We start from the raw sequence: 57671 nt of genomic DNA, 5'->3' as shown, positions 1-57671 counted from the left end.
AAACTTTACCAGCTGTTTACGATACTGTTTTCAAATTGTGTCCTGAATTGAAATTTATGGCAACTACTTTGCGCTATTCAGTAAGTGCTTCTCATCAGCGTATTGGAGGAATCCTTTATGATGGAAAAGAAATATTCAAAGCTGCTGTTCAGGACGTAACTCCTGTGGTGGATAGAGTAGGTAGTGGAGATGCTTTCATGGGCGGTTTGATCTACGGATTGAACGAAGAACCTTTGGATAAAGAAAGAGCATTAAACTTTGCAGTGGCTGCTTGTTGTTTAAAACACACGATTTTCGGAGATTATAATTTAATTACTAAAAATGAAATTGAAAAATTACTTGACGGTGATTTTACAGGTAAAGTTTCAAGATAAAAAAAGATAAAATGGCTCAATTTACACGTATAGAAGTTGCTATTGCAATGAAAGAAACAGGGATGATTCCATTGTTTTTTAACAAAGATATTGAAGTAAGTAAAAATGTTTTGAAAGCTTGTTATGATGGAGGAGCTCGTTTGATGGAGTTTACTGCCAGAGGAGATTTCGCTCATGAAGTTTTTGCTGAATTAACAAAATACGCTATCAAAGAATTACCAGGAATGATAATGGGAGTAGGATCTGTAACTGATGCTGCAGCTGCTTCATTGTATATGCAAATAGGAGCTAATTTTATTGTAACTCCTGTGTTTAGAGAAGATATTGCTATTGCTTGTAATCGTAGAAAAGTATTATGGTCTCCAGGTTGTGGTACATTGTCAGAGATTGCCAGAGCCGAAGAATTAGGTTGCGAAATTGTAAAATTGTTCCCGGGAGAAATCTACGGACCACAATTTATCAAAGGAATCAAAGGACCATGTCCTTGGACAAGCATTATGCCTACAGGAGGAGTTTCTACTGAAAGAGAAAACTTGAAATCTTGGTTTGATGCAGGTGTAACTTGTGTTGGAATTGGTTCTCAATTAATCTCAGCAGCAGTTTTAGAGAGCAAAGACTACGCTGGATTAACTCAAAAAGTAAAAGATACTTTAGCAATTATTAGCGATTTACGCAAAAAATAAAAATTAGTACAATAGATTTAGTTCAATACAATGGAAAAATTAAATAGAAAAAATAGAGGTTTAGAGCAATTAAATCCAATTAAAGTAGTACAATTTGGTGAAGGTAACTTTTTAAGAGCTTTCGTTGATTACGCTTTTCAAAGATTAAATAATGAAGTAGATTTCAATGCCGGAATTGCAGTTGTTCAGCCATTAGCAGGTGGTATGGTAGACATGATTAATGATCAGGATGGTCTTTATACATTGTTTATGAACGGAATTAAAAAAGGTGAAAAAATACAAGATATTCAGTTAATTTCTAATATTGTAAAAGCTATAAACCCTTATAGTAATTTTGCTGATTATTTAGCATTAGCTAAAGAAGAAGAACTTCAGTTTATTGTTTCAAATACTACAGAAGCAGGAATTGAATTTGTTAATACTGATACTCCGGATATGCAGCCACCAGCTTCATTCCCTGCAAAGTTGACTGTTTTATTATACGAAAGATTCAAACATTTTAATGGAGATGCTGCTAAAGGATTGACTATCATTCCTTGTGAATTGATTGATTATAATTCAGAGGCACTTAAAAAATGTATTTTGCAATATGTTGATTTATGGAAATTAGAGGATGCATTCAAAACTTGGGTATCTGATGCTTGTACGTATCACAGTACTTTGGTTGACAGAATCGTTCCTGGATATCCAAGAGCTGAAATTGAAGACTACAATAATAAATTAGATTATCAGGATAATTTAATTGTTGCGGCTGAGCCATTCTTCCTTTGGGCAATTGAAGGCGGGGATGATTTAAAAGCAAAATTACCATTTCATAAAACAGATTTGAATGTAAAAATTGTTGATGATATTCGTCCATTCAAAATGATTAAAGTTCGTATTTTGAACGGAGCTCATACTGCGATGGTTCCTGTTTCACTTTTATATGGTAACAAATTGGTTATGGAAACCGTTAATGGTGGTTTTACTGGACCGTTTGTAGATAATGTTATCAGTGAAATTAGCGAAACACTTCCTATGGATAAAAACGAAATCACTGCCTATGCTGAAGAAGTAATGGATCGTTTTAAAAATCCATTTATCAAGCATGCATTGGCTGATATTGCTTTAAATTCAATCTCAAAATTCAAAGTAAGAGTTTTACCAAGTTTATTGGGATATTATAATGCTACTAAACAACTTCCTACTAGCTTAACTTTTTCATTAGCTTGTTTAATCCAATTCTACAAAGGAACCTGGAATAACGAAGCTTTACCTGTAAAAGATACTCCGGAATTAGTTGAAGAATTCAAAAAAGCATGGGAATTAAAAGATTTAGATGCTGTTGTGGCTAGCGTTTTAAGTAATACAGCATTTTGGGACGAAGATTTAACAAAAGTTGATGGATTAGCACAAACTTTAGTGCTTGCTTTAAATGAAATTGAAGCCAATGGTATAGAACAAGGTTATATCAATTTCTCTCAAAAAAAATAAAAGACAAAAAACAAAAAACCAAGTAATTAAAATGCAAAAGAAATTAATAAAAGTAGATCCTTCTGATAATGTAGCTGTAGCTTTAGTAAACCTAGTTGCTGGAGAAACTATTGCATTTGAAGGAGAAGACGTTTTAGTATTATCAGATACTAAGATGAAGCATAAAATTGCGATGAAAGATTTTGAATCTGGAGACAAAATTTATATGTATGGTGTAATCGTAGGGAAAGCAAACCAAAAAATTGCAAAAGGAGATGTTATTACTACTCTTAATGTAAAACACGAAAGTGCTAAAGTTACTGGTAAAACAGAAACTATTGGTTGGGATGTTCCTAACGTTGACAAATGGAAAGATAAAACTTTTAACGGATACCACCGTGCAGACGGTCAGGTAGGTACTGAAAACGTATGGTTGTTTTTTCCTTTAGTTTTTTGTGAAAACAGAAATATCGAAATCTTGAAAGATATTTTCGAAAAGGAATTAATGAAGCCAAAAGAAAACGATTACCAATTGTTGTTGCGTTCATTAGTGAAATCAGAAACTGGAGGTGCTGGTAACGAAGCGGCTTCAAATGATGCTGAATTATTCAATAATATCGAAGTAAAATTCATCACGCACCAAGGTGGTTGTGGAGGAATTCGTCAGGATGCACATAGTTTAGCAAAATTATTGGCTGGATATGTAAATAATCCTAACGTAGCTGGAGCAACGGTGTTGAGTTTAGGTTGTCAAAACTTACAAATCTCAATTTTTCAGGATGCTTTAAAAGCTATTAATCCTGATAACCAAAAACCAGTTTTAATTTACGACCAACAGTCTATTGGAACTATCGAGGCTATGTTGAGTAGTGTGGTTAAAGATTCTTTCGAAGCGATTAAAAAAGCAAATGAAATTAAGAGAACTCCAGCTCCATTATCTAAATTAAGAATTGGTTTAGAGTGTGGTGGTTCAGATGGATTCTCAGGAATTTCTGCAAACCCAACATTAGGGGTGTTGTCTGATAAATTAGTGGCTTTAGGAGGAACTACTATTCTTTCTGAATTCCCTGAATTATGTGGTGTTGAGCAGGAATTAGTTAACCGTTGTGTGGATGATAAAGACGGAGAACGTTTCTTAGAGTTAATGCAATGGTATGAGAAAACTGTTGTTGATGCAGGTTCAGGATTTGATATGAATCCTTCTCCGGGTAACATTAAAGACGGTTTGATTACGGATGCTATGAAATCAGCAGGTGCTTCTAAAAAAGGTGGAACTTCACCAATTGTAGGGGTTTATGATTATGGAGAGTATATCAACGAACCAGGATTTACATTACTATGTACTCCAGGAAATGACGTAGAATGTACTACTGCAATGGTAGGTTCAGGAGCAAATATGGTATTGTTTACAACAGGTTTAGGAACTCCAACAGGAAATCCAATTGCTCCGGTAGTAAAAGTATCATCTAATACGCAATTGGCAGAAAAAATGTCTGATATTATCGATTTTAATACTGGTGGAATTATTACAGGTGAAAAATCGATTGAAGAAACAGCTGATGAAATGTTAGAATATATTATTAAAGTAGCTAGTGGTGAAATTAAGACTAAGGCTGCGATTTTAAATCAAAATGACTTCATTCCTTGGAAAAGAGGAGTATCGCTATAAAGATTGTTTTTAGATTTTGTTTTTAGTTAAAAAGGGAGGTGTTTTTTTAAACACTTCCCTTTTTTTATTTTATTCTTGTCGATGATTGTCTGATGTGCAGTTTAGGCATTAATACTACTGTTTTTCCTGTTTTAGTATTGTCTACATTGTTTATTTTGTCTAAAAATACCTGAGCAGTCATTTTTCCCATTTCTAATGGCGCCTGATCCACACTCGAAATTGATAGTTCCATAAATTTGGTAAAAGGTTCATTGCCAAAACCAAAAACGCAAAAGTCTTCAGGTATTTTAATGTTATGTTCTTTTAGTTTTTGAATGGCACCTAAAGCAGCAAAATCACTAGTAGAAAAAATAGCATTTGGCGGGTTTTCTAACGCTAATAATTTTTCAACAGCATCTCTTCCTTCAACCACATTACTCTTTATAGGAATAATATAATCTTCGTTTATTGCGATATTATTGTCAAGCAAGGCTTGTTGATAACCTCTAAACCGGTCTTCATATATCTCTAAAGTACGATCTCCGGAGAAGTAGGCAATTTTGTCACAACCTTGTTCGAGAAGGTGTTGCGTAATTTCATAAGATGCCTGATAGTCATCAATGGTTACTGAACTTACATTATCCATTTCTTTTTTTCTGTCAAAAAAGATTAGAGGAATATTTTTTTGCGTTACGCGTTGCAGATAATGATCGTTTTCTTTAGGAAGATTAGATATAGACATTAAAATACCATCAACCTGAGCGTTTAATAAAGTATTGATGTTTTCAATTTCTCTATTCTTGTCTTCATGTGTCTGGCAAATAATAACATGGTAACCTTCTGGATGTAAGGCTTCTTCAATACCTCTAATTACTGATGCGAAAAAATTAGTGTTAATTCGGGGTACAATAACGCCAACATTATTGCTTTTTCCGCTTCTTAATGCTAGTGCTAGTCTGTTTTGCTTATAGTTCATTTTATTAGCTGTTTCAAGAACTAATTTTCGTGTACTATGGCTTATTTTTGGGTTGTTGTTTAATGCTCTTGAGACAGTTGCTGCAGTGATATTTAGCTCCTTGGCAATGTCATAAATCGTTGTTTTTTCACTCATTATAATAGTCTATCTCGGTAAAAATAATATTTTTTTTTCTATAATCGTTTGTTTGTGTTTCATATAAATTTGAATTTGAAATCAAAAGAAATTTTTAAGCTTGTTTTTACAGTTAATAGTTGTTTTTCATAGTATTTTTCTATTAACTAAAATAAAACATCTTTTTTTTGTGTAAATCTATTTTTTTTTTATCCAAATATATAGTTTTTTATAAAAAATAGCTATAGATTTGTGTAATCGATTGCATCAATTTACGCTTTTGTTTCGGAATGAAATTTGTGTTAGTCGATTGTTTTTATTCAAAATTTACACTTCTTTAATTTTTTAATCGATGAAAAATAAATTTTACGGATCACTTTTGTGTTTTTCTACAGCTTTAGTGTCGGCTCTTTTCTTCAATTGTGCTGCTCAAAAAAGTGCTGATGTTTTAACTGATCCATGGAAAGTAAAACAAGAAATAGAAAGAGCAGTAGTGGTTCCAACTTTTAAAAATAAAGCATATAGTATTGTTGATTTTGGAGCAAAAAGTGGAGGACAGCATAATAATTCTGAAGCTTTTAAAAGAGCAATTGAAACTTGTACAAAAAACGGAGGCGGAAAAGTTGTTGTTCCATCAGGTAAATTTTTAACAGGACCTATTCATTTAGATAATAATGTAAATCTTCATTTAGAAGAGGGTGCTGAGATTTTATTTAGCACTAAATCTTCTGATTATCCATTAGTGCTTACTTCTTTTGAAGGAACCGAATTGATGAATCATTCTCCATTAATCTACGCTTACAATAAAAAAAATATCGCCGTTACGGGTAAAGGAATTTTAAACGGTCAAGCCGATAACGAAAACTGGTGGTACTGGTGTGGTGCAAAACAATACGGATGGTCTGAAGGAAAAGGAAATCAGAATGATCCTCAAAATCGTGTTCGTTTAGTAGAATCAGGGGAACAAAATGTACCAGTTGAGCAAAGAATTTATGGAGAAGGTTCTTATTTGAGACCGAGTTTTGTAGAGTTTTTTAGCTGTACTGATGCCTTGATTAAAGATGTAAAGATTATAAACGCTCCGTTTTGGGTTATTCATCCAATGAAATCCACTAATGTAACAGTTGATGGTGTTACTGTAGAAAGTCATGGTCCTAATAATGACGGATGTGATCCAGAATACTCTAAAAATGTGATTATTAAAAATTGTACTTTTAATACAGGTGACGATTGTATTGCAATTAAAGCAGGTAAAGATGGTGATGGAAGACGAGTAGCTATGAAAAGCGAAAACATAATTGTACAAGATTGTATGATGCTTGACGGTCACGGTGGTGTAGTTATGGGAAGTGAAATGACTGGAGGGATAAAAAATGTTTTTGTCGAAAATTGCAAAATGGACAGTCCTAATTTAGATAGAGCCATTCGAATAAAATCAAATTCTAGAAGAGGTGGTATTGTTGAAAATGTTTTTGTTCGAAACATTGAAGTAGGACAAGTAAAAGAAGCTGTTTTAAGGATCAATATGTTTTATAATGTTTACGGAAATCAAACAGGAAATTTTATTCCTCAAGTAAAGAATGTGATTTTAGAAAACGTAAAAGTTAAAAATGGTGGAAAATTTGGCGTTTTGGCTAAAGGATACAAAGAATTACCAATTGAAAACGTATTATTAAAAAATGTAACAATTGATAAAGTAGGTGAAGCATATTCGATAGAAAATGTAACTAATATTCAATTTGTTGAGACTTATATCAATGGAAAAAAAGCAGAAAGCCCTAAATAAGAATTAGAGTTTTTATAAAATTATCAATCAGAAGTTTAAAAAAAGAAATATATATAATCAATTTAAAAATATAACATGATGAAAGCAAGTCAATTTATTTTCACTTTTATTTTAGCAGGAACTTTGGTTTTTACAAGCTGTAAATCACAATCAACTGCATCTTCAACTAAAAAAGAATTAACATCGTCAAACTTGAAATGGTCTGAAAAGATGGCGTTGACATTAATGAAACGCCATCCAAAAGCTTTTCAAATTGATGATAGAACTACAGCAAAATGGGATTATGTTCACGGTTTAGTAGCGAGTTCTATTGAGGAACTTTACAAAAAAACAGCTGACGAAAGATATTACGAATATGTAAAAGGATACGCCGATGCTTTAATTGACGAAAATGGTAAAATTGCTACTTATGATATGGATAAATACAATATCGATATGGTGGTAGCAGCTAATATTTTGTTCAGTATCTATGATAAAACAAAAGAGAAAAAATATTTAACGGCTATGCAAACCATCAGAAAACAATTAGATGGACAGCCGAGAACAGCAAGTGGAGGATTCTGGCATAAAAAAATCTATCCAAATCAAATGTGGTTAGATGGCTTGTACATGGGACAACCTTTCTACACTGAATATACGGTTAAGTTTGAAAATGGAAAAAATCTTGATGATGTAGCCAAACAATTTGAATTGCTTGAGAAAAACGATAAAGATCCTAAAACAGGATTATTGTACCATGCTTGGGACGAAAGTAAAATGATGCCTTGGGCTGATAAAGTAACTGGAAAATCACCTAATTTCTGGTCTCGTGCTTTAGGTTGGTATGCAATGGCATTAGTTGATGTTTTGGATAATTTTCCAAAAGAACATCCAAAACAAAAAGAGTTAGTAGGTTACTTGAACGAGTTGGCTGTAGCCTTAGAAAAAGTTCAAGACAAAAAAACAGGATTGTGGTATCAGGTAACTGATATGGGCGATAGAGAAGGAAATTATCTTGAAGCTTCAGGTTCTTCTATGTTTGCTTATGCTTTAGCAAAAGGAGTAAACAAAGGCTATTTGCCAGCTAAATTTAAAAAAGTAGCTAATCATGCTTTTGATGGTTTAACTACTCAATTAATCAAGACTGATGCTGATGGTGGAATTACATTGACTCAATGTTGCCAGGTAGCAGGTTTAGGTGGGAATCCATATAGAGATGGTTCTTATGAGTATTATGTAAATGAGAAAAAGAAAGACAATGATCCTAAAGCAACAGGGCCATTTATCTTAGCGGCTATCGAATTAAACAGATAATTTCAAACCATAAAGATTAAAAGTTCACCATTAAGAAATTAAGAAAATTTAGACTTAATGTCTCTTAATTTCTTGATGGTTTTGTTAAATCTAAAATGAGATTTCTCAAGCCAATTTATGCTTATGTGGGCTTGTGTTTAAAGTTAAATTTGTAAATTAAACGAATTCAGGTCAAAACTTATATGACTTATATGGTTTAAAAAATCACATTATTAATGTATTAATTTTCTTCTATGAAGTTTATAAATAATGCAGTTGCAATAGGATTAGTTATGCTTTCGAGCCAACTAACTGTTGCACAAAAAACAAATGAATATTCTAAAGTTTGGGTGGCTGATAATGGCGATGGAACTTATAAAAATCCCATTTTGCATGCTGATTATTCTGATCCGGATGCGATTAGAGTGGGGGACGATTATTACATGACTTCTTCTTCTTTTAATTGTGTTCCTGGTTTGCCTATTTTGCATTCTAAGGATATGGTCAATTGGGAATTGGTAAATTATGCGCTTCAAAAACAACCTCCTTTTGATGTTTTTGATATCCCGCAACACGGAAACGGAGTTTGGGCTCCTTGTATTCGTTATCATAATAAGGAGTTTTATATTTATTATCCAGATCCGGATTACGGAATTTATATGGTAAAAACTAAGGATCCAAAAGGACTTTGGTCTGAGCCAATATTAGTAAAAGCAGGAGTAGGACTTATTGATCCAGCACCTTTATGGGATGATGATGGTAAGGCTTATTTAGGATTCGCTTTTGCAGGAAGTCGTGCTGGTGCCAAAAGTTTATTGGCTGTTTGTTCAATGAATCCAGAAGGAACAGTCGCTAATGACGATGCAGTTATGGTTCTTGACGGACATCTTGATGAAGCTACCGTTGAAGGGCCGAAGTTTTACAAGCGAAATGGCTATTATTACATTTTTGCTCCAGCAGGTGGTGTTCCTACTGGTTGGCAAACGGTTTTACGTTCTAAAAATGTTTTTGGTCCTTATGAAAAACGAAAAGTTATAGATCAGGGAAATACGCCTATTAATGGACCTCATCAGGGAGCCTGGGTACAAACTCAAACGGGCGAAGATTGGTTTTTTCATTTTCAGGATAAAGGGGCTTATGGACGAATTGTGCATTTGCAACCGATGAAATGGATTAACGATTGGCCTGTTATTGGAATTGATAATGACAAAGACGGAAAAGGAGAGCCCGTTTTGACTTATAAAAAACCGAATGTTGGAAAAACTTATCCAATAATGACACCTCCAGATTCAGATGAATTTAATTCTCCTAAATTAGGATTGCAATGGCAATGGCATGCTAATTATCAAGTGTATTGGGGAATGCCGACATCAATGGGACATTACACCATGTTCTGTCGTCCAATGCCTGAAAAAGCAATCAATTTATTTGATGTACCCAATATTTTAGCACAGAAATTTCCAGCTAACGAATTTACGGCTACCGCCAAAATGACTTTTAATGCGCGTTTTGACGGAGAAAGCGTTGGTTTAGTTGTTCTTGGTTTGGATTACAGTATGCTAAAAGTAAAACAAGAAAAAGGAGAATTATTTATCTCTCAGGTAAATTGTAAAAATGCCGATAAAAAAGGCGTTGAAACGGAAAGTAAAGCAGTAAAACTAGCAAGCAATTCTTTTTACCTACAAGTGAAAGTAAAAGACGGCGGAATATGCAGTTTCTTTTATAGTTTAGACGGTGAGAAATTCCAACCATTAGGCGAAGATTTCAAATCTCGTGAAGGAAAATGGATTGGTGCTAAACTTGGATTTACAGCGCTTAGAGAAGGGAAAATTAATGATGCTGGAAGTGTAAATATCGATTGGTTTCGATTTAATAAATAAGAAATTATGAATACTTTTTGTAAAGTTATACTAGCACTTTTTGTCTCATTTACTACAGGAATTAGTGTTGATGCACAAGTTCTTGATAAATCATGGAAGAGTATTACCGAAATGGATAGTAATGACCAATGGTTTGCATCTTCAGAAGCAAAAGCTGTTGCAGAAAATGTGTTGTTGTACCAACGTAATATTGGTGGATGGCCAAAAAATATTCAGATGCAAAAACCACTTTCTGATACTCAAAAGAAAGAATTGTTAGGATTGAAAAATACAGCAGAAGGCAGTACTACGGATAATAATGCGACTTCTCAGGAAATGCTTTTTCTTTCTAAAATTTACAAGCAACAGCCTGACGAAAGCTATAAAAAAGCCTTTCTGTTAGGATTGGATTATTTATTAAAAGCGCAATATGGTAATGGTGGATGGCCGCAATTTTATCCTTTGAAAAAAGGATATTATACACATATTACGTATAATGATGATTCGATGGTACGAATTCTGGAAATTATAATAGAACTTAAGAATAAAACAGGATATTATTCGATTCAGCCATCGGAAGAAATTATTGAAAAATGCAAAATTGCTTTTGATAAAGGAATTGATTGTATCATAAAAACCCAATACAAACAAAACGGCGTGTTGACAGCCTGGTGTGCACAGCACGATGAAAATACTTTTTTGCCAGCCAAAGCTCGTGCGTATGAGTTACCCTCTTTAAGTGGTAAAGAATCAGCTAAAATTGTTTTGTTGTTAATGTCGATTGAGAATCCTTCGAAAGAAGTAATTACTGCGGTTGATGCTGCGGTTACGTGGTTTGAAAAAGTAAAAATTACAGGATTAAGAGAGGAACGCATTGTAAAAAACGGTAAAATAGTCGATAAAAAAATGATTCCAGATGCTAATGCGCTTCCGCTTTGGGCTCGTTTTATGGAATTGGACGACAATAAACCTTTCTTTTCAGACAGAGACGGAGTCAAAAAATATTCCTTATCTGAAATTGGAGACGAAAGAAGAAATGGTTATGCCTGGTACACCAATGAACCTAAAGAAGTATTGAAAAAATACGATAAGTGGAAAAAAAAACTTTCAACTGAATCAAATTCCATCCAAAAAAAAGTAACTAAAGCACCTAAAGACGACTATAACATTATAGTAGCCTTAGATGGCAGCGGAGACTATACGAGTATTCAGGATGCCATATACAATTCGCCTTCTTTTCCGTACAAGCGTGTTTTTATTACGGTAAAAAACGGAATTTATTATGAAAAAGTGCGTGTTCCAGAGTGGAATACTAAAATTTCACTAATTGGTGAAAGCAAAGAAAAAACCATCATTAGTTATGATGATTATTTTGGAAAAATCAATTTAGGTCGAAATAGTACGTTTATGACGCCAACAGTTTCGGTTGAAGCCAATGATTTTGTAGCATCTAATTTGACTATTCAAAATACTGCTGGTCCTGTAGGGCAAGCTGTCGCTTTGTCTGTAGTTGCCAATAGAGTGGTGGTCTCTAATTGTATAATTTCAGGAAATCAGGATACTTTGTACACTTCGGGTGAAGGATTTAAACAGTATTTTAAAGATTGTTTTATTGAAGGAACGGTTGATTTTATTTTTGGAAATACAACTGCTGTATTTGATAATTGTACGATTCATGCTAAAAGCGATTCTTATTTGACTGCAGCTTCAACAACGGAAGGTGCAAAATATGGTTTTGTTTTTATGAATTGCAAATTGACTGCAAATGAAAAAGCAACTCAAGTTTATCTGGGACGACCTTGGCGTATTCATGCAAAAACAGTTTTTTTGAATTGCGAAATGGGAAAACACATTCGAAAAGAAGGTTGGAACAATTGGTCAAAAGCAGATGCTGAGAAAGCTTCTTTTTATGCAGAATACAATTGCTATGGATCAGGATTTCAGCCAGAAAACAGAGTAGCTTGGTCATACCAATTGAAAAAATCAGAAGCGAAAAACTATACTTTAGAGAAAATTTTAGGAGAATCAAATTCGAAGGTAAATTTGAATTGGTATTCCGATTTTAAATAAAACATTTTTATGAAAATTAAATTATTTCTTTTTTTATTAATTGCTAGCAGTTGTTTTGCCCAAAAAACGACAGTTTATACGATTGGCGATTCTACAATGGCAAATAAATCCAATCCAACTGAAAATCCAGAACACGGATGGGCACAGGTTTTACAACAATTTTTTGATAATAATGTGGTAGTTGATAATAGAGCGCAAAATGGTCGTAGCACCCGTAGTTTTATCAATGAAAAACGCTGGGATTCGGTTTTAGAAACGCTTAAAAAAGGCGATTATGTTTTTATCCAATTTGGACATAATGATCAAAAAGAAAATAAACCAAGTGTGTACACGAATCCGCGTACGGCTTATCGCCAAAATTTAATCCGATTTGTGCAAGAAACCAGAGCTAAAGGAGCAACTCCAATTTTGTTCTCTTCTATTGTTAGACGAAATTTCAACGAAAAAGGTACTTTGGTGGATACACACGGACTTTATCCGTTGGAAACTCGATTAGTTGCTACAGATTATAAAGTGCCATTTATTGATTTACAATATTTAACGGAATTGTTAGAAGAGTCTTATGGTGTGGAAGGTTCTAAAAAATTGCATTTGCATTTTAATGCAGGTGAAAATTCTTTTTACAAAACCGAAAAACATGACGACACTCATTTGTCATTATTAGGCGCTACTGAAATTGCTAAATTGGCTATAGCCGAATTGAAAAAAACGGATTTAGACTTGAAAAAATACATTAAATAATAATTACCATGAAAAACAATTTTTTTTATTTCGTCCTGTTGTTGTGTTTCAATGTTTTATGTTCGCAAACTAAAATTGTGGATAAAACGGTTGAAATAGAAAGAATTGTCAATCGTATTCAGTTGCCTGTTTTTCCAAAGTATAAGGTTACGGTGACTCAATTTGGAGCCAAAGGTGATTCGGTTACCAATTGTAAATCGGCTTTTGACAAGGCTATGAAAGCCTGTGGTAAAAAGAAAGGAGGGACTATTGTAGTTCCTAAAGGAGTTTATACTATTAATGGGCCGATTCATTTTGTTAGTAATGTGAATTTGCATCTGGAAGCAGGAGCAAAAATACGTTTTGGTTCTAATCCTGATGATTATCCATTGGTTTTAACCAGTTGGGAAGGAACGATGTTGTACAATTACAGTCCGCTGATTTATGCAAATAATGTCGAAAATGTGGCTATAACCGGAACAGGTACCATTGATGGTGAGGCTAAAAATACCTGGATAAAATGGAAACCGCTTGAAGAAAAAGACAAGCTTTTAAGCCGGGAAATGAATCATAATAATGTTCCGTTAAAAGATCGTGTTTTTGGTAAAGGTCATTTTTTAAGACCGCAAATGATTCAGTTTTTAAATTCTAAAAACATTTTAATGGAAGGCGTTACTATTGAAGATTCTCCATTTTGGTGTGTGCATTTATTAAAATCGAAAAGTATTACCCTTCGAGGGTTAAAATATGACGCTCATAATAACAATAACGACGGAATTGATCCTGAATATTCGAGCGATATTTTAATAGAGAATATTCAGTTTAATAATGGCGATGATAATGTGGCTATTAAAGCCGGACGCGATGATGAAGGTCGTGCGAATTCCAATAATCCATCGGAGAATATTGTTATTCGAAATTGTGAATTCAAAGGATTGCACGCTGTCGTTATTGGTAGCGAAATGTCAGCTGGTGTTCGTAATGTTTTTGTTGACAATTGTAAAGCAAGTGGTTATTTAAAAAGAGGAATTTATATCAAAACCAATTCGGATAGAGGTGGTTATGTAAAGGATTTATATTTTTCAAATATTGCTCTGGGTCAGGTAGAAGATTGTATCTACATGACTGCTAATTACCATGGAGAAGGAGGTGGTTTATATCCTTCAAAAATTTCAGATATTTCTATTTCGAATGTGAGTTGTGAGTCGGCTTCCAATGCAGCCATTGTTATTGAAGGTTTTCCAGAAAAGAAAGTTGAAAATATAGTTTTGGATAAAATCACTGTAAAATCAGCTAAAAACGGAATGACTTTAACCAATACTCAAAATGTGAGTATAAACGAAATTGTAATTGGAGATAAAATTGGTGTGCCCAGTTCAGTAAAATAATTTTAAGGTTTCTTGAAAAATTAATCTCTAAATAGAAAAAATAATAGTGTAGTTAGAGCACTTGTGTTTTCGAATTCTCTTAAAAAAGCATACGCTCTCTTCATCTGTGTTTTTACGGTATTGATGGAAATATTATACATTTCTGCAATTTCGGCATAACTGTGTCCTTCTACTATGTGCGACATGAAAATTTCTCTTCTCGCTTGAGGAATTCTATCAACTAAAGTAAGTATTTTAGGTTGTGTAGTTTCTTCTGTTTTTTCAAAAACAGCTTGTTCTTCAAAATTTGGAATGACCTTTTTATTGTTTTCTAAACTGATTGTTTTATTTTTTTCTAAATGTTGAAGACTTAAATTCTTTACTGCTCTTGCAGCATAGGCTTTAAATGAAATTGTAAAGTTTATCGCGTCTTCTTTTTCCCATAAGTAAATAAAAAAATCCTGAACAAGATCTTTTGCCACATCTTTATCCTTAGTTATGTTAAAAGAAACTAAAGATAAAAAGGCAAAATGGTCTTTATATAAACCTTCAAATATTTTTAAATCTTTGTGGTTTGACATTTTAAAATAGGATTATTGCTTTTGTAATGGATTACATTGCGTCAAATATAAAATAAAAAGTTAGTTTTTTTTCATTATCTGTAAAAATAATAAAAAATAATTAATAATGTTGTCACCCTAAAACAATATTTTCCTAACATAACTTTAACATACAAATATTTATATGAAATCAAATCCAAATTTGGTTAATATCCTAAAGGAAATAGTAAGTAATGGAAGTATTGATGCTTCCAAAATAAACTTGTTGTCTCAAGAAGAGCAAGAGCTGATTAAAGAACTTCAGAATAATGGCTTACTTGAAGAGGCATTGTTATATATCGAATCAATGGATGCTGAAAAAAACTGGGAAGAATTAAAAGAAAAAATAGCTGCAAACAAAAAGACGGTTGTGGTTAATTGGAAAAATCTTTTTCAATATGCTGCAATTTTTGTGGGCCTGCTAAGTCTGGTGTATGTTTTTCAATATAAAACAGATACACAAACTAAAACGATAATTCCTGATGATGCGATTCAGTTGGTTTTAGAAAATGGAGACATACAGGTTTTAAGTCCTAATGGCGAAAAACAAATTATAAAAAAAGATGGAGGAGTAGTTGCTTCTCAAAAAGAAAATAAAATTAGTTACAGTTCGTCTAATTCGATGAATAAATTAGTTTACAACGAAATCAAAATTCCTTATGGAAAAACATTTGAAATTACATTGTCTGACGGTACAGAAGTAAATATGAATGCAGGTTCGTCTTTAAAATATCCTGTTCAATTTATAAAAGGACACAATAGAGAAGTTGTTTTAGAAGGAGAAGCTTTTTTTAGTGTTACTAAAGACAAAGCACATCCTTTTATAGTTAAAACAAGAGGAGTGAATGTAAAAGTTTTAGGGACAAAGTTCAACCTGAGTTCGTACAAAGAAGAAGCTGATATTAATACAGTATTGGTGGAAGGATCAGTTAGTTTGTCGAATGTTGGAGTGCCAAATAACAACACTATGCTTGTTCCAGGTGAAAAAGGAACTTGGAATAATCAAAAAGCAGCAATAGCGGTTAAAAAAGTAGATACCCGAATCTATACCGAATGGATGACAGGGGAGCTGGTTTTTAGAAAAGCAGCTTTTAAGGATATTATCATCAGACTAGAACGCTCTTATAATGTTACAATTGAGAATACTAAAAAAGAGCTTTTAGATAAAAAGTTCAATGCCAGTTTTAATAAAAATATAGAAAGCATTGAAGAAGTATTAACAGCAATGAGTAAAATTCAAGATTTCACTTTCAAGAGAGAGGGAAAGCTGATAAAAATAAACTAACTAATTTACTAACTAACAAAAAAAGCTAATTTATGAAATGAGAGTGTAATTTTTTTTTAAAGAAAGAAATATATGAAAAAAAATCGGAAAATAGGACCAGTATTTCCCGATTTAGTAATGTGTTTCAAACGAAGTGTAGAAATCAAATCATTTAAAAAAACAACCAAAATTATGAAAAAAATAATTAAAGGGAGATGGCTTAGTCCGTATTTGCCTAAAATTAGTCTAAAAATGAAACTAACCACGCTATTATTGATATTGTCTTTGGTGAGAATCCAAGCCAGTACTTATTCGCAAAATACAAAGTTGACATTAAATGTGAACAATACTACTATAGAACAGTTATTCAATAAAATTGAATCGGTTTCAGAGTATCGATTTTTATTTGAGAGCAGCTTGATTGATTTAGACAGAAAAGTTTCTGTGAATGTTGAGAAAAAGAAAATTGCTGAAATTTTAGAAAAAATATTCAAAGGAACTGATGTTGTTTATAGTATAAATGATCGCCAAATATTATTAGTAAAAAAGAAAGAGCAAGCAACACCTTTAGTAACAAATACAGTTGCGAAAATAGTTGCTGATCAGGATATTCAAGTTTCAGGAACAGTAAAAGATGCTCAAGGAATGCCAATTCCAGGAGTAAATATTGTTGAAAAAGGGACTAAAAATGGAATTCAAACTGACTTTGATGGAAAATTCTCGATACGCGTAAGTGGACCTAATAGTGAATTGATTTTTTCATTTATAGGTTATGAAACTTTATCAAAAGTAGTAGGACAAAATAAAACCTTGAATATTGTTTTAATGGATGAAAGTTCAACATTAAACGAAGTAGTGGTAATTGGTTATGGAACGGCTAAAAGGGGAGATTTGACAGGTTCTGTTGCTTCGATTGGAGGAGAAGATTTGAAAAAAACCAATATGATTAATGTTGCTGAGAGTTTAACTGGACGTATAGCAGGGGTTCAGGTAACTTCTTCTGAGGGGTCTCCAGATGCAGCGATTAATATTAGAATTAGAGGAGGAGGTTCATTAACACAAGATGCTTCTCCATTGATTATTGTAGATGGTTTTCCTATAGCTAGTCTAAATGATATTGCTCCTTCAGATATAGAAAGTATTACTGTATTAAAAGACGCTTCCTCTACCGCAATTTATGGTTCTAGAGGAGCTAATGGAGTTATTCTTGTAACCACTAAAAAGGGAAAAGACGGTAAAATGTCGGTGTCATTTAATTCTTTTTATGGATTAAAAAAGGTTGCTAACACTATTGATATTTTAAATCCAGAGGAATATGTTAGATTGCAATATGAGTATGTGAATCGCTTTGAAGAGGATGATACTTCTTATCAGCAATATTTTGGGCAATGGTCAGATCGTGATCTTTATGCAGGAATGAAAGGAAATAATTGGCAAAAACAAGTTTATGGTCGTTTGGGAGAAGTTAGAAGCCGTGATTTAGGTATTCGTGGTGGAACTGAAAAGATGAATTTCAATTTCAATTATGCTCATATTGATGAAAAAACCATTATGATTGGATCAGATTATAAAAGAAATAATTTATCTATGGCTTTAAAAAGTAAAGCTACAGATAAAATAGATTTGTCTTTCACAGTGCGTTATTCTGATACTGAAATCAAAGGTGGAGGGACAAATGAGCAAAACGCGAAATCTGTTTCGGCCGATGCGCGTTTGCGTAATAGTGTGGCTTATGCACCAATTCCTTTAGAAGGTTTAACTTCAGATAATACAGACGAGGCAGATGCCAGTTTTTTAGTGCATCCTTTTGTTGCTGCAGATGATAATGATCGTCTTCAGTTAAGAAAAAACTTTAATGTTTTGGGAGGTATATCTTATAAAATATTGCCAGGACTACAATTAGGTTCTGACTTAGGTTTAGATAATTTTTATAATCAAGATTACCGTTTTTATGGACGTTCTACTTTTTATGTTAGAAATCAGGTAGCAGCAGAAAATCAAGGACAACCAGCCTTGGCGTTATCTGATAGAAAGAATGTTACATTTAGAATTGCTAATACAGCTAATTATGATTTCAAAAAAGTATTAGGAGAAAATCATAGCTTAAAATTACTTGCAGGTCAAGAATTAATTAGAACTAATAGTACCCAATTAACTAGTGAAATACACGCCTTCCCTTTGTTTTTTAATTTTGAAAGTGCAAAAAATCTTTCTTCTCAAGGGGATGCTCAGTTTACACAAACTACTTATGCTCCAGAAGATAAATTATTGTCGTTTTTTGGTCGTTTAAATTACGATTATAAAAACCGTTATTTATTTACAGCAACTTACCGTGCTGATGGCTCTAGTAAGTTTTTAGGAAATAATCGTTGGGGTTATTTTCCTTCAGCTGCTTTGGCTTGGAAACTTTCAGAAGAAGAATTCTTAAAAAATGCTTCATGGTTAAAATTATTGAAACTAAGAGCCAGTTATGGTCAGGCTGGAAATAACAATATTCCTGTTGGACAAACCAGTTTATTGTTTAATCCTAATGTTACAACATGGGTTGAGGGAGTTTCAAGTTTTTGGGCTCCATCAAAAACAATGCCTAATCCAGACTTAAAATGGGAAACCACTATAACTCAAAATTTCGGTTTAGATTACGAGTTGTTTAATGGTAAAGTTAGCGGTAGTGTAGAAGCGTATAAAAATATTACCAGAGATTTGTTGATTAATTTTATTGTTCCAGGCAGTGGTTATGATACCCAGTTTAGAAATATGGGAGAGACTCAAAATACGGGTATTGAGGCTTCATTAAATCTTAATATTATTAACAAACCTAATTATGGTTTGAGTCTTTCTATGAACTTTGGTATGAATAAAAACCGCATCAATTCATTAGGGGTTATGGAAGATTTTTTTGAATCAACAAACTGGGCTTCTACAGCATTTGCCAATGATTTTGCAGTAAGAGTTGGACAACCTTTAGGGATAATGAATGGATATAAAAGCGATGGACGTTATGAGGTGTCTGATTTTGACTATAATGGTACAAGTTATACATTGAAAGAAGGTGTCACTAATACTACACTTCTAGGTACACTTGCTCCAGGAGTAATGAAATTAAAAGATATTAATGGCGATGGTGTTGTTGATGCAAATGATTTAACAATAATAGGTAATGCTAATCCTAAACATACGGGAGGTTTTGTGTTAAATGCTAATGCCTATGGTTTTGATTTATCAGCGGCTTTCAACTATAGTTTTGGGAACGATGTTTACAATGCTAATAAAATCGAGTATAGTACAGCAACTGAAAATACGCAGTATAGAAATTTAAGTTCTTTGATGGCCTCTGATAACCGATGGACTAATTTGAATGCTGCAGGAGAATTTGTTACTGATCCAGCCGAATTAGAAGCTTTGAATGCTAATACTACTTTATGGTCTCCATTCATGAGAAATTATGTATTTAGTGACTGGGCAGTAGAGGATGGTTCTTTCTTGCGTTTGAATACCCTTTCTTTAGGTTACACCTTACCAGCTGATGCACTTTCTAAATATGGAATTGCTAAATTAAGATTTTATGCTACTGCCAATAACGTATTTATTATTACAAAATATTCAGGTTTAGATCCAGAGGTTTCTACAATTAGAAGAAGTCCTCTTACACCAGGAGTGGATTTTGCACCATTCCCTAGAAGCAGACAAGTTTCTTTAGGTTTAAATCTTAATTTTTAATTTTTTAAAAAGATGAAAAAAATACTTTTATATATATCAATAATTACAATTGGAATTTTAAGTTCGTGTAATTCAGAGGAATTTTTAGATGCTCCAGCAAAATCAACTTTAGATGAGTCGGTTATCTTTTCTAATGCGGGTTTGGCTAAAGGAGCGGTAGATGGAATTAAAGTTCCATTTGGAGAAACTAATTCCTATCGAGGACGTTTTTTGCCATGGTATGGTTTGAATACAGATGTTGAATGGTTTAATACTTCTCAAACAATAAGTGCAAATACAGAATTGTGTAATTATAATACAAAATGGGATAATACCAATATGAATACTACTAACAATGCTTGGGCAATGATGTATTCAGGTATTGAACGTGCTAATATTTGTATCCGTGGTATCCGTACCTATGGTAGTCCACAGCCAGGTAACGAATTGGGTTATCTGTTAGGAGAATCTTTAGCATTAAGAGCTGTTTATTATGCTGATTTATTAAAAGCCTGGGGCGATATTCCTGCTCGTTTTGAACCTATTACTTCAGAAACTATTTATATTCCTAAATCAAGCCGTGACGTGATTTATAAACAAATAATTCAGGATTTAGGCGAAGCAGCTGATTTAGTGCCTTGGCCTAATGCAACTGCGGCTACTTCTAATGTTCACCGAATCAATAAGGCTTTTGTAAAAGCATTGAGAGCGCGTTTGGCAATGGCAGCTAGTGGATTGCAACAATATCCTGATGGAATAAGAAGAAGTAATGATGCCGATCTTTCCGTTGATAAAATGTACAAACTGGCTTTAGATGAATGTAGAGATGTTATCAATAGTGGTACTGCACGTTTAGAGCCGTCTTTTGAAAATTTATGGAAAAAATACAATCAAGAAGATGTAACTGCTGGAGGCGAATCATTATGGCAAATTCCTTTTGCTGATGGTCGTGGCCGTATGTTGTTTACTTTTGCGGTTCGCCATAATAGTATTGATCAGTTCCAAGCAAATGGTAATAACAGAGGAGGAGCAGCAGGTCCATTACCTTTTGTGTTCTATGATTACAATCAGGCAGATACTCGAAGAGATGTAACCTGCGTGCCTTATAAATACGGTACAGCGGTTAATGGTGTTTCAAAACAGGAATTGAATGATTTAGATACTTGGTATTTTGGAAAATACCGTTACGAGTGGATGTCTCGTTATGTTACTTCAACAAATGACGATGGAGTAGATAAATTGTACATGCGTTATGCTGAGGTAATTTTAATAGCTGCCGAAGCGGCTAATGAATTAGAAGGACCTTCAGCTGCCGCTCCATATTTAAAAGAAATTAGAAGAAGAGCCTTTCCTGCTGCATCTCATGCAACTATGGTGGATACTTATGTAAACGCTTTAACCTCTAAGGAAGCAATGTTTAATGCCATTGTAGACGAGCATAAATTTGAGTTTACAGGTGAAATGGAGCGTAAACAAGCCTTAATTCGTTGGAATTTATTAAAAACAAAATTAGATGAAGCTAAAATTAAAATGACAAATCTGCAGGCTCGCACAGGAGAATATGCTGATGTACCTTCCAATTTATATTTTAAAACTGCTGCTGATAATGTTTCGTTGGATATTTACGGATTAAATCGGGGAGAAACTACTAATCCAGGAGTCGATTATACTGAAAAAACTTGGGTTAAGTTAGAGCCACTTAAAATTAGTACACTTTATGATGCTAGTATCAATCCAGACGAAAAACAATTTTGGCCTATTTGGCAAGTCTTTATTACGGGTAGTAACAATCAACTAAGAAATGATTACGGATACGGAAATATAAATTAAAAATATTTTGTAGCTAAAATTTTATCTGATTTAGATTCTTTCAATCATTCTTGATAAGATTTTAGTTATGAAATACATTAAATAAAAAGTTATGAGAAAATTTATAATTAAAATATTTTTAGCTTCCTTACTCGTTATAGGATCGCTAACGAGTTGTACGGGTTACAATGAAGATGTAATCGATATGCTGGAGGTTAATAGAGCTTTTGCTCCTGTAGAACTTACTGCAACAATCAGAACACAAACTACAGTCGAGTTAAACTGGACTCCACGAGATAATGTAGATCATTATGTAGTTGAATTTAGTGCCGATGATCCAAATTTTACTACTATTGCGAAAAGTTTAGAAGTGAGTGCTTCCGAATTGCCTTTGAGAGTACAGATGGAGGGAGAAACAGTGTATTCTATCCGGGTAAAAGCCATTGTAAATGGTTTGGAAGATTCTAAATGGACTACTATTACGGCTAATACACTTACCGAGCAAATCTTTTTAAGTATCATCGATGGTGATATTGCATCTAAAGAAGCGACATTAAGATGGGTTGCTGGTAGTAATGTAACATCAATTGTATTGACTCCGGGAGAGATTACGCATACTATTACAGCGGAAGAAAAAGCAAATGGTATTGCTACGCTAACAGGTTTGAGTCCGGAAACATCCTATCAGGCGGTTTTATATAATGGAACAAAGAAAAGAGGTGTTGTTACTTTTACGACTGGTATTGATATAGGAGATGGTATTTTGGTAAAAAGTACCGATGATTTATTAGTTGTTATTGCAAATGCTGATTCAGGAGCAAAATTATTTTTAGAGCCTGGTGAATACAAATCATTTGGGACAGATGGAGTAACTCCAAGTACTGATATCGTATTGGCGAAATCAATTACTATTAGCGGAATTCCTGGAAAAACTAAGCCTGTTTTACGCTATAAAGTGACAGTTAATGCTGGAACTAGTAATGTTTCCTTACTGGATTTGGAATTAGATGGTAGGATATATAATACTACTAGTGGTTTACTTGAAAACATTACCAATGCAAGTGTTATTTCTGTGACGGGAGCGAGTTCAAATTATGGTGATTTTATAATTAGTGGTTGTAACATTCACGATTACACCCGTGCTTTAATTAGTGCAAATGTAAGTGCCGCCAGAGTTAACTCTTTTACGCTTGAAAATAGTATAGTTACCAATGTAAATACTAATATAGGTGCTGATTTTATTGATTTCAGAAATACGTATGTAGCTAATGTTACTCTTAAAAACAGTACTTTTGATAAATGTTCAACTTCACGAGATTTTGTACGTATAGATGCGGCAACAGGTCTGTCAGGAACAGGTTTAACTACTACAGTGTTAATTGATGGTTGTACTATTCATAATAGTACTATGTTGAATACAAACAGAATATTATATGTTCGTTTTCTAAATAATGTATTAACAGTTCGTAAAACGCTATTTGCTAATACTGCTGCTATTTATTCAAATCAGGCAAATACATCTACTCCTACTTTTACAGATAATAACTATTTTAATTCTCCGAATTTTAAAGATGCTACAATAACTAATAATAAAGTTGATGCAGCAGGAACTACTTTGGATCCAGGTTTTACAAATGCTGCAACTGGAGATTTCACCATTAGCAATCAAACATTAAAAGATAGACTAGTAGGAGATCCTCGTTGGATTAAATAATATTCAATATTATAATTTCAATAAAGAGGTATGCCATGTGTATACCTCTTTGTTTATACGATTGTTTTAGATTATATCAAATCTTACATTTTATCAAAACTATTTTTTTCCAAAAAAACCAAATCAATTAAATTATGAAATATATTTTAATGCTACTCTTCGTATTTAATCTTTCCTCTTGCTCAAATGACGAAACAGTGAAAGAAGTACAAGTAAAAACAATTGTAATTAATGGTGATAATTCACTAACAAGCACATCCAAGGAGCTCACAGCAACTGTACTTCCAGAGGATGCAACTAACAAAGAAGTAACTTGGAGTGTTTCCGATTCTGAGATTGCAGTAATTACTGAAACTGGACTTTTAACTGGAGTAAAAAACGGAACGGTAAAAGTTACCGCTACAGCCACAGACGGATCAGGAGTTAAAGGAGATAAAACCTATACTGTTTCGGGGATAACGGCACCAACAGTATTTGTAGAAAATGTAACTATTTCAGCGGCAGCAATCACTAACGGTCAGCCATTACAATTAACCACCCAAATTGCTCCTGTAAATGCTACTAACAAGACGCTAACTTGGACAACTTCAAATCAAACGATAGCGACAATTAGTACAGAGGGATTGCTAACTCCTAAAACTAATGGTACGGTTACTGTAACAGCAACGACTACTGATGGAAGCGGGAAAAGCGGGCAACTTGAAATAACTATTTCGGGAGTTGTAACCGTATATCCAACGACAGTACGAGGTGAAAGCATCTTGCTATGGCAAAGAAGTAATGGAGGATGGGGAAAAGCTATTGCTACTTTAAGTGATTACAATGTAGCACCAACAGAGCAGCAAAAAAATACTGCATTGGCTACAAAAAATAATACCGATACTACCATTGACAATGGGCATGTAGTAACCGAATTGAGATGGTTACTGGCCGATTACAAAACAACTCAGAATCCCAATTATTTAGCTGCTGCCGAAAAAGCAATTGATTGGCTGTTTTTAGCCCAATATGCTAATGGCGGTTGGCCACAATATTATCCTGATAAAAGTGGTTATAGACATCAGATAACCTATAATGATAATGCCATTGCAAATGTGATGAATCTAATGTGGGATATTATTAAAGGCAAAAATAATTTAGATCTTATAAATTCAGCTTATAAAGAAAAAGCAACTACAGCTTTTAACAAAGGAATTGATATTATATTACAAACTCAAATAACTTACAAAGGGAAAAAAACAGTTTGGTGTGCACAACACGATGAGGTGACTTTACTACCTGCATTGGCTAGATCGTATGAGTTGCCTTCTTTTAGCGGTTCGGAATCTGTGGGACTTGTACGTGTTTTAATGCTTGTGGAGCAACCATCTACAGCAGTAAAACAAGCGGTAAAAGATGCAGTTGATTGGTTTAATGGAGCTAAAATTACAGGAATTAAAACAGAAAAAATTACTGATGCATCTCAACCAACAGGGCAGGATGTTGTGGTTGTTGCTGCACCTGGCAATATAATTTGGGCTAGATTTTATGATTTGACGAATAGTTTACCTTTGTTTAGCGGTCGTGATGGAATTCCAAAAACGACTTTAGCTGAAATAGAAAACGAAAGAAGAGTAAATTATTCCTGGTATGGCAATTGGCCTAATGCCTTAATTGGTTCAGAGTACACAAATTGGAAATCAAAACATGGATTGTAATCAATAAATTATTTATAATCTTTAACTCATTGGGTGAAATTGTTTTGATAATTTCACCCAATGAGTTAATCTTTATGTTTCAAATAGTAGTGGAACTAAAATTAGCTTTAAATTTGAATTAGCTGTTTTTGTAAAAAATCAATTGGAACGGGCTTTAGCCCATTTTAATGTTAATATTCCAAAGAGACTTTAGTCAAAAACAATTGTTTATGTTGAAAGGTATGAGCGTTTTTACAAATTCATTCTCCTAAGAAGTATTAAATTAAAATGTACCAATGAAAAAAGCAGGTTTGTATTATAGAAACAAAAACTTAAAAAGAATATCATTTTTGTTTTTTGTTATTTGCTTTCAAAATCTAAATGCCCAATATCTAAAAGGTTTAACTCAGCTTAGAGATACTTCTTTTGCGACAGCGAGTGCTTTTAAAAAGACATTGAAATACCATCCTAATGTTACAATGGTTCCTGAAATGAATTTTAATTTTGTAAAACAAAAAAACAATGTTGTTTATTGCAGTTATGGTAAACGCAAAATGAAATTGGATGTTTTTTATAATAAGAATGTTAAGAAAAAACAAACGGCAATTATCATCATTCACGGTGGCGGTTGGCGTTCAGGAAGCAGAGAACAACACCATCCGATGGCGCAAAAGTTAGCGAGTTTGGGTTATGTGTGTTTCACCCCAGAATACCGACTTTCAACCGAAGCGCTTTTTCCAGCAGCTATTTATGATGTGAAGGCCACTATTCGTTGGGTTCGAAAAAATGCAGCGAAATATAATGTCAATTCAGATCAAATTGTGGCACTGGGATTTTCAGCTGGTGGAGAAATGGCAGCATTTATGGGAACAACGGGCAATATGCCTCTGTTTGAAGGTGTGGTGACCAATTCTAATTCGCAATCTCAGGTAAATGCAGTGGTGGATATTGATGGAACATTGTCCTTTGTGCATCCCGAAGGTGGTGAAGGCGATGATAGCAAAAATATTTCAGCAGCAACTTATTGGTTTGGTTATTCGAAAAAAGACAATCCTAAGCTTTGGGAAGCCGCTTCGCCTTTGAGTTATGTAAGTGCCAGTACGCCGCCAACCTTATTTATCAATAGTTCCGTAGCCCGAATGCACGCTGGACGTGACGATTACAGAAAGGTTTTGGATAAAAATGGCATCTACTCTGAAGTGCATGAATTCGAAAATTCACCACATACTTTTTGTCTTTTCAATCCTTGGTTTGAACCAACTATTCAATATATTGATGGTTTTTTGAAAAAAGTTTTCCTAAATAAATAGTAGTTTTAACCCGTTAGCTGTGATTCTTTTAGTGCAATATAAAATAAGGTTCAGATAGTCTAGACGATTTCTATATTACGCAAAGCTTAGCCTCAATATTGTCATTCCGTAGGAATCTCTAATAGTATGTCCATAAACATAGTCCTCACTGGTACAGAATAGCAGATAGAGATTCCTACGGAATGACAAGTTTGCTGAATATTGCGTTGTAAAATGTTATTGATAATGCTTTCGCACAATAAAATGAGACAAAAAAAGCCGCAGGAATTGCTTCTTGCGGCTTTTTTTTGAAATTTTCTGTTTGCACGGGCGGAGGGATTCGAACCCCCATCAACGGTTTTGGAGACCGCTATTCTACCCTTGAACTACGCCCGTAGCATAAGCAGCGAACTGCCTTGAGGGCGCAAATATAGGTTTATTTAGAGAAAAAACGAACAGCAGCAGCAAGTATAAACAATAAATTTTGTTGCTGTTTTCTAATGAAATGGTTAGGAGGTACTTGCACGGAAATATTTTTTATTTCTGGATGTTTTTTCTGGATTAACGGTTTGCAGCTTGGCGAAGTGGCGGAAATCGAAGCACGAATGTTCAGTTTTGCACAAAAGTTCAATCGAAGAACTGCCGTTGAATTTAGCACTGAACCCGCCATTTTGCCAAACTGCTGTTATGGGCTGGCGTTATTTCGGTCTGGTTTTATAGAAATCTAATTTGCAAATTCAGTTTGAAATAAAGTTGTCCGTCTTCTTCGTAAACCATTCCAAATCCGTGTCGTGAACTACTTGCAGTATCAAGTTTTGTATTAGATAACAAGTAATTTTCAAATTCATTTTTGTTGTAAATATGATAACATAAAATCTCTCCGTCTGACTTTACAATCAAATAACCTCCTGTTGCATCATATTCTCCTGTCCAAACTTTTGAAGGCATCATTCCCAATGCAATATCAGTCAGAAAACGTTTTATTTTGTAGTTATAAAATAGATGCTTATTTGATGTGTCAAAATTTAAAGGATTTTCATTTTCAGTTAATTGTACTAAATCTTCAGTTTTTGAATGATTGGAAGAGTAGAAATTTAGAACTACAAACGATAAAATTTGAGGTAATAAACTGTCAATCAATATTAAGTTGTTGTTAAAAATTGCTCGTTGAGTTTGTGAAAATTCAAAACTTCCCCCTTTGGATTTGATTTCATTTATCCTATCTTTTATTTTACTTTTCGTTGAAATACTATTGATTTCAATAATCTCATTTTGAGTAAGTTTCGCTCCGTTTATTTTATAAACAAAATTTGTAGTTTCTCCTGCATTCAAAAGGGTAGAAGGGTTTCCCAATTGCGATTTTATACTAAAGCCTAATGAAGGCTGTAATCCGGTTCGTTGGTCGTGAACAATAATTGTAATATCGGTTTTTGCAGAAGAACTTGCTTTAAGTGAAAGACAATTTATGCTTTGCATAAATTCTTCAATTTCAGGAATTGAAAACGTTCCTGATTTACTTTTTATTTCAGTTAATAAAAATTTTGCTCTTTCTTGAAATTCAGAAATTGGAATACGAAATACTTCTTCGTTTCCCGAAACAACAACTATATCATCTTCGATAGAATACTCGAAATTACCATTCACTTCTATACGAAGTATCTTTAAAATCGGATAAACAAGATTTTGAATTTTCTTGATTTCATTATTTCCCGGATGTAATTCTTTATCGCCTAAAAGTTTAAACAATGCGTAAATTTCACTCCATTCTCCTTTGTTGCCTGTTATCATTTGTTCTTAATGCCGATTAGTTTTAAAAGTTCATTTGCGGTTGCCTGTATTGCTGGTACGGCAACGGAGTTGCCGAACTGTTTATAAGCGGAAGCGTCAGCAACCGGAATTAAATAATTATCTGGAAAACCCTGCAATCTTGCCCATTCTCTCGGTGTCATTTTTCTAATTCCCTCACGGTTTACAGTTCCTTTTATGTGAGTTGTTGGTGTGAAGTCGGTAATTCTGTGGTCTAAAACCAAATTCCTTTCTCTGCCCATTCCCCCGACAACAATAGCGTTGCTAATTCCGTCATCAGGAATTATGGCGTAACCAAAACCATTTCCTTTACTTTCGTGTCTTGCTTTGTGGTTTTCTAAAGTCTGCACATATTGAGTTGAAAGAAAATATTTTGTTGCTGGAACTTCTTTTTCTTTTATATCTGCAAAAGTTACTTTTTTGTCTAATGGTTTTGGATAATTAAATTCATTAATTCCGGTATCTTTATGGAAACCGACAATGTAAATTCTTTCTCTGTTTTGAGGAACACCAAAATCTTTAGCGTTTACAATTTGTGGTTCGGGAACGAAATAACCTAAATCATTTCTCAAAACATTTAGGATTGTCGCTAATGTTTTTCCTCCGTTATGGTTTCTTAGACCTTTTACATTTTCTAAGAATATTGCTTTGGGTTGCTTACGTTTTATGATTTCGGCTACGTCAAAAAATAATGTTCCTCTCGTGTCTTCAAATCCTCCACGCTTTCCTGCAATGGAAAACGCTTGACAAGGAAACCCGGCACACAAAACGTCAAAACCGTCTGGGATATATGATTTCGTTTCTTCTTTGGTAATATCTCCAAATGGCGTTTCTCCAAAATTTGCTCTGTAAGTACGTTTTGCTTCTTTGTCCCATTCGCTTGTAAACACACACTTTCCTCCTAAATTTTGCAGTGCCAATCGGAAGCCTCCAATTCCGGCAAACAAATCTATAAACTTAAATTTCGGTTTTTCTGTTGGTGGAAATGGAACTTGAAAAGTATCGAAAATCCCATATTGTAAGGCTTCTTCTGCAACTTGTAAAGTAATTTTTTCTTCGGGGTATTTGTACTCCAAAATTTCTTTTGTGTACTTGACAGCATCTTTTTTATAAAATTGCGAAACTCCGTTTTTACTATTATGGAGATAATGGGTCAAAACCGCATCTTTATTGCAGTCAGGCTCTACAATTCTAATTTTGAATTGTTTACCTCCAACTTCCTCAAGCGATATTTTCTCTTTTAAATCCATTTTTAAATCGTTAATTACGGTTTCTATTTCCAAGGTGCAAGATAGTAATTTCTTCTCGATGTCTTTGCCCCAAAATCTTAAAATTGTCCAACCTTGTTTTGTTAATTCTTCGTTTACTTCTTTATCTCGTTCGATGTTTCTTTCAATTTTTTTGTTCCAAAATTCTTGGTTGGTTTTGTGGTCTTTTTTCCGTTCAAACCAATCTTTTCCGTGCCAAAATTCTCCGTCCACAAAAATTGCAAGTTTGATTTTTTTGAAAGTTAAATCGGGGTTTCCAAATACCGTTTTATTATTTTTTCGGTAGCGATGACCTCGAGCAAAAAGAGTTTTAGCCAACAAAAGTTCAGGTTTTGTTCCTGTCGATTTGTTCGCTTGCATATTTTTTCTTCTTTGCTCTTTGGTCAATTTGTCCATATTGCAAAGTTAGTCAAAGTTATATTTCTGGTTGTGTCAAACAGTCGTTTTTTGTCTGTTCGTTGATTTTAGCACGGTCGTTCTTACGCTTGCCCATAACGTTCCCGCGCTACACGCAGGTTGGGGTTAAAAATTATTTATTTTTCTGTTTTGCCGAAATTCGGCTGGTATTCTCAATCTTTAAATTAAACACTATTGCCCAACTTGCTTGTAGCGTGTGTTGGCAGTAGTATTTTTCGCTAATCTAGTTATTTTTTGTTACTTTCGCTTTTTAAACTTTTAAATTTTTAATTATGGGTGATAAGTCCGTCAGATTCGTTAGGAAAATAATTATTCAACCTTCAGTTGATTTTAATCAGGATACTAAAGATACATTAAAAAGCATTTTAAATTCTATGTATTTTAATGAGAATTTCGATTTCTACATTAATGATTTTAGTAAATACTTTACTATAGAAAACCTAACTTCCAAAGCTCGTATAGATTTTATAGATAATGATTTAAACATAAAGTTTATTTCTATAGTTTTAGATAAATCTTCTGAATCCTCAAATAAATTATTCAAATTATATTACGAAAATAAAGACAAATTTAATTTTGGAAATATTCACTGTATAGGTTTTTCAAAAAAATTAGACTTTGTTAGCGACGATGGTATAGATTTAGTAGTTTTAGATAACGGTAATCAACTGACGTACAATATACAAAGTTTAATAAATATGAATACTACCTATCAAACCATCCAAGAGGAGTAGACTCTTCGCTGTAGGTATTTAAAACTCTTACCAAATCTTTAGGTGTAATGTAAATATCAATTTTTTTACCGTCAAGGGTGTTTATGATAATGGATAATGTGTCATCCATATTCATTATCTTTTTTATTCTAAAGTCATTTATTCTACCTATTGCTATTTCGCAAGTTGGTTTTACAATCTCTTCTGTCATCTTTCTTTTCGGCAGTTTTTTGTAATATTACTGCCAACTTGTATATAGGCGAAACAAACCTTCGTATATACACCCAAAATAGGGTAGATTGGCGAAGGTTTGTTTCGCTTTATATATTTTCAAATATATTAATTTTTTCTTACAAATCATCAAAAGGACTTTTTATTTGTTGAATACTTTTCGTACTAACGTGGGTGTAAATTTCGGTTGTTTTACTACTGCTGTGTCCTAATATTTCTTGAATGTAGCGTAAATCGGTACCGCTTTCAAGTAAATGAGTGGCAAAACTATGTCGCAACCAATGCAAAGTGGCAGGTTTTGTAATTTCTGTTTTTTGTAAGGCTTGTTTTAGAATTAGTTGTAAACTTCGAGCATCATAAGGCTGACCTTTTATTTGTCCTTCAAATAAATAAGTGGTTGGTTTGTGGATTTTATAATACTCTCGAAGCATTTCCAAAATTTTTGGTGATAGTGGAGCAATTCGGTCTTTTTTTCCTTTTGAATTTTTGAGTAATATTAGATTTCTTTTTGAATCAATATGAACGGGTTCGAGTGCTAATAATTCGCCACATCGTAAACCACAACTGTATATCAGTGAAAGCATCATTTTATGTTTGATGTTAGAATGTGCATTTAATATCAATTTAATTTCTTCCTTGCTCAATACATTGGGCAAAACTTTAGCTCGTTTTGGACGATGAATTTTATCTACAAGCATTTTAGTTTCTCGAATGGTTTGAAAGAATAACTTAATAGCATTTACAATTTGATTTTGGTAGGATGCAGATAGATTGTTTTTTAGGATGTATTCGTTATTGTAAATAATCACATCTTCATTAGTAATTTCGGCAACAGCTTTTTTTCTGTAAAAGATTAAAAAGGATTTTAAAGCTTCGCTGTAAGTTATAATAGTACTTTCACTATAGCGTTTGGAGCGCATCCATTGCTTGAATTTTTCTATTTGTAGTATTGCTTCTTCCGAAGGAATAGTGTCTGATAATGGAGTGATTTTAAATCGGACTCTGTTTTCTTCGGTATCGGGAATATGCCAAGCCATTTTTTGTTGACTCCATCTGGCTCCGTCAATTTTTTTGATACGTGCAATTAAGTCGGCATTTTTTTCAAAATAGACTGCAATTCTATTTTCTCCTTTGTGTTGTATAACTTTGGCTGTCCAGTTCATATCCAATTGATTTGATGACTTAAAGATAAGTGATTTTCAATTTCAATAAGAATAACAATGATAATTTTAAAATTGAATGTATCCAAAAAGGATGTTGTATAGATGTTTTATTTGTATAGCTATAACAGGATTTATTTAATAACCTGTATAGTTATTTTAGGACGGAACAAGGACGGGACAGCTCCATAGATACCCCATACATACTCCATACATAGTTGCAGTAAAGTTTAATGAAAAATAATGCTTAAAAAGTAAATTCCAGACTTCTTGTTAAATAAAAAAAAGTACAGCGTGAACTGTACTTTTAGAGTATAAAAAATTAAATACTGTTATTTCTTCTCCGAAACAATACTAAGTGTTGTTGCCCCCCGCTGCCGCACGAATCCTTTCGTGTGGCTCGTCCGTTTAAATATCAAACATTCTAAATACTACCACATCGTCAATTAGTCCTTTTTGTCCGGAATAATCAATAGCACTGCTGTACACATAATCTTCTGCATTATAAACCAAACCCGCTTCTACAGGATTATTATGTACATAATCTATTTTTTGTTGAATAACTTTGTTACTCCAAAGTTCAATAGGCTTATTATCGTGTCTCCAAAACTGATGATGCTTTACATTAGAGCTTTTTTCAGCTTCTTTTTTGAAAAAATCCAACAAGAAGTCTTTCCTACTTTCTCTAGGGTTTTCTTTTATACTTTTAACAATCGATTGACTGGTAAATCTTTTTAATCGCCTATTAATAGTTCAGGATTTTGCCCTTCTATGCTTCTAAAAACCAAATGGACATGGTTAGTCATAATACACCAAGTGTGAATCTCTAAACCTTTGTTTTTTTGACAATATGTTAAGCTCTCCAAAAATAAATCTTTGTACTCATTTCTAGTAAATACATCTAGCCAACCTACAACAGCACTTGAGCGAAGCGGATGCACGAATTCCTATAAAAAATATTAGCCATGAGTAAAACTAATAAAAGACAATTCTTCAGGATTATGAAATTTATAATTTCTACTCATTTTTAAAGTTTTAAGAGTTAGAGTAAATATAGGAAATTTAGTTCTATTAAATACGAGCCACACGAAAGGATTCGTGCGGCAGCGTTAAGGAAATTTAGTTCTATTAAATAGGACGGGACAGTATAGTTATTTTAGGACGGGACAAAAGGAGGCAGCTCCATAGATACTCCATAGATACCCCATACATACTCCATACATAGTTGCAGTAAAGTTTAATGATAAATAATGCTTAAAAATTAAATTCCAGACTTCTTGTTAAACAAAAAAAGTACAGCTTTCACTGTACTTTTAGAGTAAAAAAATAAAATATTATTACTTCTTGTCAGAAACAATACTAAGCGTTGTAGCTCCTTGTGTCAAACCTTCAACATCCGCTTTTATCGAAATGATTCCGCTGTCTTTAGCGGCTTTAATAATCGCAATGGCTTTTCCTTGGTAGGCTCTTGTTTTCTGACCTTGGTAACCATCGTGGTTGATAATGTTTCCATTGTCAACAGCAATAATTTTACCCGAATCCGTAATAGAGAACTGGATTAAATGATCCGAATTGGGACATCTGATTCCTTTTTCGTCAACAATAGTTGCGGTAATAAAAGTGACATCATCCCAGTTATTAGCAACTGTGCCTTTGCTTTGCGTTAAAATAATTTTAGCAGGCTTTCCGGCAGAAGTGTGTTCTTCCTGAGTGACCACTTTTCCGTTGTTTTTCCCAACAGCTTTTATCGTTCCTTCTTCAAAAGTAACATTCCATTCTCTTGGCGAATCGTCAGCAGGTTTTTTCAATGAACCTAATGATTTATCGTTCAGGAAAAGTTCTACTTCTTCGCAGTTACTGTACACATTTACTTTGGCATTATCATAGGTGTCAAAATCGTTCGGTGTCCAATCGGAAACCCAAAAACCAGCACCCGCATTATCCGATTTTCTAACAATATGCACCACAGGTTCTGGAGACCACCAGCTGTCTCTTTGCAAAGATTGTTGCTTCCAGTTTCCGGCTCTGTCAAATAAACCTTGATTGTTAGTGGTTTCTGGCCAATCGGCTTCTCCCAGATAATCGTAACCGGTCCATAAAAATTGTCCTGCCATATAAGGCTTGTCTCTTAAAGCCAGCCATTGATTCAATACATGGGTGTTTTCGGTCCCAATAACTTTCCACTCCGGATGCGCTTCATGAGCGGCGATCAGTTCGTTTTCACGGTAATTCTGACCTACAACTTCCATCTGTGCAGCATAACCATTGTTATATACTTTAGAAACATTAGGTCTAAAAAGTGCCATCGTTACCGGTCGGCTGTTGTCGTATTTCTTTACCACATCTTCCTGCATCTTGTATTTTTTATAGCCTTCCGGATAGCTCAAATCATCATGGATTTCGTTCCCAATACTATAAATCACAATCGATGGATGATTCCGGTCTCTTAAAATCATGTCTTTGGTGTCTTGTTCCCACCATTCTTTAAAGTATAAATTATATCCTTTTTCACCATTGTGTTTGGCTGCCGTCCAGGTATCAAAAGTTTCATCCATAACCACAAATCCCATTTGGTCACACAAATCAAGAAATTCGGGTGCTACAGGATTATGCGAAGTACGAATTCCGTTTACACCCACTTCTTTTAATTTTTGCAAACGCTCTTTCCAAACGCCAAGCGGAACTGCTGCTCCAACGGCTCCACCATCATGATGCAGACAAACTCCTTTTATTTTGTAATTTTTATTGTTTAACCAAAAACCAGTTTCAGCTCTAAATTCGGCGTTTCTGATTCCAATAGTAATCGTCTGATTGTCGATAAGTGTTTTTCCGGAATACAATTTGGTATTCACCGTATATAAATTAGGTGCTTCAATATCCCATAATTTAGGATTTAGAATTTCGATTTCTTTGGATAATTCACTGGTTTTATTCGCTGCAATATTTTCCTGGCTTTCGCTGGATTTTACCACTTTTCCGGTATTGTCTACAACTTCAATTTGTAATTTATAAGTTCCGGCAGCTCCTTTATTTTCAATTTCAGTTTTGATACTCACTACTGCTTTTTTAGCAGTTGGGTTAGGAGTTGTAATTTGTGTTCCCCAATGTTTGAAATGTGTTTTATTAACAGCAACCAAACGTACATGACGGTAAATTCCAGCGCCTGTATAATAACGGGAAGCGGGTTGAATGGTGTTGTCGGCTCTAACGGCAATGGTGTTGGTTTTGTCTTTTCCAAAGTTCAAATAAGGCGTCAAGTCATAAGTGAAACTAATGTAACCATAAGGACGTTTACCTAAATGTGTTCCATTAATCCAAACATCACTATTGGCCATAACACCATCAAATTCAATAGCGAATAATTTATTAGCATCGGTAGCATCAACGGTAAAAGTTTTGCGGTACCAGCCAATTCCAGCAGGCAAATAACCTCCGCCACGGGCTGTTGGATTGTCTCTGTCATAAGAACCTTCGATACTCCAGTCGTGGGGAACGTCTAGATTTCTCCAGGTTTTGTCGTTAAACTCTGGTTTTTCAGCACCAGCGATTTCTCCTTTTGTAAATTGCCAGTTCGCATCAAAGTTGATGGTTTGTCTCCCTTGAGCGAAAATTGTCGTTGTAAAAGCTAAAAAGAATAAAAGACTGTAAGCTTTTATGTTTTTCTGTTTTTTCATTTTGGTTGGGTTTAGGTTGATTTATTTTATATAATTATCCATTTCTTATGCCGAGTTATTGAGAATGGCACACAGATGAAACTGATTTTAGCGGATTATCGCAGATTGTAATTTACAAAGAGCTATGAGAAATCCGTTTTTATCTGTTCAATCAGTGTCATCTGTGGCCTATTTTTTTATTTAGTCCGCTTAGCGGACATCCATGTTATTTTAAAATGGAATTGATTTTATCTAATTCTTCCGTGCTGAAATTAGTATTTTCCAAAGCTTTAATAGAATCTATAATTTGTTCGGGTTTGCTCGAACCAATTAATACCGAAGTAATTCTGTCATCGCGTAAAATCCAGGCTAGAGCCATTTGCGCTAATTTTTGACCTCTTTCTTTTGCAATGTTATTAAGCGCTATAATTTTTTCAATTCTTTCAGGAGTAATATGATCGGCTTTTAGGAATTGTCCGCTGGTAGCTACTCTTGAATCGGCTGGAATTCCGTTCAAATATTTATCAGTCAATAATCCTTGTGCCAATGGAGAAAACGGAATACAACCCACTTTTTCTTTTTCCAATAAATCCAAAAGTCCGTCTTCTACCCAACGCTCAAACATCGAATATTTCGGTTGGTGAATCAGGCATGGCGTTCCCATTTCTTTTAATAATTGAAAAGCTTTCTCCGCTTCGGCAGGGCGATAGTTTGAAATACCAACGTACAACGCTTTTCCTTGTTGAACAATCAAATTCAAAGCCGCCATAGTTTCTTCTAAAGGCGTTTCCGGATCGGGTCTGTGGTGGTAAAAAATATCTACATATTCTAAATCCATTCTTTTCAAACTTTGGTCTAAACTGGAAACCAAATATTTTTTCGAACCCCAATCGCCATAAGGACCGTCCCACATCGTGTAACCGGCCTTAGACGAAATAATCATTTCGTCTCTGTGGTTTTTGAAATCTGTCTTTAAAATTTTTCCTAAACAGCTTTCTGCCGATCCTGGAGGCGGACCGTAATTGTTAGCCAAATCAAAATGGGTGATCCCGTGGTCAAAAGCCGTTTTTATCAGGTTTCTGCTGTTTTCAAAATCGCTGTTTTCTCCGAAGTTGTGCCAAAGTCCTAATGAAAATGCAGATAATTTCAATCCTGAATTTCCACATCTACGATATTCCATTTTATCGTACCGGTTTGCTGCTGGTTGATATGTCATTTTTTATTGTTTTACGTAATCGTTTACGGTGATTGTTGAATTTTTTATAGAATTATTTGCTATCCGTGTTAGTGATTTTAGGCCACTAATTCACTAATTATAGTTGAATTATGTGTTATGAAATTATACTAATTTTAATCGACTTTGTCGGTGTTCGTGTAATAATATCAAGAGAATTATTCGTGAATTTGTGGCTTAAAACACAGTGTTTGTTTGGAAGGAGGATAGTCATGTTTTAGCTCTTTTTTGAAGACTCTCTTGTTATTAATGTTGGAGTCAATATTCTCTTTTGATGATTTGTTTTTTCTCCTTTTTTCGAAATTAACTCGTAGATAAGATGGAAGACTTCTTCGCCCATTTGCACTGTTTTTTGATCCACAGTCGATAGAGAAGGAGTGATGTGTTCTCCAAATAAGTCGTTGCAAAAACCAATAACTCCAAACGCATCAGGAACCTGAATTTCTCTTTCTTTTAATTCTTTTAAAACGCCAAGCGCCGTAAAATCTTCCACAGCAAAAATGGCGTCAGGCTTATTTTCTAAATTTAAAAAATAAGTTGCTCCTTTTCTTCCTGCTTCAATACTAATGTCTCCACTATAAATTAAGTTGGCATCAAAAAGAATATTGTATTGTTCCAATGCGGCTTTATAACCACGAATCCTTTCCGAAAAAGCTTTAATGTGTTGCGGACCGGAAATGTGAGCAATGCTTTTGTATCCTGATTTTATAAGAGATTCGGTTGCCATAAAGGCTCCTGAATAATCATCAATACAAACCGAAGAAATTTCTAAATCGTCATTGGTTCGATCAAAAAAAGCAATCGGAATGTTTTTCTCTTTAACCGATTTGAAATGAGAAAAATTAGTAGTGTTTTTAGAAATAGAAACTAGAATGCCATCGACTCTGGCACCAATAAAAGTGTCAATTCCCTTTTTTTCAAATGCTTCTGATTCATTCGATTGATAGATCAAAACATCATAACCATGCTGGCTCGCCAAATTTGAAATGCCGTGAATTACGGATCCAAAAAATAAATGTTCGGCTGTTGGAATTAAAACTCCAATGACTTTTGTTTTTCCAGAGCGTAACGAAGAAGCTATTTTGTTGGGCATATAATCCAAACGTTCGGCAACGGCTTTTACTTTTTTCTTTGTACTCGCACTTATTTCAGGATGATTACTCAACGCACGGGAAACCGTAGCAGGAGCAATTCCTAATTCTTTGGCAATATCGCTAATGGTTATTTTATTTTTCATTTTTCCGTAATCGTTTACGAAAATAGAATTTTATTTTGAAATAACGAAATTCAAGGGAGTTAAATTTTTGAAAAATAAGGATTGGAACTAATAAGAATAATTTATTTGTCATATAATATACCGCCATACCTTATATGGTCTTAATTTATTAAGTAAGATACTAGATAAGATAAAAAACTTATATGACTTATGTGGTTAAAAAAAACATATTGTTTAATTTTAATTACTTAAATAAAAAAAGCTCAAGATTTCTCCGGAGCTTTTGGGGCAATTTTTAAATTTTATTTATGGAAGATTCAAATCGGTAAATCCTGAAACTTCGGTAGAAACTTCTCCTAACCATCCACCTTCAGCTCTGTTGGAAGTATAGACTTTTACAAAATCGATTCCTTGTAATTTTACAGCATTACCATCTTTATCAACAGCCCAGTCAATGTTGATTTGTGCTTTTTCGTTAGTATTTGCCCAGTTGTCGCTATAACCCCATTCGTAAGGAAGATTAGACCAACTATTGCCACTACCTGCAATATTAGATTTTAGGAAAGTACCTTTAAAAGTAATAGTTGCTCCTTTCCATACTGGGTAATAAGCTTGTCTGTTAAAAGAATTTTTAGAGATATAACCTGTTTGCCCTTGGTTATCCGTCCAGCGAATGTAATTAGGCTCACTTGCATTGGTAGGTTCGGTTTCTGGTTTATAATAGGTCATTTCATAATTTTTAATGGTTGTTTCTTTGTTGTATTCAGAACCTGCAATCTCATACCATTCGTCATCGGCTTTTCCGTTTCCATTGGCATCATAAGAAACCATAATTGTACCTGGTTCTGCCCAGGTGGCAAGTGCGTTACTTTTTACAATAAAATCATTTCCTTCTTTGTTGACTACAGTGTGATCAAAACCAAATACTACATAACCACCAAAACCTCCAAGACTAACCATGCTATTACTCGTTAAGCTAGTTTCGGCTTTTACACGCATTGTTTCGTCTGTATCTTTAGTAGCTTTATCTGTGTCTTTATCAATTGCAGCGGGAAGCTTATTGACAGATTGCCCAGGGGCTGGAAGAAAATCAAATACCTGAGTGATTTTGTTCAAATAAGTTTTTTCATTTACTGTTACAGAGAAAATTTTAGCATTTTCGCCACCAGCATTTTTTGCTTTAAATTCAAGGTTGTAAGTTCCAGCTTCGGCAAAAACGTAAACTAAATTAGCTGTAGCGGCAATTTCTTCCCCTTCTAAAGACCATGAAAAAGTAGCATCATTAGCATTTTTTACTTCAGGTTGGATGCGAAGCCACTGCATTTTGTCAATTGTATAACCGCCATCTGGTTCTGTAAGGCCGATTTCTGGTGATGCAATTTCGTCATCAGAACATGCAGTTAAGGATAAGATTACGGATAGGGTAAAGAGAATTTTCTTCATTTTTTAATTTTAAAGGTTATTGTTTATTGATGTTTTTTAATTTGAAGAAATGCAGAATCACCTCACTCAAATAGTGCGGTTTTAAAGAGTTGAACTCTTTTTTAAGTACAGGAAGTTGGTTCTGTTTGTATGAAGTATTTTTAAATACAATGCATACAAACAGTGCTAAACCTCCATGTAATATAGATTTACATAGACGCATAAAGTTCTATTTTACTAAAAATAGTAGTATCGGAAAAAATGAAAACCAAATCTAAATTGGGTTCTTTTGTGTTGAAAGCTCTGATCCACGAAAGCTTCAGTTTATATGCAGTGGCAGGTCTCCTGACTTGTTCCCATTTTGAACCGCCTTCCCATCTCGTTTTGAAGCGAGACAGTGGCAAAAGATAAGATTTACTAGAAAATTTTATTTCTTAAAATCTGTCAAAATGTTGCATGGAACTTACAGTAACGGGCTTGTTCAGGATTTACACCTGATTCCCTCTTAGTTGACTCTACCGAAAAATAGAGCCAAACCATTGCGGGCGCAAAAGTAGGTAAACTTTTTGGAGTTAAAGAATTGTTTTATAAAAAAATAAGAGGTTTTTATTTTGGTTTTCAAATGCTGTAGCTTTCATTTTGACCTTAAAGCAAGAGCTAACTATTGAGTGTAATTTTTAAAACTATAAAATCTTCAGTGTTTGTAGGGATAGTTCTCTGTGTTTAATAAAATTTTATGTTAAATTTTTAAGATATTCGAAAATCAATTATTTATTTTTAGATTTGATGCAATAACAATTAAATGTGTTTTAAATGGCATTTGCAAATAAATATACTGATGTAGATCTTGTTAAACGTCTTCAGGAAGGTGAAGAAGATGCTTTGACTATTATCTATAAGGAATATTGGGAAATGATGTTTTTGGCAGCATACAATCTTGTTAAAGACAGATCGGTTTGTGAAGACATAGTTCAGGAAGTTTTTATTTCGTTGTGGCAAAGAAGAGCAAATTTGCAGATAAAAGTTTCTTTGAAAAGTTATTTGTATACCAGTACTGTTTACAAAGTGTATGATCATTTTAGCAAAAATAAAAAAATGGCGAAAGATGAGTTGTTCGACAATTTTGAAAGTAAAATTGAAACTTCTAATCCTGAAACCAAGTTAATGCATGAAGAATTAATTCATCTTTTAGATTCCATTATTGATACTCTACCGGATAAATGTAAAGAGGTTTATAAGCTGAGCAGAGAAAACATGTTGTCTAATAAAGAGATTGCAGAGCAATTAAATATTTCGCAACGCACCGTTGAAGGACATATTTCTAAAGCATTGAAAATTTTGAAAGAATCGCTTGGAGTAGCCGTAAGTGTTGAGTTTATCTTGTTTTTTTTAAAGTAAAAAAGCAATATGTGTAAAAAAAAGTAAAAATAATTACAAATAGAACAGGTGTGAAACGTTTTTTTGGAGACTTAGTTATATAAGCATACAAAAAACGAACAAATGAGTTTAAATCACCAACACTATTTTTCAGAATTAGTTAGTAAACTTCTCGATGGTTCTATTACGAAAGAGGAATTAGACAAACTGCTGAATTTCTTCTTAAATAATCAGGAAATCGAAAATTGGCCTGCTCACTTAGGATCCAAAGAAGATGTTCAGCAAAGAATGCATGAAAAAATCCGTTTGGAATTGAATTTCGATAAAAACGAAGCAACTAAAGTAATTCCGTTATACCAAAAGCCTTTCTTTAAATATGTTGTTGCAGCATCGGCAGTGTTGTTGATAACATTTACAGCTTTTTTTAATCAACAAAAAACAACTCCTGTTGTTGCAGCTGTTCCAAACAAAATTGAAGTTGGTACTGATAAAGCAATGCTAACTTTGGAAGATGGTTCTACTGTTGTTTTAGAAAAAGGTAAAACTTACAATAATAAAAACGTAAACAGTACAGGAAAAGAATTATTATACAACAAATCCAATTCGGGTTCCAAAAAAGTGGCGTATCATTATTTGACTATTCCAAGAGGCGGACAGTTTGCGATTACACTTTCTGATGGAACAAAAGTTTGGCTGAACTCAGAAACCCAATTGAAGTTCCCGGTACATTTTGTAGAAGGAAAAACCAGAGGAGTGGAACTAGTTTACGGAGAAGCTTATTTTGAGGTGTCTCCAAGTACAGCTCATAAAGGAGCTGGTTTTACAGTAACTCAGAAATCTCAAAAAATCCACGTAATAGGTACCGAATTTAATATAAAAGCCTACAAAGACGATTCGAATATTGCTACCACTTTAGTAGAAGGAAAAGTCGAAATGGAATTTGCTAATGTAAAGCAGAATTTAATTCCGAATCAACGTGCCAATTTTAATATTAAAACCAATAAAGTAAAAATAGCCAAGGTTGATGTCTACAATGATATTTGCTGGAAAAATGGTGTTTTTAGTTTTGAAGATAAACCACTGGACGAGATTATGAAAGTGTTGTCAAGATGGTATGATATTCAGGTTATTTTTGAAAACGAATCCATTAAAAAAGAACAATTTAATGGCGTTCTAATAAAAGATAGAAATATCGATGAAATTTTAAGATCTATTAAAAACTCAGGAATTATAAATAAATATGAATTTAAAAATAAAATTTTGATACTAAAATAAAAAAAAGAGGGGCAGTAGTTTAGATAATTTGCGGTTGCCTAACTACTTCCCTCCCATATATTAATTAAACCATTGTCCAACTAACTCCACAAAATTATGAAAATTAATTCTATTAATTGTCGTTTTGTATTTCAAAAACGGCTTCTACTGATTATGATGAAAACATTTTTAATTCTCTTCTGTACAACCGTTTTCAGTTTCAATACTGAAACCACTTTCTCGCAGGAAAAAATATCGATTGCTGAAAATCAATTGGTATCAGTTAAAGAAATTTTTAAAATAATACAAAAGCAAACCAGTTACAGTTTTATTTACCCGAACGACTTTTTTAAAGATGCTCCAAAGGTGCAATTGAAAAAAGGCACAATTGAAATTTCAAAATTATTAGCTCCAATTTTTAAATCTCGCAATTTGAATTTTGAAATAACAGCAGATAAAAACATTATTATTAAAGAGGCTTTGAGCGTTGAAACGAAAGAAAAGCCCATTGAAGAAAAAGAAAAAGCCGTTCAGGAAACAAGAGTTTCTGGAAAAGTAACTGATGAAAATAATCAGCCTATTCCAGGAGTAAGTATTCTTGTAAAAGGAACTCAAATAGGAACACAGACGGATCTTGATGGTAAATATTCCATAAAAGTACCATCAGACGAAAGTGTTTTAGTAGTTTCATTTATAGGATATGCAACCAAAGAAATGAAGGCAAATAACCAGTCAGTAATCAATTTCCAACTTCTGCCAGAAACCGCAAAATTAGAAGAAGTTGTTGTTGTAGGTTACGGTTCCAGCAGACAAAAAGATTTAACGGGTTCTGTTTCTTCTGTAAAATCAGAAAATTTTAACAAAGGACCACAATTGAGCGCTCAACAAGCCATTCAGGGAAAAATGGCTGGGGTTGTAATTGCTCAGAATAGTGGTAAACCAGGAGGTTCTAACACGGTTATTATTCGTGGAGGAACTTCGTTAACAGGCTCCAACGATCCTTTATATGTTATTGATGGTGTTCCCATTTCTACTTCGGCTGGAGTGAGTTCAGCAAATATTAGAGGAAATGGAACTGATTTTTTCGATCAGGAACCAACCAATCCTTTGATGACTATTAATCCAAATGACATTGAATCAGTAACCGTTTTGAAGGACGCATCTTCAACAGCTATCTATGGTTCTAGAGGAGCCAATGGTGTAATTGTGATTACCACTAAAAAAGGAAAAGCAGGAAATTTAAAAGTGAGTCTTGATGTTACTGGAGGAATTTCTACAGTTTCAAATAAATTAGATGTTTTATCAGCTGACGAATATAGAAAAGTAAATACCGATTTAGGTTTGACTTTCTCTGATTTAGGTGGAAATACAAACTGGCAAGATGAAATTTACAGAACCGCAAAAACTCAGGATTACAACTTATCTTTTTCAGGTGGCTCAGACAAAACCGCATACAGAGCTTCTTTAGGATATGGTGATCAGGAAGGGGTTTTAATTGGTTCCAAATTAGAAAGAGCTAATGCCAGAATTAACGTGAATCATTCCGCACTTAATGATAAACTTACATTTGATTTTAGAGTGAATTATGGTCAAACATTTTCTAATAACTCTCCAGTATCAAACACAGTAGGTAGTGAAGCAGGAACAAGTATCAATTACGAATCCTATGTTTTTAACCCAACGTATCCAATTTATGATGCTAATGGAAACTACAATCACGTTCCTCCTTATAGAATCAATCCCGTTTCTTTTTCTAATGATGTTTTAGATGAGGTTACCAATAATCGTTTTCTAGGAAACTTATCAACCACTTATAAGATTTTTAACCCTTTAAGTGTAAATGTAAATTTAGGATATACCAATCAGGCGATAAATAGAAATTCCTATGTTAAAAAATCCAATCCGCTAGGAGAAGGAATGGGAGGCTATGCTAGTGTTCAAAAACTAGAAGATTTTAGTAAATTATTGGAAACTATTTTGAGGTATAATAACTCATTTGGTAAACATAGTGTAGATGCTATTGCAGGATATTCATACCAATATTTTGTAAACGAAGGAATTCGTAATGCCGTATCAGGATTTTTGTCAGATGAATTCAGATGGTACAGTTTGCAAGCAGCGAGTACAAATCAAGGCGTAACTTCTTTCAAAGGAAGTAATAAACTGATTTCCATGTACGGTAGAGTGAATTATAATTTTGATGATATTATTCTGGCAACTGGAACAGTGAGACGAGATGGTTCAAGTAGATTTGGTTCCGGAAATCAATGGGGAGTATTTCCCTCAGGATCTTTAGCATGGAGAATTTCTAATATGGATTTCTTTAAATCAAAAACCATTTCTGATTTAAAAATAAGAACCAGTTATGGTATTACAGGAAATCAGGAAATAGGAAATTTAAATTCTATTACAAGACTTGGAGCTACTTCTGCCGGATATATTGTAGGCGGACAAAGAATTACAACGGTATTGCCATTGCAATATGCTAATCCTGATTTAAAATGGGAACAAACATCACAGTTTGATACCGGAATTGATTACTCTTTATTTGATGGTAGAATTCATGGAAGTATAGATTATTATGTTAAAAAAACATCTGATCTTTTATTGCGTATTCCAGTGCCTTCGCCTACAGCGGTTAGTACACAATTGGCAAACGTAGGAAGCGTACAAAACAAAGGAATTGAGTTAGAAATAACTGCTGATATTATTAAAAAATCTGACTTTTCATGGAGTACTTCTATTAACTACAGTAGAAACAGAAACAAAGTATTGAGTCTTTCTAATAGTTTGTACCAAGGAGATAATATACAGGTTGCTCCGTTGCAGGGACAAGGTTTGACAGCGGGTATTTATGCGCAGTTAATTAAACCAGGATTGCCTATGGGAACTTTCTACGGAAGAGAATTTATAGGCATTGAAGATGGTGTCGAAATTATCGATACTGAAATGAAAGTGATTGGTTCAGCACAACCTGATTTTACTTTTGGTATTACCAACTCGTTAAACTACAAAAGGTTTTCATTAGGATTTAATTTTAGAGGATCAGTAGGTAATGATGTATTCAACTTAACGGCAAACAATTTAGGATATTTAAGTAATCTTCCTGGTCGAAATGTACTTAAAGAAGCGCTTACTAGCGGTGTTTTAAGAACACAGCCTAAACAATATTCTTCAAGATGGATCGAAGATGGCTCTTTTGTGAGATTGGATAATGTGACTTTAGGATATGATATCAATCTTAAAAATTTACCTGCCATCTCTAATGCAAGATTGTTTGTTACAGGACAAAATTTATTGTTGTTTACTAAATATTCTGGTTTAGATCCAGAGGTTAATTCAGATGTTTCAGGTTCAGGAATTGCTCCTATCGGGGTGGATTATCTGGCTTATCCAAAAGCTAAAACAGTGAGTATGGGATTAAGCGTGACCTTCTAAACTAAACTTCAATTAAAAATAATACTATTATGAAAAAATATATAATCAAATTAATTTGGTGTTCATTTGTTGTTTCACTTTTACCAGGATGCACTAATTTGGACGAAGAAACATTCGGGAGTTTATCACCTGATACTTATTACAACAATGAAGCAGAAGCCCTTTCTTCTGTAGTGGGAGTGTACCAATCTTTATCGCAAGTAGCTCATATTGGTGATCCTTGGCGTATAGCCGAATTTGGAACCGATGAGTTCATAGTTCCAGGAAGAGCGAGCGGTGGATGGTTTGACCAAAACCAAATTGAAATTATAACGCATACGGTAACACCAGAAAATGCTACCTGTGGAAGAGCCTGGAAAAATATTTTTCAGGAAATTGGAACGGCTAATGCTGTTTTAGAAAGTTTGCAGGCTTCTCCTAATAGTGCTAATCTAAAAGGATTAATTGCTGAGGTAAAAGCATTACGTGCTTATGGTTATTTTTATGCAATGGATTTTTGGGGAAATGTACCATTAGTTACTGTAGCAAGAATTGATCCTAATAATTTGCCAGGAACGACTCCCAGAGCTGAAATATTTGCTTTTATCGAAACAGAAATGTTAGCAGCTATCGAAGATTTACCTTCAATTACTGATGTAAATAAAGCAAGTTATTATCCAAGGTTTACAAAAGAAGCTATTTATGGTGCTTTGGCGACCATGTATTTGAATGCTGAAGTATATACGGGAACTCCTAAATGGACTGAAGCAGCAGCCATGTGTGATAAAATTATTGGTACAAATAAATATTCATTGGAAGCAGCGGTAGTAGATAATTTCAAGTCGACTAATGAGCAGAATTCAACAGAAATAATTTCCTCTTTCTCCATTGCACCAGCACAGAATGCGGGAAACAATCAGTTTATTTTGTACACGCAAAACGGCTTGGATAAATTAAAATACAATTTGCCTTTTACGCCTGCTAATGGATACAGTACATATCAGGAAGCTTTGGATCGATATCAAAATCAGGACATTCGTAAGACATTAATTCAACATGGACCACAGTTTTATTTAGACGGTGTGACACCTTTGGCTTATCCAAATGGAACACAATTGAATATAATTGCAGTACAGGATTTAGTAAGTGCTGAGGATAATGAAGGGTACAAAGTATTGAAATATACTCCTGTAGGTACTTCCTGGTCAGGTTTTAATGGAGATAATGATTTGGTTTTAATGCGTTATGCTGATATTTTGTTAATCAAAGCCGAAGCCTTATTTAGAGGTGGGACAACAACAATAGCTGATACACCACTGAATTTAGTGAATCAAGTAAGAGATAGAAGTGAGGCTTCGCTTCTTACCAGTTTAACACTGAAAAATATTGAAGACGAAAGAGCAAGAGAATTGATTTGGGAAGGACATCGTAGAAGAGATATGATTCGTTTTGGTACTTATTTTACAGGAACCTGGGCATTCAAAACGACTCCAACAGCTACTTTTAGAGGTTTATATCCAATACCTACTGAACAGCGAACAGCAAATCCAAAGTTAAACCAAAATGATGGATACCCAGCAAATTAAAAAATAAATTGGTTAATAAATAGTTGGTTAAACCCATGTAAGACTAGATTTTTTCTAAAAATACATGGGTTTTTTTCTTAATTTTTTTAGAATCAATATGAGTATTATGTCTTTTACCAATGTAACAATTAGATTTAAATTGGCTTTAATTTTTGTTTCAGTACTATCTCTGGGCAATAGTTTTAGTCAATCTTATAAAGGAGTAACAGGAGTTAGAGATACTTCTTATTCTACTAAAAGTGCTTTTAAATATGATGTAAAATTGCATCCGTCGATCAAGATTGTTCCGGAGTTTCATTTTAATTCGGTTAAAGAAAAGCGCAATATTACTTATTGTGAAACAGAGAAACGGAAATTGAATCTCGATGCTTTTTACAATACAGAAAAAGCAAATTCGAAACGAATAGCAATCATCATTATTCACGGTGGTGGCTGGCGTACAGGAAGTCGAGAACAGCATTATCCTATGGCGCAAAAATTAGACAGTTTGGGTTATGTGTGTTTTACACCAGAATACCGTCTTTCTACCGAAGCACTTTTTCCGGCAGCTATTTATGATATAAAAGCAGTGATTCGTTGGGTTCGGGAAAATGCCACAGCTTATAATTTTGATCCAAATAAAATTACTGTTTTAGGTTTTTCTGCCGGAGGCGAAATGGCTTCTTTTATGGGAACAACGGGAAATATGCCATTATTTGAAGGAACTTCATGTAATTTAGAAGCAAAATCGAATGCCAATGCAGTCGTAGATATTGATGGAACTTTATCTTTTGTACATCCGGATGGTAGAGAAGGTGATGATAGCAAAGGAATTTCAGCAGGAACTTATTGGTTTGGTTATTCGAAAGCAGAAAATCCAAAATTATGGGAAGCCGCATCTCCGCTAAGTTATGTAAGTGCTCAAACACCGCCCACGCTTTTTGTCAATAGTGCTGTACCCTGGATGCATGCAGGTCGGGAAGATTATATCCAGGTTTTAGATAAAAACGGAATCTATTCGGAAGTGAAAGAATTTGAAGGAGCGCCGCATTCATTTTGTTTGTATGAACCTTGGTTTGATCCCACAATTCAATATATAGACCATTTTTTGACTAAAGTGTTTAATAAATAAAATTTCAATATGAAGCCCTTTTTTAAAAATGTATTTTGCGTGATTCTTTTTGTTTCTTTTTATGCAAAAGCACAACAGAATATAATTAAGATTCCAAAAGACACCTCTTTTACGATAAAAAATGAATACAAAAAATACCTGAAAAATTTTCCGCAAATAACACCCGCCAAAGATGTATTACCAGAAAATGTAAATGAAAGCAGGAATTTGGTTTATACCACATTAAAAGACACTCCTTTTGGAGATCGAGATTTGCATGTTGATGTGTTTTCGCCAAAGAAAAAAGGAAAATATCCTGCTTTAATCATGGTTCATGGCGGAGGATGGAGAGCGGGAGATAAAGCATTACAAGTACCAATGGCTCAAAAATTAGCAGCCAAAGGAATTGTAACCGTTTGTGTGGAATACCAATTGTTGCAGGAAGCCCAATATCCAGCAGCAGTTTTTAATATCAAATCGGCAGTGAGATGGGTACGTGCCAATGCAGATAAGTATGGAATTGATCCCAATAAAATTGCTATTTCAGGTTGTTCTGCCGGTGGACAATTGGCTTTACTAGTTGGACTCACAAACGGAGTAGAAGCCAAGGAAGGAAATCAGGGGAATTTAGGTTTTTCGAGTGACATACAAGCTATCGTAGATTTGGATGGAGTAGTCGATTTTATGGCACCTTTGTCCCTTAATCTAAAACGAGGTCCAGATTCACCAGATGTACAATGGCTGGGAGGCACTTTTTATGAAAAACCAGAAATTTGGAAAGATGCTTCTCCCATTTTTTGGGCTAATGAAAAATCATGTCCAATCTTGTTTGTCAATAGCGGTTTTCCAAGATTTCATGCTGGTCAGGATGAGTTAATTGGAATGATGAAAGATTGGGGAATATATACCGAAGTGTACAAGTTTGACATCCAGCTCCATACATTCTGGTTGTTTAATCCCTGGGTTGATCCCACAGTGAATTACATCAATAATTTTTTAATTAAAGTTTTTAATAAATAAATATGAGAATAAAATTTATAATTCCTGCAGTTTGTGTGATAGCTAGTTGTATAATGGCTTTCGGTGTACAAAAAAAGCACGTAACAGTTTATTTAGTTGGCGATTCGACTATGGCAGATTATGCTAATAATTATGAGCCAGGCAAAGAGTATATGAAAACCAGATATCCGGTTACAGGATGGGGACAGGTTTTTCAGCAATATTTAGTGAAAGATAGTCTGCAAAAAGTGAATAAATTAATTAAAACAGACAGTGCTTTTGTAGATGACCGGGCTCGTGGCGGTCGCAGTACACGAACATTTTTTCAGGAAGGAAGATGGCGGGCAGTATATGAAAATCTTAAAAAAGATGATTTGGTTTTGATGCAATTTGGACACAACGATGCTGCCGAAAACATGACCGAAAGGTATGTTACTATTGAAGGCTATAAAGAGTTTTTAAGATTATTTGTCAGCCAAACCAGATCAAAAGGAGCTGTTCCAATTATCTTAACTCCAGTGGCTAGAAATTATCCTTGGAAAGATGGAAAACTTCAAAATGTTCACGGATTGTACGATCAGGCAGCAAAGGATGTGGCACAAGAATTGAACGTGAAATGCATCGATTTGAATAAAAAGTCAATGGATTTCTTTACTAAAAAAGGAGAGTCTTTTGTTACTGAAAATTATTTTATGAATTTCCCGGCAGGCAAATACGAAGCTTATCCAGACGGACAAAAAGACAATACCCATTTTCAAACCAAAGGAGCAATTGAGGTAGCCCGACTTGTTTTTGAAGGGATGAAAGAAATAAACGCTACGATTAAAAATTAATAAAAACTGTTTTCTATGAAAAATACAATCAGACTAAAATACATTTTATTTTTTCTATTTACTACCCAATTCTTTTTTGCACAAACATCAAATCCTGAAAAATACAAATACCAATTTACTGTTGCTAAAGACGGTAGCGGCGAATTCAAATACATTCAGGATGCCATAGATGCGATGCGAAAATTTCCTTTAGCTCCAATTATTTTGTATATTAAAAATGGAGTTTACAATGAAAAGATAGAATTGTCGGCTAATAATACCGATGTAACTTTTATTGGTGAAAGCGTTGATAAAACTATCATTAGTTTTAACGATTATTCGGGCAGGGGGAAAATGGGAACTTTTGATTCTTATACCGTGAAAATTTCCGGAAACCGATTCAAAGCGGAGAATATTACTTTCGAAAATGCTGCCGGCAGAGTAGGACAGGCAGTTGCTTTGTATGTTGATGCTGATAAAGCTGTTTTTAAGAATTGTAAATTCTTAGGAAATCAGGATACCATCTATCATGGAGGCGAATATGCAAGACAATATTTTGTAGACTGTCATATCGAAGGAACTACTGATTTTATTTTTGGACCAGCAACCGCTGTTTTTAAAAATTGTACACTTTTGTGCAAAGCCAATTCTTATATTACAGCTCCAAATACGCCAAAAGACAAAGAATTTGGTTTCGTTTTTATAGATTGTAAAGTTAGTGTGACTAATGAAGTAGACAAAATGTATCTTGGACGTCCGTGGAGAGCCTGGGCAAAATCAGTATTTATAAAATGTGAATTGCCTAAACAAATAGCTCCGCAAGCATGGGATAATTGGGGGGATTCAGACAATGAAAAAACTACTTTTTTTGCAGAATATGAATGTACAGGCGAAGGCTTTAAACCAAAAGAAAGAGCATCGTGGACACATCAATTAAAAAAATCAGAAGCCGAAAGATACACGCTTAAAAATATTTTAGGAAGCAATTCAAAATCCTCTGAAAAAGAATGGTACGAATTGTAGTTTGCTAATTTTTAAAACTAAAAACAGCCACAGGATCAATTTTGCGGCTGTTTTTTTGATTACTAAAGATAACTAATAAGAATAATTTATTGTCATATAAAACACCGCCATGCCTTATATGGTCTAATTTGTTATTAAAGAAGATACTTAGAAAAAGACAAAAAAACTTATATGACTTATGTGGTTAAAAAAACGACATTATTTCATTCTGATTATTTAAATTCAATAATCAAACAAAAATATCAATATAGCTAACTTCATCAGTTATGGGAATAATTCCGTGTTTTTGTAAGGCGTTAAAGTACAGACTGTCACCTGTTTTTAGAATATATTCGGTATCGCCAACTTGCATTCTCATTTCGCCTTCTACCACAAAAACAAACTCTTCTCCATCGTGTGATAATTGGTGTGGAATAACTTCGCCTTTTCGGGCAACAAATAAAAAAGGTTGCATCTTTTTTTGGTGGTATTCGGATGCATAAGGAAATATCAAATAGCCTTTTTCGGTTTTAACCAATTTTTCAACCGCTTCTTTACGGCTGGTAACAATAGCTTTATTCCATCCGTCCTGTTCTAATAAACCCGATATAGTAGTGCCTAATGTTGAAGCAATTTTTACCAAAGTAGCTACTGATGGTATGGTTTTGTTGTTTTCGATCTTAGAAATCATGCTTTTAGATAAGTCGCAGCTGTCTGCCACTTCCTGTAAAGTGCGTTTTTGATTGATACGCAATAGGCGTATTCTTTCGCCTACTTCAAGATTGTTGTCTGTGTTGACTTTAGTTTGTGCTTTTTCGTTTTCCAAAATGCCAGTATTCAAATAGTTTGTCTAATTTTCTGTTTAAAAAGAAATTTCTTTTTTCTAGTTTTTAAAAGGTGAATAAATTCTTAAAATTCATCGAAATTATACCCTTTAGGGGTTGGGGAAATTAATTTTGATGAATTTTAAACAGTCTCTAAACTCATTTTTGCCACAAATAAAGGACAATTAAATTTTATAATTGTCGAAGCTAACTATTTTTTGCGCCAAAAATTAAATTCGAAAATAAAGATACTGATTATAATGATATCTAATTATTTTTTATCAACTTTGTTGAACAATAGTAAACCTATTGTATAGTTGTAAACTTTACGGAAATTCCGTAAGCAATAAACCAACCTATGTATAAACCACTAAAACGTTGCCTGTCTGTTATTTTGAGCTTATATGCAGCAGCAACATTGCACGCTCAAAATCCTGAAATTAAGGTAGATCTTACCAAAGAAATTGGACCTATGAAACCCGTATGGGCATGGTTTGGCTACGATGAGCCTAATTATACCTATATGAAAGATGGAAAAAAACTCCTTAGCGAAATTGCCGAATTAAGTCCCGTGCCGGTTTATGTGCGAGCGCATAGTTTGCTAGTGAGTGGTGATGGGGTTGCGGCTCTAAAATGGGGGTCAACAAATGCTTATACCGAAGATGCTAATGGTAATCCTATTTACAACTGGAGAATTGTAGATAGTATTTTTGATACTTATGTTTCGCGTGGGATGAAACCCTTGGCACAAATAGGCTTTATGCCCGAAGCGCTTTCTACACATCCTACACCTTACCGTCATTACTGGAAACCTGGTGATCCTTACACTGATATTATTACGGGTTGGGCTTATCCGCCAAAGGATTATGATAAATGGCGTAATCTGGTGTACGAATGGGTTAAACATTCCGTAGAGCGCTATGGTCAAAAAGAAGTGGAAAGCTGGTATTGGGAAGTTTGGAACGAACCAAACGGACACTACTGGAAAGGAACCCGCGAAGAATTCTATAAATTGTATGATTATGCTGCCGATGGTTTAAAAAGAGCCTTGCCTACAGCAAAAATTGGTGGTATCAATATCGCAGGAACACGAAGCAAAGGAGCTCAGGAAATGGACCAATGATTTTATAAAACATTGCATCAGCGGAACTAATTATGCTACAGGTAAAATAGGTTCGCCAATGGATGCCATACTTTTTCATGCTAAAGGTTCACCGAAATTAGTGGATGGCGCTGTAAGAATGAATATGGCACCACAACTGAATGATATTCAAACAGGATTCAACATGGCGATGTCTTATCCAGAAACCAAAGAGCTACCGCTGATAATAGGCGAGTCTGATCCGGAAGGTTGTGCGGCTTGTGGAATGGCTACAAATCCAGAAAATGCGTATCGAAACGGAACCATGTATTCCAGCTATACCGCAGCAAGTTTTGCCAGGAAGTATTTATTGGCAGACAAAACAAAGGCTAATTTTCTTGGAGCCGTATCCTGGTCATTTGAATTTGAAAATCAGCCGTGGTTTTATGGCTTTAGAGATTTGGCTACCAATGGCGTCGATAAACCAGTTCTGAATGTTTTTAGAATGTTTGGTATGATGACTGGTACTCGTCTAGCGGCAGAAAGCAATCGTATGTATCCTTTGGAAGAAGTAATTAAATCGAGTGTTCGTGGAGCGCAGTCCGATATTGGCGTTTTGGCAACTAAAGATAAAAAATCAGCGGCGATAATGGTTTGGAATTACCATGATGATGATAAACCAGGAGTAACTGAAACGGCAAATGTAACTATTGAAAATATTCCTGTAAAAAAGGTAAATCTTACCGTTTATATAATCGACAAGGAAAATAGTAATTCGTATGAGGTTTGGAAAAAAATGGGTTCGCCTCAAAATCCTACGCCGCAGCAAATAAATACATTAGAAGAATCGGGGAAATTAAAGAGTATTTCGACAAAGAAAATAAAAATAACTTCGGGTAAAACTATTTTGCCTGTACAATTAGAACGTCAGGCGGTAGCCTTAGTGAAATTAGATTGGTAATCAACCTACAATAATTTATACGAAATCAAATCTTGCCCGTATAGTAAAAAAGCTTCAGAGTAATCTGGAGCTTTTTTTAGTAGTTCTAACAGTATGTTTTATTGGATTTATTTATTAATGATTTTAACGAATTAAATTTGAATATTAAGAGCCTGTTTAAATTTATTTATTTTTATAAATTTTCTTTTTCCCCGTCCCTAAAGGGTGGAAAATTTCTTAAAAATTCATCAAAATTACACCCTTTAGGGTTTGGGGAAATTAATTTTGATGAATTTTAAACAGGGTCTACTTATAACTTAATTCAGTGTAAACCGGTAGATGATCTGAAGGGTATTTTAAGTCTTTCGAATCACTCAATACTGCAAATTTTTTCACTTTAAATGTGTTTTGTTGCGAGATGAAAATATAATCTAATAATAGTGTTACAGGCTCATTATGCTTAAAATTATTAAACGTACCCGAAGGTCCAAAAGGTTTATTTTCTGAAAAATCTCTAGTATCATTCATTACTTTTTTTAAGGCAATAATCCTTTCTGAACTAGGTTCCAAATTAAAATCACCCATAAAAATAACAGGATAATTTTTTGTGTTTAACTCTTTCATTTTATGTAGAATTAACTCAATTCCCTTTGTTCTGGCTTCTTCTCCCATGTGGTCTAAATGCGTATTAAAAACCCAAAACATTTGTTTGTTTTTTTGATCTTCAAACAATGCATACGTACATACCCGATTGCATGCAGCATCCCAGCCTCTGGAAATTTTATTTGGTGTTTCGGAAAGCCAAAAAGTAGCACTACTATGTATTTTTAAATGTTCTTTTTTATAAAATATATTTGAAGATTCTCCCTTTCCTTCTTCTTCTCGTCCTATTCCCACATAATTATATTCAGGAAGTGCTGTGGCAATATCAATAACCTGATTTGGGGTCGCTTCTTGAATTCCAAACACATCTGGTTCGTAAAACTGAATTTGAGAATTAAAGTAATCTTTGCGATGAGACCAACTGTTTTCTCCATCAGAAGCCACGTCGAGACGAATATTATAAGTCATTACTTTTAAGTTTTGAGCCTTAATTTGTACTATGAACAATAATAATACTAATGCTATTATTTTATTTTTCATTGATGGTAAATTAATTATTGTTGGTGAATTTTAGGTTTTTGCAAAGCTATAAACTGCTTTCTAAATTCTATTCCTTATGTGTATGATGCTTTTGTTAAATTTTATTTTAAGAAATTTTCCTTTTAGGAATAGGGAAAAGATTTTTTTTAATAAGAGCCTGTTTAAAATTCATCAAAATTAATTTCCCCTATCCCTAAAGGGTGTAATTTTGATGAATTTTTAAGAAATTTTCCACCCTTTAGGGACGGGGAAAAAGAAATTTTCTTTTTTTTAAATAAATTTAAACAGGCTCTTATAGGTTAAGGTGGGTGATGACTTGACAAACTAGATATGAATCAACACAAAAACCTGTGGACTTAGAAAAAAAATTACCGCAGAGAACGCTAAGTTTTACCCTTAGCTTTTATAAAAAGCCAAAGTTCGCAAAGCTTTGTATTGTCTTAGCTTTGCGAACTTTGTGCTTTTAGAAGCCATTCTTAGATAAAAATCTTTGCGTTCTCTGCGGTAAAAATAATTAGAGCGTATTTTTTATGTTTCTCCACAACATTTAGTATTGAACCCTACATATCTCTATGAAGAATTTTTTAGTATTCTGGAGTGGTTGATGTGAGTTTTTTTAGTTTTATTCCATAAAAAAAGCTCCAGATTTCTCTGAAGCTTTCTAGTAGCGGGAACAGGACTCGAACCTGTGACCTTCGGGTTATGAGCCCGACGAGCTGCCTACTGCTCTATCCCGCGATGTGCGTTTTGTAATCTCAATAAGGCTACCTTAGTAGCGGGAACAGGACTCGAACCTGTGACCTTCGGGTTATGAGCCCGACGAGCTGCCTACTGCTCTATCCCGCGATGTTTCGGGTGCAAAGATACATATAAATTCGACATATCCAATACCTATTCTAAAAAAATCTCGTCTCAAGCCCATTCTATTGATTTAGTTATAGTTGTATAATTAAATTATCAGGTATTCTAAAGGATGTAAATAATATAACACTTCAAAATAATTATATAATGTTTTTTAAAGTATTTTGAAACATCTTTGTTAGGCTATTATTTGAAAATAAATTCAAAATTTTCAGGATAAAAAAGCAGAAAAAGGACAAGATAATTTTCTAGGTTTTTATGATTGTAAAACAAATTCTTTAGTAAGTTGTCTTATAAAACAACCATTAAATTAAACGTTATGAGTTTAAAAAGAACTTTTGGAGCTTTGCTCACCATTCTTGGAATAGCTGGTCTTATTTGTACAACTGTGGTTTTTATAAAAAAATCTGGAGATGTAAATGAAGCAATTTTACTTACCGTTTACGGGGTACTTGGTTTTATAATTTTTATGACGGGCGTTAGTCTGGTTCGTAATACAAAAGATGAAGCTTAATATTGGTTAAACAAAAAAACAAAAATTATTTTTTTGGTAGTATAGTTTAGAGGCTGTCTTTTTAGAGGCTGTCTTTTTTTTGCAAAATAGAATAGTTTCAAAATCAAAACAGTCGTTTTTTGGGTGTAAAAACCTAGAAATCAGTTTCTAGGTTTTCAGAGTTTGTAAAAAAGTAAGTAATTCTTATGGAAGCTATTGGATTCCATCGTACCTTTGTGCCCGAAACATCAAGAAATAAAGGAGTTGACCTCAGTACCGCATTGAGGTTTTTTTATGAATTCGAAATTAAACCGAATTCAAATTATCGGGTAAAAATCGACACTTCACTTGATTCAAATTACACACATTATGACACATAAAGCAGGTTTTGTAAATATCATTGGAAATCCAAACGTTGGGAAATCCACCTTGATGAACGCTTTCGTTGGCGAAAGATTATCAATCATTACTTCAAAAGCACAAACAACCCGTCACCGTATTCTGGGAATTGTAAATGGTGACGATTTTCAATTGATTTTATCGGATACTCCAGGAATCATCAAACCGGCTTACGAAATGCAGGAGTCGATGATGAACTTTGTAAAATCGGCTTTTGAAGATGCTGATATTTTGATTTACATGGTCGAAATAGGAGAGCAGGACTTAAAAGACGAAGCTTTTTTTAATAAAATTATCCATTCTAAAATTCCTGTTTTGCTGTTGTTAAACAAAATTGACAATTCAAATCAGGAACAATTAGAGGAACAAGTAGCTTTCTGGACAGAGAAAGTACCAAATGCAGAAATTTTTCCAATTTCGGCTTTGCAGAATTTTAATGTGCCGGAAGTTTTCCAAAGAATCATTTCCTTATTGCCAGAATCACCAGCCTATTATCCAAAAGATCAACTGACGGATAAACCAGAACGTTTTTTTGTAAACGAAACCATTCGTGAGAAAATCTTGTTGAACTACAGCAAAGAGATTCCGTATGCAGTGGAAATTGTTACAGAAGAATTTTTTGAAGACGAAAATATTATCCGTATTCGTTCTATTATTATGGTAGAAAGAGAGACGCAAAAAGGAATTATCATTGGTCACAAAGGAGCTGCTTTGAAAAAAGTAGGTACTGAGGCTCGTGCCGATTTAGAGAAATTCTTCGGAAAACAAATTCACATCGAGCTGGTGGTGAAAGTGAATAAAAACTGGAGAAGCAACGCTAATATGTTGAAGCGTTTTGGGTATAATCAATAGGGACAGCTCGCGAGCTGTCCGTACAGAACGAAATTAAAATCCGAATGCCC

43 protein-coding genes, 3 tRNA genes and 1 riboswitch (1 of these 47 running past the window's edge) are annotated in these 57671 nt (G+C 34.0%); of the genes, 29 read left to right on the top strand and 17 right to left on the bottom strand.

What is annotated here, in order from left to right:
* The 4 genes in view from AAGV33_RS07990 to AAGV33_RS07975 are tightly spaced (at most 31 nt apart) and all read left to right on the top strand, a layout consistent with a single transcriptional unit that may run on beyond the window.
* On the top strand, nt 1-374 hold the end of the coding sequence (locus AAGV33_RS07990; RefSeq protein ID WP_373391443.1) for a PfkB family carbohydrate kinase. The gene continues 649 nt to the left of window position 1, outside the view; the window shows 374 of its 1023 coding nt (coding positions 650-1023); its start codon lies off the left edge, out of view; it ends in the stop codon at nt 372-374.
* Nucleotides 375-385: 11 nt separating this feature from the next.
* Nucleotides 386-1057 carry a bifunctional 4-hydroxy-2-oxoglutarate aldolase/2-dehydro-3-deoxy-phosphogluconate aldolase gene (locus tag AAGV33_RS07985; RefSeq protein ID WP_373391442.1) on the top strand — a complete coding sequence of 224 codons (672 nt, stop codon included), beginning with the start codon at nt 386-388 and terminating at the stop codon, nt 1055-1057.
* A gap of 30 nt (nt 1058-1087) precedes the next feature.
* Entirely contained in the window at nt 1088-2530 is a 1443-nt protein-coding gene (locus AAGV33_RS07980; protein WP_373391441.1) for a tagaturonate reductase, read from the top strand.
* Nucleotides 2531-2561: 31 nt separating this feature from the next.
* Nucleotides 2562-4178 (top strand): UxaA family hydrolase, encoded by a 1617-nt coding sequence (locus AAGV33_RS07975; RefSeq protein ID WP_373391440.1) that lies wholly within the window; start codon nt 2562-2564, stop codon nt 4176-4178.
* Between the two features lie 64 nt (nt 4179-4242).
* Here AAGV33_RS07975 and AAGV33_RS07970 read toward each other — a convergent pair whose 3' ends face one another.
* Complete coding sequence (locus AAGV33_RS07970) at nt 4243-5268, bottom strand: LacI family DNA-binding transcriptional regulator (protein ID WP_373391439.1); 1026 nt, start codon at nt 5266-5268, stop codon at nt 4243-4245.
* 331 nt (nt 5269-5599) lie between these two features.
* On the opposite strand from AAGV33_RS07970, the gene AAGV33_RS07965 reads away from it, so the two are divergent.
* The 6 genes from AAGV33_RS07965 (at nt 5600) to AAGV33_RS07940 (ending at nt 14342) form a co-directional block, all read left to right on the top strand.
* The gene (locus AAGV33_RS07965) at nt 5600-7033 is read left to right on the top strand and encodes a glycoside hydrolase family 28 protein (RefSeq protein ID WP_373391438.1); all 1434 of its coding nucleotides are present in this window, start codon (nt 5600-5602) and stop codon (nt 7031-7033) included.
* 78 nt (nt 7034-7111) lie between these two features.
* Nucleotides 7112-8326 (top strand): glycoside hydrolase family 88/105 protein, encoded by a 1215-nt coding sequence (locus AAGV33_RS07960; RefSeq protein ID WP_373391491.1) that lies wholly within the window; start codon nt 7112-7114, stop codon nt 8324-8326.
* A 233-nt stretch (nt 8327-8559) separates the two neighbouring features.
* Nucleotides 8560-10185 (top strand): glycoside hydrolase family 43 protein, encoded by a 1626-nt coding sequence (locus tag AAGV33_RS07955; protein ID WP_373391437.1) that lies wholly within the window; start codon nt 8560-8562, stop codon nt 10183-10185.
* A gap of 6 nt (nt 10186-10191) precedes the next feature.
* Nucleotides 10192-12234 (top strand): pectate lyase, encoded by a 2043-nt coding sequence (gene pelA / locus AAGV33_RS07950; RefSeq protein WP_373391436.1) that lies wholly within the window; start codon nt 10192-10194, stop codon nt 12232-12234.
* 9 nt (nt 12235-12243) lie between these two features.
* A complete protein-coding gene (locus AAGV33_RS07945) occupies nt 12244-12975 on the top strand; it encodes a rhamnogalacturonan acetylesterase (protein ID WP_373391435.1) in 732 nt (243 codons plus the stop codon).
* 8 nt (nt 12976-12983) lie between these two features.
* Complete coding sequence (locus AAGV33_RS07940; protein ID WP_373391434.1) at nt 12984-14342, top strand: glycoside hydrolase family 28 protein; 1359 nt, start codon at nt 12984-12986, stop codon at nt 14340-14342.
* 20 nt (nt 14343-14362) lie between these two features.
* Here AAGV33_RS07940 and AAGV33_RS07935 read toward each other — a convergent pair whose 3' ends face one another.
* A complete protein-coding gene (locus AAGV33_RS07935; protein WP_373391433.1) occupies nt 14363-14902 on the bottom strand; it encodes an RNA polymerase sigma factor in 540 nt (179 codons plus the stop codon).
* Between the two features lie 163 nt (nt 14903-15065).
* Here AAGV33_RS07935 and AAGV33_RS07930 point away from each other — a divergent pair, with 163 nt between their 5' ends.
* From AAGV33_RS07930 to AAGV33_RS07905, 6 genes are all read left to right on the top strand, one after another.
* The gene (locus AAGV33_RS07930) at nt 15066-16205 is read left to right on the top strand and encodes a FecR family protein (protein WP_373391432.1); all 1140 of its coding nucleotides are present in this window, start codon (nt 15066-15068) and stop codon (nt 16203-16205) included.
* A gap of 171 nt (nt 16206-16376) precedes the next feature.
* Nucleotides 16377-19904 (top strand): TonB-dependent receptor, encoded by a 3528-nt coding sequence (locus AAGV33_RS07925; protein WP_373391431.1) that lies wholly within the window; start codon nt 16377-16379, stop codon nt 19902-19904.
* Nucleotides 19905-19916: 12 nt separating this feature from the next.
* Nucleotides 19917-21713 (top strand): RagB/SusD family nutrient uptake outer membrane protein, encoded by a 1797-nt coding sequence (locus tag AAGV33_RS07920; RefSeq protein WP_373391430.1) that lies wholly within the window; start codon nt 19917-19919, stop codon nt 21711-21713.
* Between the two features lie 91 nt (nt 21714-21804).
* Nucleotides 21805-23406, top strand: a complete 1602-nt coding sequence (locus AAGV33_RS07915) for a DUF5123 domain-containing protein (protein ID WP_373391429.1) — start codon at nt 21805-21807, stop codon at nt 23404-23406.
* A 134-nt stretch (nt 23407-23540) separates the two neighbouring features.
* Nucleotides 23541-25103: a pectate lyase gene (gene pelA, locus AAGV33_RS07910; RefSeq protein ID WP_373391428.1), complete on the top strand. Its 1563-nt coding sequence runs from the start codon at nt 23541-23543 to the stop codon at nt 25101-25103.
* Nucleotides 25104-25378: 275 nt separating this feature from the next.
* The gene (locus AAGV33_RS07905; RefSeq protein ID WP_373391427.1) at nt 25379-26392 is read left to right on the top strand and encodes an alpha/beta hydrolase fold domain-containing protein; all 1014 of its coding nucleotides are present in this window, start codon (nt 25379-25381) and stop codon (nt 26390-26392) included.
* 304 nt (nt 26393-26696) lie between these two features.
* Here AAGV33_RS07905 and AAGV33_RS07900 read toward each other — a convergent pair.
* The 3 genes from AAGV33_RS07900 to vsr all read right to left on the bottom strand — a co-directional run bounded on the left by AAGV33_RS07900 (nt 26697) and on the right by vsr (nt 29841).
* Nucleotides 26697-26767 (bottom strand) — tRNA-Trp (locus tag AAGV33_RS07900).
* A 318-nt stretch (nt 26768-27085) separates the two neighbouring features.
* On the bottom strand, nt 27086-28159 hold the full coding sequence (locus tag AAGV33_RS07895) for an HpaII family restriction endonuclease (RefSeq protein ID WP_373391426.1): 1074 nt from the start codon (nt 28157-28159) through the stop codon (nt 27086-27088).
* On the bottom strand, nt 28156-29841 hold the full coding sequence (gene vsr / locus AAGV33_RS07890) for a DNA mismatch endonuclease Vsr (protein WP_373391425.1): 1686 nt from the start codon (nt 29839-29841) through the stop codon (nt 28156-28158). Before vsr ends, AAGV33_RS07895 begins: the two co-directional genes overlap by 4 nt.
* 293 nt (nt 29842-30134) lie before the next feature.
* On the opposite strand from vsr, the gene AAGV33_RS07885 reads away from it, so the two are divergent.
* Entirely contained in the window at nt 30135-30596 is a 462-nt protein-coding gene (locus AAGV33_RS07885; RefSeq protein WP_373391424.1) for a hypothetical protein, read from the top strand.
* Here AAGV33_RS07885 and AAGV33_RS07880 read toward each other — a convergent pair.
* The 8 genes from AAGV33_RS07880 to AAGV33_RS07845 all read right to left on the bottom strand — a co-directional run bounded on the left by AAGV33_RS07880 (nt 30568) and on the right by AAGV33_RS07845 (nt 39512).
* Complete coding sequence (locus tag AAGV33_RS07880; RefSeq protein WP_373391423.1) at nt 30568-30705, bottom strand: hypothetical protein; 138 nt, start codon at nt 30703-30705, stop codon at nt 30568-30570. The genes AAGV33_RS07885 and AAGV33_RS07880 overlap by 29 nt on opposite strands.
* Nucleotides 30706-30925: 220 nt before the next feature.
* Nucleotides 30926-31969 (bottom strand): tyrosine-type recombinase/integrase, encoded by a 1044-nt coding sequence (locus tag AAGV33_RS07875; protein ID WP_373391422.1) that lies wholly within the window; start codon nt 31967-31969, stop codon nt 30926-30928.
* 405 nt (nt 31970-32374) lie between these two features.
* Nucleotides 32375-32629 (bottom strand): hypothetical protein, encoded by a 255-nt coding sequence (locus tag AAGV33_RS07870; RefSeq protein WP_373391421.1) that lies wholly within the window; start codon nt 32627-32629, stop codon nt 32375-32377.
* Nucleotides 32630-32700: 71 nt separating this feature from the next.
* Nucleotides 32701-32907 carry a transposase gene (locus AAGV33_RS07865; RefSeq protein WP_373391420.1) on the bottom strand — a complete coding sequence of 69 codons (207 nt, stop codon included), beginning with the start codon at nt 32905-32907 and terminating at the stop codon, nt 32701-32703.
* A 396-nt stretch (nt 32908-33303) separates the two neighbouring features.
* Nucleotides 33304-35640 (bottom strand): glycoside hydrolase family 2 TIM barrel-domain containing protein, encoded by a 2337-nt coding sequence (locus AAGV33_RS07860; RefSeq protein ID WP_373391419.1) that lies wholly within the window; start codon nt 35638-35640, stop codon nt 33304-33306.
* A 205-nt stretch (nt 35641-35845) separates the two neighbouring features.
* Nucleotides 35846-36835, bottom strand: a complete 990-nt coding sequence (mgrA, locus tag AAGV33_RS07855; protein ID WP_373391418.1) for an L-glyceraldehyde 3-phosphate reductase — start codon at nt 36833-36835, stop codon at nt 35846-35848.
* A 235-nt stretch (nt 36836-37070) separates the two neighbouring features.
* Nucleotides 37071-38090, bottom strand: a complete 1020-nt coding sequence (locus AAGV33_RS07850) for a LacI family DNA-binding transcriptional regulator (RefSeq protein WP_373391417.1) — start codon at nt 38088-38090, stop codon at nt 37071-37073.
* A 285-nt stretch (nt 38091-38375) separates the two neighbouring features.
* The gene (locus AAGV33_RS07845) at nt 38376-39512 is read right to left on the bottom strand and encodes a PKD-like domain-containing protein (protein ID WP_373391416.1); all 1137 of its coding nucleotides are present in this window, start codon (nt 39510-39512) and stop codon (nt 38376-38378) included.
* 297 nt (nt 39513-39809) lie between these two features.
* A riboswitch (cobalamin riboswitch) is annotated at nt 39810-40047 on the bottom strand.
* A gap of 257 nt (nt 40048-40304) precedes the next feature.
* On the opposite strand from AAGV33_RS07845, the gene AAGV33_RS07840 reads away from it, so the two are divergent.
* The 8 genes from AAGV33_RS07840 (at nt 40305) to AAGV33_RS07805 (ending at nt 51049) form a co-directional block, all read left to right on the top strand.
* Nucleotides 40305-40889 carry an RNA polymerase sigma factor gene (locus AAGV33_RS07840; RefSeq protein ID WP_373391415.1) on the top strand — a complete coding sequence of 195 codons (585 nt, stop codon included), beginning with the start codon at nt 40305-40307 and terminating at the stop codon, nt 40887-40889.
* 102 nt (nt 40890-40991) lie between these two features.
* Nucleotides 40992-42143, top strand: coding sequence for a FecR family protein (locus AAGV33_RS07835; RefSeq protein ID WP_373391414.1), 1152 nt, complete (start codon nt 40992-40994; stop codon nt 42141-42143).
* A 153-nt stretch (nt 42144-42296) separates the two neighbouring features.
* Nucleotides 42297-45560, top strand: coding sequence for a SusC/RagA family TonB-linked outer membrane protein (locus AAGV33_RS07830; RefSeq protein ID WP_373391413.1), 3264 nt, complete (start codon nt 42297-42299; stop codon nt 45558-45560).
* A 29-nt stretch (nt 45561-45589) separates the two neighbouring features.
* Nucleotides 45590-47125, top strand: a complete 1536-nt coding sequence (locus AAGV33_RS07825; protein ID WP_373391412.1) for a RagB/SusD family nutrient uptake outer membrane protein — start codon at nt 45590-45592, stop codon at nt 47123-47125.
* A 106-nt stretch (nt 47126-47231) separates the two neighbouring features.
* A complete protein-coding gene (locus AAGV33_RS07820) occupies nt 47232-48236 on the top strand; it encodes an alpha/beta hydrolase fold domain-containing protein (RefSeq protein WP_373391411.1) in 1005 nt (334 codons plus the stop codon).
* Between the two features lie 9 nt (nt 48237-48245).
* Nucleotides 48246-49235, top strand: a complete 990-nt coding sequence (locus AAGV33_RS07815) for an alpha/beta hydrolase fold domain-containing protein (RefSeq protein WP_373391410.1) — start codon at nt 48246-48248, stop codon at nt 49233-49235.
* Nucleotides 49236-49237: 2 nt separating this feature from the next.
* A complete protein-coding gene (locus tag AAGV33_RS07810) occupies nt 49238-50047 on the top strand; it encodes a rhamnogalacturonan acetylesterase (RefSeq protein ID WP_373391409.1) in 810 nt (269 codons plus the stop codon).
* A gap of 15 nt (nt 50048-50062) precedes the next feature.
* A complete protein-coding gene (locus AAGV33_RS07805) occupies nt 50063-51049 on the top strand; it encodes a pectinesterase family protein (RefSeq protein WP_373391408.1) in 987 nt (328 codons plus the stop codon).
* A gap of 229 nt (nt 51050-51278) precedes the next feature.
* Here AAGV33_RS07805 and AAGV33_RS07800 read toward each other — a convergent pair whose 3' ends face one another.
* Nucleotides 51279-51869 carry a helix-turn-helix domain-containing protein gene (locus tag AAGV33_RS07800; protein WP_373391407.1) on the bottom strand — a complete coding sequence of 197 codons (591 nt, stop codon included), beginning with the start codon at nt 51867-51869 and terminating at the stop codon, nt 51279-51281.
* 341 nt (nt 51870-52210) lie between these two features.
* On the opposite strand from AAGV33_RS07800, the gene AAGV33_RS07795 reads away from it, so the two are divergent.
* A complete protein-coding gene (locus AAGV33_RS07795) occupies nt 52211-52975 on the top strand; it encodes a GH39 family glycosyl hydrolase (protein WP_373391406.1) in 765 nt (254 codons plus the stop codon).
* A complete protein-coding gene (locus AAGV33_RS07790) occupies nt 52920-53894 on the top strand; it encodes a GH39 family glycosyl hydrolase (RefSeq protein WP_373391490.1) in 975 nt (324 codons plus the stop codon). The genes AAGV33_RS07795 and AAGV33_RS07790 overlap by 56 nt, the downstream gene beginning before the upstream one ends.
* A 285-nt stretch (nt 53895-54179) precedes the next feature.
* Here AAGV33_RS07790 and AAGV33_RS07785 read toward each other — a convergent pair whose 3' ends face one another.
* The 3 genes from AAGV33_RS07785 to AAGV33_RS07775 form a co-directional block, all read right to left on the bottom strand.
* Nucleotides 54180-55016 carry an endonuclease/exonuclease/phosphatase family protein gene (locus AAGV33_RS07785; protein ID WP_373391405.1) on the bottom strand — a complete coding sequence of 279 codons (837 nt, stop codon included), beginning with the start codon at nt 55014-55016 and terminating at the stop codon, nt 54180-54182.
* A 665-nt stretch (nt 55017-55681) separates the two neighbouring features.
* Nucleotides 55682-55754, bottom strand: a tRNA-Met gene (locus AAGV33_RS07780).
* Between the two features lie 35 nt (nt 55755-55789).
* Nucleotides 55790-55862 (bottom strand) — tRNA-Met (locus AAGV33_RS07775).
* A 334-nt stretch (nt 55863-56196) separates the two neighbouring features.
* On the opposite strand from AAGV33_RS07775, the gene AAGV33_RS07770 reads away from it, so the two are divergent.
* Both AAGV33_RS07770 and era read left to right on the top strand, forming a co-directional pair.
* On the top strand, nt 56197-56391 hold the full coding sequence (locus AAGV33_RS07770; protein ID WP_373391404.1) for a hypothetical protein: 195 nt from the start codon (nt 56197-56199) through the stop codon (nt 56389-56391).
* Between the two features lie 348 nt (nt 56392-56739).
* Nucleotides 56740-57621 (top strand): GTPase Era, encoded by an 882-nt coding sequence (gene era, locus AAGV33_RS07765; RefSeq protein ID WP_373391403.1) that lies wholly within the window; start codon nt 56740-56742, stop codon nt 57619-57621.
* The last annotated feature ends 50 nt before the right edge of the window (nt 57622-57671 follow it).

Source organism: Flavobacterium magnesitis, assembly GCF_041729735.1.
GTDB lineage: Bacteria > Bacteroidota > Bacteroidia > Flavobacteriales > Flavobacteriaceae > Flavobacterium > Flavobacterium magnesitis.
The sequence above is the reverse complement of the archived record's forward strand: the minus strand, read 5'-3'. Positions and strand labels throughout refer to the sequence as shown.

What these genes read in the sequence shown, in the direction of transcription:
- era (WP_373391403.1), top strand. Translation starts at nt 56,740, where the DNA reads ATGACACATAAAGCAGGTTTTGTAAATATCATTGGAAATCCAAACGTT.
- AAGV33_RS07880 (WP_373391423.1), bottom strand. Translation starts at nt 30,705, where the DNA reads ATGGATGACACATTATCCATTATCATAAACACCCTTGACGGTAAAAAA.
- AAGV33_RS07875 (WP_373391422.1), bottom strand. Translation starts at nt 31,969, where the DNA reads ATGAACTGGACAGCCAAAGTTATACAACACAAAGGAGAAAATAGAATT.
- AAGV33_RS07980 (WP_373391441.1), top strand. Translation starts at nt 1,088, where the DNA reads ATGGAAAAATTAAATAGAAAAAATAGAGGTTTAGAGCAATTAAATCCA.
- AAGV33_RS07850 (WP_373391417.1), bottom strand. Translation starts at nt 38,090, where the DNA reads ATGAAAAATAAAATAACCATTAGCGATATTGCCAAAGAATTAGGAATT.
- AAGV33_RS07970 (WP_373391439.1), bottom strand. Translation starts at nt 5,268, where the DNA reads ATGAGTGAAAAAACAACGATTTATGACATTGCCAAGGAGCTAAATATC.
- AAGV33_RS07815 (WP_373391410.1), top strand. Translation starts at nt 48,246, where the DNA reads ATGAAGCCCTTTTTTAAAAATGTATTTTGCGTGATTCTTTTTGTTTCT.
- AAGV33_RS07825 (WP_373391412.1), top strand. Translation starts at nt 45,590, where the DNA reads ATGAAAAAATATATAATCAAATTAATTTGGTGTTCATTTGTTGTTTCA.
- AAGV33_RS07840 (WP_373391415.1), top strand. Translation starts at nt 40,305, where the DNA reads ATGGCATTTGCAAATAAATATACTGATGTAGATCTTGTTAAACGTCTT.
- AAGV33_RS07960 (WP_373391491.1), top strand. Translation starts at nt 7,112, where the DNA reads ATGAAAGCAAGTCAATTTATTTTCACTTTTATTTTAGCAGGAACTTTG.
- mgrA (WP_373391418.1), bottom strand. Translation starts at nt 36,835, where the DNA reads ATGACATATCAACCAGCAGCAAACCGGTACGATAAAATGGAATATCGT.
- AAGV33_RS07810 (WP_373391409.1), top strand. Translation starts at nt 49,238, where the DNA reads ATGAGAATAAAATTTATAATTCCTGCAGTTTGTGTGATAGCTAGTTGT.
- AAGV33_RS07845 (WP_373391416.1), bottom strand. Translation starts at nt 39,512, where the DNA reads ATGAAGAAAATTCTCTTTACCCTATCCGTAATCTTATCCTTAACTGCA.
- AAGV33_RS07905 (WP_373391427.1), top strand. Translation starts at nt 25,379, where the DNA reads ATGAAAAAAGCAGGTTTGTATTATAGAAACAAAAACTTAAAAAGAATA.
- AAGV33_RS07915 (WP_373391429.1), top strand. Translation starts at nt 21,805, where the DNA reads ATGAGAAAATTTATAATTAAAATATTTTTAGCTTCCTTACTCGTTATA.
- pelA (WP_373391436.1), top strand. Translation starts at nt 10,192, where the DNA reads ATGAATACTTTTTGTAAAGTTATACTAGCACTTTTTGTCTCATTTACT.
- AAGV33_RS07955 (WP_373391437.1), top strand. Translation starts at nt 8,560, where the DNA reads ATGAAGTTTATAAATAATGCAGTTGCAATAGGATTAGTTATGCTTTCG.
- AAGV33_RS07920 (WP_373391430.1), top strand. Translation starts at nt 19,917, where the DNA reads ATGAAAAAAATACTTTTATATATATCAATAATTACAATTGGAATTTTA.
- AAGV33_RS07795 (WP_373391406.1), top strand. Translation starts at nt 52,211, where the DNA reads ATGTATAAACCACTAAAACGTTGCCTGTCTGTTATTTTGAGCTTATAT.
- AAGV33_RS07820 (WP_373391411.1), top strand. Translation starts at nt 47,232, where the DNA reads ATGTCTTTTACCAATGTAACAATTAGATTTAAATTGGCTTTAATTTTT.
- AAGV33_RS07925 (WP_373391431.1), top strand. Translation starts at nt 16,377, where the DNA reads ATGAAAAAAATAATTAAAGGGAGATGGCTTAGTCCGTATTTGCCTAAA.
- AAGV33_RS07805 (WP_373391408.1), top strand. Translation starts at nt 50,063, where the DNA reads ATGAAAAATACAATCAGACTAAAATACATTTTATTTTTTCTATTTACT.
- AAGV33_RS07835 (WP_373391414.1), top strand. Translation starts at nt 40,992, where the DNA reads ATGAGTTTAAATCACCAACACTATTTTTCAGAATTAGTTAGTAAACTT.
- AAGV33_RS07975 (WP_373391440.1), top strand. Translation starts at nt 2,562, where the DNA reads ATGCAAAAGAAATTAATAAAAGTAGATCCTTCTGATAATGTAGCTGTA.
- AAGV33_RS07830 (WP_373391413.1), top strand. Translation starts at nt 42,297, where the DNA reads ATGATGAAAACATTTTTAATTCTCTTCTGTACAACCGTTTTCAGTTTC.
- AAGV33_RS07965 (WP_373391438.1), top strand. Translation starts at nt 5,600, where the DNA reads ATGAAAAATAAATTTTACGGATCACTTTTGTGTTTTTCTACAGCTTTA.
- AAGV33_RS07885 (WP_373391424.1), top strand. Translation starts at nt 30,135, where the DNA reads ATGGGTGATAAGTCCGTCAGATTCGTTAGGAAAATAATTATTCAACCT.
- pelA (WP_373391428.1), top strand. Translation starts at nt 23,541, where the DNA reads ATGAAATATATTTTAATGCTACTCTTCGTATTTAATCTTTCCTCTTGC.
- AAGV33_RS07895 (WP_373391426.1), bottom strand. Translation starts at nt 28,159, where the DNA reads ATGATAACAGGCAACAAAGGAGAATGGAGTGAAATTTACGCATTGTTT.
- AAGV33_RS07930 (WP_373391432.1), top strand. Translation starts at nt 15,066, where the DNA reads ATGAAATCAAATCCAAATTTGGTTAATATCCTAAAGGAAATAGTAAGT.
- AAGV33_RS07985 (WP_373391442.1), top strand. Translation starts at nt 386, where the DNA reads ATGGCTCAATTTACACGTATAGAAGTTGCTATTGCAATGAAAGAAACA.
- AAGV33_RS07945 (WP_373391435.1), top strand. Translation starts at nt 12,244, where the DNA reads ATGAAAATTAAATTATTTCTTTTTTTATTAATTGCTAGCAGTTGTTTT.
- AAGV33_RS07770 (WP_373391404.1), top strand. Translation starts at nt 56,197, where the DNA reads ATGAGTTTAAAAAGAACTTTTGGAGCTTTGCTCACCATTCTTGGAATA.
- AAGV33_RS07860 (WP_373391419.1), bottom strand. Translation starts at nt 35,640, where the DNA reads ATGAAAAAACAGAAAAACATAAAAGCTTACAGTCTTTTATTCTTTTTA.
- AAGV33_RS07785 (WP_373391405.1), bottom strand. Translation starts at nt 55,016, where the DNA reads ATGAAAAATAAAATAATAGCATTAGTATTATTATTGTTCATAGTACAA.
- AAGV33_RS07940 (WP_373391434.1), top strand. Translation starts at nt 12,984, where the DNA reads ATGAAAAACAATTTTTTTTATTTCGTCCTGTTGTTGTGTTTCAATGTT.
- vsr (WP_373391425.1), bottom strand. Translation starts at nt 29,841, where the DNA reads ATGGACAAATTGACCAAAGAGCAAAGAAGAAAAAATATGCAAGCGAAC.
- AAGV33_RS07935 (WP_373391433.1), bottom strand. Translation starts at nt 14,902, where the DNA reads ATGTCAAACCACAAAGATTTAAAAATATTTGAAGGTTTATATAAAGAC.